This window comes from Carnimonas nigrificans ATCC BAA-78 (assembly GCF_000526695.1).
Taxonomy (GTDB): domain Bacteria; phylum Pseudomonadota; class Gammaproteobacteria; order Pseudomonadales; family Halomonadaceae; genus Carnimonas; species Carnimonas nigrificans.
Genome location: NZ_JAGO01000014.1, coordinates 1 through 56,946, shown reverse-complemented (window position 1 = coordinate 56,946; position 56,946 = coordinate 1). Strand labels below are relative to the sequence as shown.

The following is a 56,946-nucleotide window of genomic DNA, read 5'->3' as shown; positions in this document are numbered from 1 at the left end:
TCTTCGCTGGCGGCGGTGAGGAAGAGCACTGGACACTGTCGTGCCTGTTCGATGCGATGGGTGCGCTCTCCACCGAGTACAATGAGTGTCCGGAAAAGGCTTCCCGCCCTTACGATGCCAAGCGTGATGGCTTCGTTATTGCAGGCGGCGGCGGCATGATCGTGCTGGAAGAGTACGAACATGCCAAGGCGCGTGGCGCGAAGATCTACGCCGAACTGGTTGGCTATGGTGCCAACTCTGACGGGTATGACATGGTAGCGCCTTCCGGTGAAGGGGCGGTTCGCTGCATGAAGCAAGCGCTTTCTACCGTGAACGGTCATGTTGACTATATCAACACGCACGGCACCTCGACTCCTATCGGCGATATTCGCGAGCTTGGCGCACTGCGTGAGGTGTTCAGCGACGATATGCCCTGGATATCCTCCACCAAATCGCTGACCGGCCACTCGCTGGGAGCTACCGGTGTGCAGGAAGCGATCTATTCGCTACTGATGCTCAACCATAACTTTGTCTGCGCATCTGCCAACATTGATGAGCTCGACGCTGAAGCGGAAGGCTGCAATATCGTTCGTGAACGCATTGACGACGCCAAGCTGGATCGCGTGATGTCCAATGGCTTCGGCTTTGGCGGCACCAACGCATGTCTGGTATTCGAGAGAGTGACTGACTAAGCGCGCTCCATGCCAGGCAACCACTGAGCCCAAAAGCAGCCCTGCTTTTGGGCTCAGTTGTATTACGCGACTTATGTTGCACCGGATTTCTTCACGCCCGTCAGGATAGAATGAATCCTCCCCACTACCTACCAATGGAACTTTTATGACCTCTCCTGTCATCTCGCCCTCTTCCTGGAAATGGAGCCTTGGCATCGGTATCGCCATGCTGGTGATTGGCTTTATCGCCATGGGCAACCTTATTGTCGCAACGGCAGCCTCCATCTATCTGGTGGGCGTTGTCATGCTGGTCGGTGGTGTGTTGCAGCTTATTCACGGATTCCGCCAGCATCAACGCAAGGCATTCTGGATCATCTCGGGCCTGCTTTATGCGATTGCGGGCATCTTCGCTATCAGCAATCCCTTTGCATTTTCGTCAGTGCTCACGCTGTGGCTTGGCATCGTGCTGATCTTTGTCGGAATTTCTCGCCTGCTCTCTATCCCGTCATCGGTGCCTGGCCGAGGCTGTATGCTCTTCTCGTCGATTCTGACGCTTCTGCTGGGCCTTGTGCTGGTACTCGGCTGGCCTGCCAATAGCCTGTGGGTCATCGGCATGTTCCTGGCATTCGATCTGGTCTTCCAGGGCTGGAGCTACCTGCTGCTGGGGCTGGCATTGAAAAAACGCACCTAAGCGACTACGCATACCAAAAGCGCCATAAGGCATATGCCTTATGGCGCTTTTTTATTTAGACCATCGCACGCTCGGCTATACACAAACGACATGTGCCGTTATCAGTAGCGCTAGCTGAATGGCGCCGGATCAGACGCTGCTGGCAACCCGCTGTTCAGGGCGCGGCACGTCGGAAATATGTGCCAGCGTGCTTTCGATCCACTGCTCTACTTCTGCATGTACTTCATTGGCTTTACGACCGGTAGTAGCAATGGGCTTGCCAATGGCAATGCGGATAGTGCCAGGCTTTTTCACCCAGCTACCACTTAGCCAGCACTCTCCTGAATTGTGGGCGATGGGCACGATATCCGCACCGGCACGCTGCGCCAGCATAACGCCGCTTTTGGAAAATGGTTTGCGCTGACCGGGGGCAACGCGCGTACCTTCCGGAAACAGCAGTACCGAGAAGCCGTTTTTAAGCCGCTCGCCGCCTTCCTTCATGAGCGACTTCAATGCCTTGGAGGGCTGCGAACGATCCAGCGGAATCGGTCTGATCAAACGCAGCGACCAGCCAAACACGGGAATATTGAGCAGCTCCTTTTTCAATACCGTACACATCGGCGGCTTGAGTAGCTGCAAATAGAGCGTTTCCCACTCACTTTGGTGATTGGAGAGCATCACACAGGCGTCGGCAGGCAGCTCCTCACGATGACCCGACACCTCGATCCGAATACCACAACAGACGCGGAGCCACAGCATAATGGCGCGGTTATAGACATTCAGCAGATCAAAACGCTTCTTGACCGGTAGCACACAGCACACCGGCACAATCAATAAGGCCATGAGCAGAATCATCACTACATAGCCGATATAAAACACAATACTGCGAAGTTTATTCATGAAGTTCTATCTCGATTGCTCCAGGCGCAGATCAAGCCAGCGCTCGATCATACGTTCTGCTTCCAGCCGCCACGGCTTCTGATGGACACCAAAGGTTCCTAGCATGTGGCGGCAGTTTAACACTCGTCTGACCAGACCTTGAGGATGAGCAACCGCTGTTACCTCTCCCACTGAACCCACCGGCTCACCGCGCTGTTCAAGCAGTTGGATCAGTTGGCTACGCAGGGTACTGACAAACATGTAGTCGGAAACCGGCTCAATGCCCGAAAGATGATAAGGCCCCCATGCGTCAGCGCCATTATCGAGTTGCAGCAGCATGCCACACAGACCACGAGCCAGGGCATCGACTGGGGTGGGACCAATGAACAGGTCCTCTTCACCAGTGACCTCAGTACCGGCAACCAGCGCTTCCAGAATATCCGGCAGCCTGGCCTCCCGCCCTTTCAAGCCAAACAGAGGCCCTACTCTGATAATCAAATGCTGCGTCAGCTCTGCCCGAATGCGGTCACCTATAGCGACCAGCCGCCGGCGCCAGGGCGATTCGGGAGAGGGTATCAACGACTCCTCAATAGCGCCCTTGTCGTAGCCGAATTCGTATATTTCATCACTCACACACCACACCAGCGCTGTGTTGGCCGCCCGACAAGGCTCCAACAGCGCTTCGAGCTGCTGAGCATGGGCTTCTACCATGCAGCTATCGCTGGTATCCAGATGGGCCAGCGGCGGCACAATAACGGCAGCAAAGTCGCTCAGTTCTACTTCTTCCAGAGCAGGGGAAGCAGCGGTGGCATCAAGAAGCGTCAGGTCAATATCCAGGCGCTCTTCAGCTTCGGCTGCCAGCGCTAGCGCCAGGCAGTGGGCGGGGTCTAACACTAAAATGTTCACACTAAGGCCAGATGCCTCCGTACCAGTCCGTAAAGTGATGCCCACCGCTTACATGAATAAGGCAATGGTTCCATCCTGTTCATAATCCCGATTCAGCGGGCATTCGTCCAGACAACGGCGGCCTGTCTGCTGCCTTCCGCATCTTTTATCGCCCCCAACGAGAGCTGCCTGGCTATCGTGGGTCTGAATATCGTTACGCGATGTTTGGCACCGTTCGGGCACGATGCCGAGATCGTACCGAGTAGACAGCGAGGCATTTTCTCTGAACATCAGGGGCGTTTTCAAATTGCCGCCATGCGCCCTGCCACGGAGATGTCGCGCCAGATTGTATCAGGCCACACGATTCCCACGCGGATTTGTAGCGCATTTTGTGTTGCTGTTGAAAAACGCTCGAAGCCGATACCTCTTGAGCCACCGGCGGATATCGCGCTTGATGCAGCCACCGTACCGTTTAAAAGCATCAGGCGCCCTTTCATGCTGGACGAACAGCTTCGCGACTGCGCTTGGCTGGCACATTGCAGTGTTTTTACCACTATTCAAGTGAACAAGGAGAGTGTCGCTCTCAGTCAGCATGATGATGAAAAATCTGGCCCTCTGGACGCCATTCTTCTCAGTACCCACCGCCTCGCGATTGCTCGATATTAATGAGTTGCTGAAAAACCAGCGCAATAACCCGTAGAACATTGCAAAATAAAGCCACTCACCGACAATTGCGGATCAGACGAGCACCATGCTCGTCATTGCCTCTACGTCAGGCACACTATAAAACCGAAGGGAACTCCATGAATACTGAGCAGAGGCTGATCTTCCTCTCTTTGACTCTACTGGGCGCCAGTAATAGCGTCGCTGCACAAACGCCCAGCGCCCCCCCCTCTTCAGCGCAACGGCTCGACACCCTTGAGGTGAAGGCGAGCCGCATTCCACGTCAGCTATTAACCACCCCAGCGGCAACCAGAGTGGTAGAAGCCGCCGATATTCGTCGTTCTGGGCCGGGCAATCAGTTGGAGGAGTCGCTGCGCCGTGTGCCAGGACTTTATCTCAACAATGGCGAAAACTTTGCTCAAGGGCAGAAAATCTCCACGCGAGGCTTTGGTTCACGCAGCGCCTTCGGCATTCGAGGCATTACGATTAATGTCGATGGAATTCCCTACACCATGCCTGACGGTCAGTCACAGATTGATGCGATTGATCTTGATGACGCCCAGCGTATCGAAGTAGTGCGCGGCCCCTCCTCAGTGCTGTATGGCAACGCAGCCGGAGGCGTCATCAATGTCGATACCGCCGATGGGCTTGAACCCGATGCAGGGGGCCATATCAGCGTTACTGGCGGCAGCCATGGGCTTTCGAAGCAGCATATCAGTCACTCGGGCAGCGAGGGCAACTGGTATCACAGTCTTGGCTTCACCGCGCTCAAGCAGGATGGTTATCGCGACCACTCGAAGGTGCGCCGCTATCTTTTCAACGGCAAGCTGGGGTATCACTTCGACGATCATCGCAGTCTGACCGGTATCGCCAATATTCTGGAATCACCGCGTGCCAATGATCCCGGCGGTCTTACGCGGGAAGAGGTGAAGCACAACCGCCGCCAGGCCAATCCCAATGCAGGGCCAATTGACGCTCGCTCAAAGACTTCCCAGCAGATTTTCGGGGTGCATTATCAGGATCTTGATCTTGGCGGTGGCACTCTAGATGCCTCGGCGTGGTACGGCAGGCGCAACTATTGGCAGGTGCTGCCGATGCCCGATATAGCGGCAAGCAAAAAAGGCAACATTCCACAGTTCGTGCGCCATGAATTTGGTGCCCGCACCAGCTACGCCAATAACCTCACGGTCGCCACACTCCCCCTTCACTACATCGTGGGAGCGGACGTATCGCGGCAGGAGGATAATCGGCACCGTTACTCGGTGCTCTCGGATCACCTTAAGTGGCAGCGAGCCGGAGCCTCCGATCAGCAGCAAAATGGCACCAGCGCGGGCCTGTTTGCGCAGGGCGATCTGAAGCTCAGTGATGAATGGACGCTATCCAGCGGCGTGCGTTACGACAATGTTCATCTCACCATCAATGACCGCCAGCAGCACCAGAAGTACGGCCACCACTATGACCAGTGGAGCTATTCCAGCGGCCTTACGTGGCACTATTTGCCGCATCATGCGGCCTACGCCACTGTGGGCACCGCCTTTCAGACGCCCACCTTTACCGAGTTCACCAATCCTGACAACAGCGCAGGCTTCGCTCCCGGTATCAAGCCGCAGAAGGCCACTAACTATGAAGTGGGGCTGCGTGGCAACTTCGAGAGCGGCCCTTCCTATCAGCTTGCGCTGTACACCATCCGCTCGAAGGATGAGCTGGTCGCTTATAGCGTGGATAACCAAAGCTTTTACAGCAACTCGGGTAAAACCAAGCGTGAGGGCCTGGAAGCAGCGATCAGTACACCGCTCGGAGCAGGATTCAGTGCTGATTCCAACTTCACCTATATGCGCGCGCACTTCAGCAACAACACCAGTGAAGGCATCGAACGCGGTAACCGTTTTCCGGGGCTTCCCGAACGCATATGGTCAACGCGCCTCAACTGGAGCAATGACGACCTTTATTTAACCCTGGAAAATCAGTATTTAAGCGGCATGTATGCTGACAATGCCAACGACGTGCATATTGGTTCCAGCTGGGTATACAACCTGAGAGGCCGCTACGAATGGGCGTTGGGTGGACAGCAATCGGTGGGCATTTTTGCAGGGCTGAATAACCTCTTTAACGAACACTACTACTCCAACATCCGCATCAATGACGCGAATAGCCGCTTTTATGAACCGGCTGCCACGCGCACCTTCTATGCAGGAGCAGATTACCGGTTTTAGCCGCAGGCGCAGCTAGCGAAAGGTGACAGAGTTGAACGTAGCGATGGGCGCTTCGCCGTCTATCGCTCCCCCTTCTCCACATACAGCCTGAGGTTGATGGCGTAACCGCTACTTGCCAGCATGAGCGATCAATAAAAAACCCTACCGGCGAAGGTAGGGTTTCAGATCACATTGATCGCAGTGGCACTCGAAGTGCGCCACTACTGTTTAGAACGGAATCTCGTCATCGAAGTCATCAAAGCTGGACGGATTGGGCGCGCCTGAACCTTGATTATTCTGCTGCGGAGCACCGTAGCCACCGTTCTGCTGAGGCGCTTGATTGGCAGGAGCGCCCTGATTGCCTCGGTTTGGCTGACCACCGCCGTAATTGTTGCCCTGGTTGCCACCGTAGTTGTTGCCTTGGTTGCCGCCGTAATTATTGCCACCATTCTGCTGTTGATAACCGCCCTGCTGGCCCCCACTGTTACCTCCATCGCCGCCACGCGAATCCAGCATCTGCATGTCGTTGGCGACAATTTCAGTCGAGTAGCGGTTCTGGCCATCCTGCCCCTGCCACTGGCGGGTCTGGAGACGGCCTTCAATGTACAAGCGCGAGCCTTTTTTCACGTATTGCTGGGCAATTTCAGCAAGCTTGTTGAACAGCACAATGGAGTGCCATTCGGTACGTTCCTGACGCTGGCCGGTCTGACGGTCGTTCCAGGAGTCGGTTGTCGCAAGGCGCAGGTTGCAGACAGGGTTGCCCGAAGGCATAAAACGCACTTCTGGATCCTGGCCGATGTTGCCAATCAGGATCACTTTGTTCACACCGCGGGCCATATCCGCTCTCCTTCGATTATTCGGTATCTCAAGGTGAAGCCGCGCTCTCAGTAACCCATGAGGGAGACTGGATTCGCAAACTTATCGGCATATTCTAGCCAACTTTGAGGGGTGAATCACTCTTCTCTCTCGACCGCGCTCAACACAAGGCGTGTCGTAAGCCCTAACATTTAACGGTACTTTTATTCCGCCCTGTCCTGCTCTGGCGCAGGCGAGCGATAAACTTCATACCAGGGGCGGACGGCCTGCAACGAATGGCCTATAGTAGGTCGCTTACACCCCAAGAGGTCACTATGGATCAAATTCAGGTACGCGGTGCACGCACTCACAATCTGAAAAATATAGACATCGAGCTGCCTCGCGACAAACTGATCGTCATTACCGGGCTGTCGGGCTCCGGTAAATCATCGCTGGCCTTCGACACCCTCTACGCTGAAGGGCAACGCCGCTATGTAGAATCCTTGTCTACCTATGCGCGCCAGTTCCTTTCGATGATGGAAAAGCCCGATGTCGATCACATCGAAGGGCTATCGCCCGCCATCTCCATCGAGCAGAAATCCACGTCTCATAACCCTCGCTCCACCGTCGGCACCATTACCGAGATATATGACTATCTGCGCCTGCTCTACGCGCGCGCCGGCACGCCACGCTGCCCCGAGCATGGCCTTGATCTGGAAGCGCAGACGGTTTCCCAGATGGTCGATCAAACGCTGGCGCTCCCTGAAGGCTCGCGACTGATGCTGCTGGCGCCCATTATCAAGGGGCGCAAAGGCGAGCATTTGCAACTGTTGCAGGAGCTGCGTACCACCGGCTACGTGCGTGCTCAGGTCGATGGCGTTGTCTATGAGCTGGATGAAGTGCCGGCCCTTGAGAAGAACAAGAAGCACGACATCAGTGTGGTGGTTGATCGCGTAAAAGTGCGGGAAGGGCTTGAGCAACGCCTGGCTGAATCCTTCGAAACAGCGCTCAATCTCTCCGATGGCGCGGCAGTGCTCCACTTTATGGACGGTGACCGCGAACCGATGATCTTCTCATCACGCTTTGCCTGCCCGATGTGTGGCTACTCACTGTCGGAACTCGAACCACGGCTTTTCTCGTTCAACAACCCGGCGGGTGCCTGCCCCAGCTGCGATGGATTGGGCGTGCACCACTTCTTCGATCCTGACAAGCTGATTCGCCAGCATGAGCTTTCGTTGGCGGAAGGCGTAATCAAAGGCTGGGATCGCCGCAGCATTTACTATTTCGGGCTACTCGAAGCGGTGGGCAAACACTACGGCTTCTCGCTCGATACGCCATGGAAGGAACTCACCGCATCAGCGCGCGATATCGTGCTGCACGGCAGTAGTGGCGAAGAGGTCGAATTCAGCTACGTTAATGATCGCGGCAAGCAGGTGAAGCGCCATCACACCTTCGAAGGCGTGATGCCCAATATTGAACGACGCTATCACGACACCGACTCCAATCATGTACGCGACGAGCTTGCCAAATATATGGCTATTCGCCCTTGTACTTCGTGCGGTGGCTCACGGCTGCGTCTGGAAGCGCGCAACGTCTTCATTGATGACCGAGCGCTGCCGGAGATGACTCGCATGCCAATCGGTGAAGCACAACAGCTGTTTGGCACTATGCAGCTGCCGGGGCGAAAAGGCGAGATCGCCATAAAGATTCTCCACGAGATCAGTACCCGTCTGGAGTTTCTGGTGAACGTCGGGCTCGATTACCTGACGCTTGAGCGCAGCGCGGACACACTCTCGGGTGGCGAAGCGCAGCGTATTCGACTGGCCAGCCAAATCGGCGCGGGGCTGGTCGGCGTTATGTATATTCTCGATGAACCTTCCATCGGGCTGCATCAGCGCGATAACGATCGCCTGCTGGCAACCCTTGAGCGACTGCGCGATCTTGGCAATACCGTGATAGTCGTCGAGCACGATGAAGACGCTATTCGCGCTGCTGATTATGTGCTTGATATTGGCCCGGGCGCGGGCGTGCACGGCGGCCAGGTAGTCGCAAAAGGCACGCCCGAAGAAGTGGAACACACCAAAGGCTCGCTGACCGGTCAATACCTGAGTGGCAAGAAGCGTATTGAGGTACCTCACCAGCGCTTCCCGACCAACGAGAAGAAGATGATTCACCTCAAGGGCGCGAGTGGCAACAACCTGCAAAAGGTTGATCTTGATCTGCCGCTGGGCCGCTTCGTCTGTATTACAGGCGTGTCAGGATCGGGTAAATCCACGCTGATCAACTCGACGCTGATGCCGATCGCCGCGCGTGATCTCAACCGTGCCACTACGCTCACTCCGGCGCCCTACCGCTCGATCAAGGGGCTTGATCACCTCGACAAGATGATCGATATCGATCAAAGCCCGATCGGGCGCACGCCGCGCTCCAACCCAGCTACCTACACTGGTATTTTTACCGCAATTCGTGAGCTGTTTGCGGGCACGCAAGAGGCACGCACTCGTGGCTATAAACCTGGCCGCTTCAGTTTCAACGTCAAGGGTGGGCGCTGTGAGGCTTGCCAGGGCGATGGTTTGATCAAGGTCGAAATGCACTTCCTGCCCGACATTTATGTGCCTTGTGACGTGTGCCACGGCAAACGTTACAACCGTGAAACCCTCGAAGTGCTCTACAAGGGCAAGAATATTCACGAAGTGCTCGAAATGACGGTAGAAGATGCGCTGGAGTTCTTCTCTCCTGTGCCGGCCATTGCCCGCCGCCTGCAAACCCTGATTGATGTGGGCCTCACTTACATCAAGCTGGGACAGAGCGCGACCACCCTCTCGGGTGGCGAGGCGCAGCGCATCAAGCTGGCCCGCGAACTCGCCAAGCGCGATACCGGCAATACGCTTTATATTCTTGATGAGCCGACTACCGGGCTGCACTTTGAGGATATTCGCCAGCTACTGACAGTACTGCACCGGCTACGCGATCAGGGCAACTCCATCGTAGTGATCGAGCATAATCTGGATGTGATTAAAACGGCTGACTGGCTGATTGATCTTGGGCCAGAAGGCGGTTCAGGGGGCGGACAGATTATCGCTACCGGCACGCCGGAAGAGGTCGCGGGGAATCCGCAGTCGCACACTGGACGCTTCCTCAAGCCGCTGCTTGAATCCGCACAGAAGTCACGCGAAGCCAACGCCTAACCTCCGCGAGTATCTGTATAACGCAGCGGCTATCGAGGTAACCCCCTTGATGGCCGCTGTTCCGTGAATGGAACCGGCAGGGGTTATAAACTGGCTTGATAAAGGCTGCCTTTCTTATAGTTTCTATAATCACTCGGCGCGTTCTACTGCGGCGATCTCTTGCACATCCGCCCTCCCATCTCTTCCGAAATAGAGTGCTGTAGCGCCCCTCCCATCGACCAGGTGAACACCGTCCTTTCTGTGATGGAGATGCATCAGGCTGGGTTTCTTAATCCAGGGGGAACGGAAAATTGCGCTGACTTCCTACTCTGTTAATGACATCCCCCCTGCAAATCACGTATAACGGGAGGCAACCAGGGGGTGTCCTGACGGACTGAGATGGCTTTTGTCAAACCCTTCGAACCTGATCTGGGTTATTCCAGCGAAGGGATGGGCATCCTTATTGATTAACGTCGCCTGTTCGCTTGCCTGGAAACCACCTTTTACCAGGAGGCTGCGTTATTCTTCCCTCATTTGATCAAGGTATATATGGCCGCTTGCGCGAAGATGCGGGTAGCGATTGGCATGCCTATGTCGATCACGTCTTTATCCAGCAACTGGCGCAGGGCACTTTGCCAACCGCTGCATTCAAACATTATCTGGCGCAGGACTATCTGTTCCTGACACATTTTGCCCGTGCGTATGCTCTGCTGGTCAGCAAGCTACGTTCAGTGCGTCACATGCGCTCTGCCACTGCTTCCCTCAATGCCATTTTTGATGAGCTACCGCTGCACATCCATTACTGCGCGCAATGGGGAATAGACGAGCATCAGCTACAAACGGCTGCGGAATGTCCCGAAACCATCGCTTATACCCGCTATGTACTGGATATAGGGCACTCCGGCGATGCACTCGATCTATTGAGCGCTCTGCTGCCCTGTGTGGCGGGCTATGCCGAGATTGGGCTAGCGCTATTGCATCATCCCGATATTCAGCTTGAACACCATCCCTACGCCGCATGGATTCGCAACTACGGCGAAGAGGAGTATCTCGACGGGGTAAAGAGCGCCCTCGGGCTGATGGAGGAGGTATGGCAGGAGCGCGGTACTGAGGCCCGCTTCAAGGCGGTGAGCACTATTTTTACCACCGCGACTCAGCTGGAAACGCGCTTTTGGCAAATGGGGCTCAACGCGGCCAATGGTTTGTCCACATGAAGTCGCCAGCGATACACGTCAAGGATCTAGGGCTGCGATTTGGCGAACATGTTGTTTTCGACAAGGTCAGCTTTACGCTACCTGCCGGTAAATGGGTCTCGCTCCTCGGCGCCAGTGGCGTTGGCAAAACCAGTCTGATTCGTATTCTAGCGGGCCTGATGCCCCCGACTTCCGGCACCATTACGACCAGCGACGGTAAACCGATAGCGGGCCGTCTGGCGTGGATGGGGCAAAAGGATCTGCTTTATCCCTGGCTGACCATTCGCAACAACATCGCACTGAGCGCCAGACTAACTGGCCGCCGCTCCGACCATCAGCGCGTCGATGCGCTGCTCTCCCAGGTAGGACTTGAAGGCTACGGCGATCAGCGCCCGGCGGCGTTATCCGGTGGGATGCGGCAACGCGCAGCCCTGGCGCGCACGCTGTACGATGACAAACCCATCGTGATGATGGATGAGCCTTTCTCTGCGCTGGATACCATTACGCGCACACGTATTCAGGCGCTGGCAGCCGAGCTGCTTCATGATCGCACAGTGCTGCTGGTTACCCATGATCCCATGGAAGCCTGTCGGCTCAGCCACCAGCTATTAGTGCTCGCCTCGGCTTCCGGTGGTATCGACGATAGCCATGTGCTTGAAGGTGCGCCGCCTCGCGCACCAAACGATCATTATCTTCTTCACAGCCAGGCCCAGCTCTTGCAGCAACTGGTAAGGGCAAACGCATGAATCGTCAAGCAGCATTACGCGGCATCATTGTCTTCATCGGGCTGCTACTGGTGTGGTGGCTCATTACCTTCATGGGCATCCCCGACTTCCTGCTCCCCTCTCCTGCCGCTACCGCGAAGGCACTGTGGACACAGCGCGCTTATCTGGCCTGGAACAGCCTGACCACCGCCAGCGAAATTGTCTGCGGCCTGGTACTGGGAGTGGCACTGGGCATGGCAGTCGCGTTACTGATGATCAGTTCGCCGCGTTTACAGCGCTGGCTGATGCCGTTGGTACTGACCAGCCAGGCCATTCCCGTATTCGCCATCGCCCCCCTGCTGGTACTGTGGCTCGGATTCGGTATGAGCGCCAAGGTGATGATGGCGGTGCTGATTATTTTCTTCCCGGTCACCTCCTCATTCTTCGATGGACTGCGCCGCACCAACCGCGACTACCTCGATCTGGCACGCACCATGGGAGCGTCGCAAGGTGCGCAGTTGCGCCATGTGCGTTTAATGGCGGCGCTGCCAGCACTGGGATCGGGACTACGCATGGCGGCAGCAGTGGCCCCTATCGGTGCCATTATTGGCGAATGGGTAGGCTCTTCCGCGGGGCTGGGTTACGTCATGCTCAATGCCAATGCGAGGATGCAATCGGATGTCTGCTTCGCCGCACTCTTTATTCTGGTGCTAATGACCGTACTGCTATGGGTCACGATGGATATGCTGCTGCGCCGCCTGATCAACTGGTCGGAAGAACATTGAGCAGGTGCGAGGCATACACACGTAACGTTGAAAAATACTCACTGTTTCCAAGGCATTCACCGCCTTTAACGCTCTGAATCAGGTACTTCTCATGCTCAAACGGACTCTTGCTGCCCTGGCGCTGCTCACCGCCACCACTGCCCACGCTTTCGCTGCGGATAAGCTGACGCTGGTACTGGACTGGTACATCAACCCTGATCACGCGCCAATTATGGTGGCTGAACAAATTGGCGCCTTCAAGAAAGAGAGGCTGGATGTTGATATTGTGCCGCCCTCTTCTCCCGATCTTCCTCCACGCATGGTCGCCGCCCATCGCGCCGATCTGGCAGTCACTTATCAGCCGCATGTGCATTTTTTTGCCGATCAGGGGCTGCCATTAATGCGGGTCGGCACCCTGGTCAATTCACCGCTTAACACGGTGCTAACGCTCGACAAAAACATCAAATCGCCCGCTGATTTGAAAGGCAAGAAGGTAGGTTATTCCATCAGCGGCATTGAGCAGGCTGATCTCGCTACCATGGCGAAGCATGCCAATATTGATCTCAGCAGCATTGATATGATTAACGTCAACTTCCAGTTGGTCAGTGCCCTGCTCTCGCATCGGGTAGATGCGGTGATCGGTGGCTATCGCAACGTCGAGGCGCTGGAGCTTCAACAGCGAGGAGAAGAGCCAGTAATCATGAACGTCGAAGACTACGGCGTGCCCAGCTATGACGAATTGGTGCTGGTCGCTAACCGAGATAACGTCAATGACCCGAAAATCAAACGCTTTCTCAAGGCGCTGAAAGAGGGCGTGACCTATCTACAGGCGCATCCCGAAGAGAGCTGGCAAGCCTTCGCCAAGGCCCACCCAGAACTTGATACCAAGCTTAATCACGCATCATGGCTGAAAACGGTGCCTCTGTTTGCGGCAGATCCCGCTGCGCTTGATCGTAAACGGTATGACACCTTCGAGCATTTTCTCTACGACCATCAATTGATCAAAAGCGTAAAACCGGTTGATGACTATGCAGTTCAGGTGGAGTAACTGGCGGCCCACTGTGTGAAGTACCAAGATAACGGCGCGGAATACTCAGCGCCGTTATCGTTTTAATTGGACGGTATGTTCTTCGAAGTAATGTGTTCTTACCCTACCAGGAACCTAGCTCCAATAGTTCCAGCAGAGCTTTCTCTATGTTTGAGCGTCATGCTGGATTGTCTCGGCAGTATGGCGCATTCGTGATACGGCTCTAACGCCTTACCCGGTGATATGTTTCCATCGAACGGTGGCGTGGCGTGGCGTGGCGTGGCGTGGCGTGGCGTGGCGTGGCGTGGCGTGGCGTGGCGTGGCGTGGCGTGGCGTGATTAGTGTAAATGTTCCTGCCAAATAAAAAGCCGATACGGTCTAATTTGACCCTATCGGCTTTTATCTCTTCAAACTGCCACGAGTAAAATAGCAGTGGCAGCGAAGCTTAGCTCTTACTCGTCGCCTGCTTCTTCAACCTGCGGACGATCAACTAGCTCAACGTAAGCCATAGGAGCGTTGTCTCCAGCACGGAAACCACACTTCAGGATGCGTACGTAACCGCCTGGGCGAGTTGCGTAACGCGGGCCTAGTTCGCTGAACAGTTTACCTACTGCTGCATCAGAACGAGTGCGGCTGAACGCCAGACGGCGATTGGCAACGCTATCGTTCTTGGCCAGGGTAATGAGCGGCTCGACATGACGACGCAGCTCTTTAGCCTTGGGCAGGGTAGTTTTGATCAATTCGTGCTCGACAAGCGACACGCTCATGTTTTTGAACATGGCCTGGCGATGCGACGAGTTGCGGTTGAGTTGGCGACCACTCTTACGATGACGCATGGTTGTGATTCCTTACCAATCTAGACTCGAGTCACTCGTTCAGGCGGAAGCCTTGTCGTCTTTCAAGCTGGCCGGCGGCCAGTTTTCAAGACGCATGCCGAGAGAAAGACCGCGACCTTCGAGAACGTCCTTGATTTCGTTCAAGGATTTCTTGCCCAGGTTCGGGGTTTTCAGAAGTTCTACTTCGGTGCGCTGAATCAGATCACCAATGTAGTAAATATTCTCGGCCTTGAGGCAGTTAGCGCTGCGTACGGTCAACTCGAGATCGTCTACGGGGCGAAGCAGAATAGGATCAATCTGATCTTCTTCTTCCTCGACTTCCTGTTCTTTATCGGCTTCCAGATCAACGAAGGCAGCCAGCTGTTCCTGAAGGATAGTCGCACTACGGCGAATAGCTTCTTCCGGATCCAGGGTACCATCGGTTTCCAGATCGATGACCAGTTTGTCGAGGTCGGTACGCTGCTCTACGCGCGCAGACTCAACGGCATACGAAACACGGCGAACCGGGCTGTAAGTTGCATCGAGTTGAAGACGACCGATAGCACGGCTCTCGTCTTCACCCTGAAGCCTGGTATCCGCCGGCTCATAGCCGCGGCCACGCTGAACGCGAAGCTTCATGCTAAGCTCGCTGCCATCATTAAGATGGGCGATAACATGATCCGGATTAATGATCTCGACGTCATGACTAACAGCGATATCGCCAGCAGTCACGACACCTGGGCCTTTCTTGTCCAGTGTCAGCTCGGCATCATCGCCGCTGTGAAGTTTCACAGCGACATCTTTCAAGTTCAGGAGGATTTCAATTACATCTTCCTGGATGCCTTCGATAGCACTGTACTCGTGCTCGACTCCTTTGATCTCTACCTCTGTGACGGCACAGCCGGGCATAGAGGAGAGAAGGATGCGGCGCAGAGCATTCCCCAGGGTATGACCGAAGCCGCGCTCGAACGGCTCGAGCACGATCTTCGCATTATTCGCGTTGATCTCTTCGACCTTGATATCGCGAGGACGGAGAAACTCTGTCACTGAACGCTGCATATGAACACCTTTAAGCTGCCGAACGGGGGTACTCTAAGTCTCGTGCGAGATAAACCAATCGAAGGGTTACTTAGAGTACAGCTCGACGATCAGGTTTTCGTTGATGTCGGCAGACAGGTCTCCACGCTCGGGGACAGACTTGAATGTGCCTTCCATCTTCTTGGAGTCAACATCAATCCAAGCCACGTCACCACGGTTACCCGCGATTTCGAGCGCAGACTGAATACGACTCTGGTTTTTTGCTTTCTCGCGAACGGAGATCACATCGCCAGCGGCCACTTTGTAAGACGCAACGTTAACGGTACGACCGTTAACCTGAATCGCCTTGTGACTTACCAGCTGACGCGCTTCGGCGCGGGTTGAGCCGAAGCCCATACGATAAACAACGTTGTCCAGACGAGCTTCAAGCAACTGAAGAAGAACTTCACCTGTTGCGCCTTTCTGGGTCGCTGCTTTCTTGTAGTAGTTGCGGAACTGCTTCTCAAGCACACCGTACATACGACGTACTTTCTGCTTTTCACGCAACTGGGTGCCGTAGTCGGAGAGACGCTGACGGCGCTGACCATGCTGGCCCGGTGCGCTTTCGGTCTTGGCCTTCTTCTCATAGGCGGTTACGCCGCTTTTGAGGAAAAGATCTGTACCTTCACGACGGGACAGTTTGCATTTAGGTCCGGTATAACGTGCCATGAATCTGTCTCCTTATACGCGGCGTTTCTTCGGCGGACGGCAGCCGTTGTGAGGAACGGGCGTCGCGTCGGTGATGCTTTGCACGCGGAAGCCTGCGGCATTGAGTGCTCGCACAGCAGATTCACGGCCGGGGCCGGGGCCCTTGACCAGCACATCTACGTTCTTCACTCCATACTCGGCTGCAGCGGTCGCTGCACGTTCGCTTGCTACTTGAGCGGCGAACGGGGTGCTCTTGCGAGAACCACGAAAACCCGAACCGCCGGCAGTGGCCCAAGAGAGAGCATTACCCTGGCGGTCTGTGATCGTTACGATCGTGTTGTTAAAAGAGGCATGGATGTGGGCGACAGCGTCCACAACCTGCTTTTTAACCCTTTTTCGGTTACTGCGCGGGTTAGCCATGTTTGGAAGTATCCTGGTTTAACGCGTCACGCGTTATTTGCGAATCGGTTTACGCGGGCCCTTACGGGTACGCGCGTTGGTCTTGGTACGTTGACCACGCAACGGAAGACCACGGCGATGGCGCAGACCACGATAGGTGCCCAGGTCCATGAGACGCTTGATATTCAGCGTAATCTCACGGCGTAGGTCACCTTCTACGACGTATTTGCCAACTTCGGCACGCAAAACGTCGAGCTGCTCTGGAGAAAGTTCTCCAATTTTAGTGCTGGCTTCGATACCAGCAGCAGCGCAAATCGCTTTGGCGCGAGTGTTGCCAACGCCGTAAATGTAGGTCAGCGAGATCGCCGCATGCTTGTTGTCCGGGATATTGACGCCTGCAATACGGGCCATCAGCTTACTCCGAAATTTGAGCGGCATTGCTCGGTTAATTACATCTACAAAAAGGCGCAGTATTATATCCCCTGCTTCCTATCGAAAGCAAGGGATATAGGTGCGCCACTCTTTCGTCAACAGCTGACCTGGATGATAAAAATCAACCCTGACGCTGTTTGTGACGGGGTTCAGTGCAAATTACACGCACCGCACCACGACGACGAATGATCTTGCAGTTACGACAGATCTTTTTAACGGATGCTCGAACTTTCATCGTTCACTCCACTAAGTTACATGCAACGGTATCAACGAAGGATGCCGCCGCTGCCATACCCTTTCAGGTTGGCCTTTTTCATCACTGATTCGTACTGGTTGGACATCAGGTGAGATTGCACCTGGGACATAAAGTCCATTACCACCACTACTGCAATCAGAATAGAGGTACCGCCGAAATAGAACGGAACCTGCCAAGCGACCATCAAAAACTGTGGCATCAGAGAAACGAACGTGATGTAAGCAGCACCAAACAGCGTTAGCCGCGTCATCACCTTGTCTACGTAGCGCGCAGTCTGCTCGCCTGGACGGATACCCGGCAGGAAAGCGCCTGACTTCTTCAGGTTATCGGCCACGTCTTTAGGATTAAAAACGAGCGCGGTATAAAAGAAGCAGAAGAATACTACTGCTGCTGCAAAAAGCAAGATATAAAGCGGCTGCCCTGGCGCTAACGCCTGAGAAACGGTAGAGAGCCACCCTAATCCTTCACCCTGACTAAACCACTGACCAATGGACGCGGGGAAAAGCAGAATACTGGACGCAAAGATCGGCGGAATAACACCAGCCATATTGACCTTCAGCGGCAGATAACTGCTCTGACCGGCATACATTTTGTTGCCAACCTGACGGCGCGGATAATTCACCTTGATGCGACGCTGACCGCGCTCAACGAATACCACGAAAGCAATGGTGATAATACCAAGTACACCAAGAGCCAACAGAGGCAATACGTTCCAGGCGCCATCATTGCGCGCAAGCTCGAAAGCCTGCCCAATCGCGTTTGGCATACCGGCGACAATACCGGAGAAGATAATCAGCGAAATACCATTGCCGATTCCTTTCTCGGTGATTTGCTCGCCTAACCACATCAGGAAGATCGCACCTGCTACGAAGGTAACGATGGTTGTGCAATAGAAGATAATACCTGGATCTATCGCCGCTCCGCTTCCAACCAGACCAACTGCCATACCGAACGATTGAATCAACGCCAATACCACTGTGCCGTAGCGCGTGTATTGGGTGATCTTGCGACGACCGGCTTCGCCCTCTTTCTTGAGCTGCTCAAGTTGGGGAGAAACCACGGTCAATAACTGCATGATAATCGACGCAGAGATGTACGGCATGATTCCGAGCGCAAATACGCTCATACGCTCCAAGGCGCCACCGGAGAACATGTTGAACATGCTCAGGATGGTGCCTTGGTTCTCTCTGAAGAGCGCAGCTAGCTGGTCGGGGTTAATACCGGGAACGGGGATGTGAGAACCAACGCGGTACACCACAATCGCAATGAATACAAAGCGCAGACGAGCCCAAAGCTCGCTGAGCCCGCCAGTGTTACTGCTACCCGATACCTTTCCCGACTTGCTCATTTAGTCCTCTACCTTGCCGCCGGCTTTTTCGATCGCTTCGCGAGCACCTTTGGTGATCTTGAGACCACGAACTGTAACCGCACGATCAATCTCGCCCGAAAGTACCACTTTGGCAAAACGGGTAGAGTTTTTGAGAACGTTAGCCTGCTTCAAGGAAGCCAGGTCAACAATTTCGCCTTCAACCTTAGCCAGCTCGCCAAGACGAACTTCTTCAGAAACCAGAGATTTGGCAGAGGTAAAGCCGAATTTCGGCAGGCGACGCTGCAAAGGCATCTGTCCGCCTTCGAATCCAGGCTTAACACTACCGCCGGAACGAGACTTAAGACCCTTGTGACCGCGACCACCGGTCTTACCGAGTCCGGAACCGATGCCGCGACCTACGCGTTTCTCGGCCTGTTTGGCACCAGGTGCCGGACGCAGAGTATTGAGTTTCATGGATTACTCCCCTTCGACTCGGACAAGGTAGTTAACCTTGTTGATCATGCCGCGAACGGCAGGAGTGTCTTCCAGCTCAACAGTATGGTTGATACGGCGAAGACCCAAGCCACGCACGGTGGCCTGATGTTTTTTACCGGTACCGATCACACTGCGAATCTGAGTAACTTTGAGTTTGCCAGACATGATACTTACCCCGTGATTTCGGCAACGGAGAGTCCACGTTTTGCGGCAACATCTTCAGGCGAACGCATAGATGCGAGCCCGTTGATAGTTGCACGCACAACGTTGACCGGATTGGTAGAACCGTAACACTTGGCCAGTACGTCCTGCACGCCTGCAAGTTCGAGAACGGAGCGCATGGCACCGCCGGCAATAATACCGGTACCCTCGGAAGCAGGCTGCATGAAGACCTTGGAAGCGCCGTGGTTGGCACGAACTGCGTACTGCAGCGTGTTACCACGAAGTTCAACCTTGATCATGTTGCGGTGAGCCTGGTCCATTGCCTTTTGGATAGCGACAGGCACTTCACGTGCCTTGCCGCGACCGAAGCCAACACGACCATTGCCATCACCAACGACGGTCAGAGCGGTGAAGCCGAAAATACGACCACCTTTGACCACCTTGGCGACACGGTTGATCTGAACCAGCTTTTCCTGGAGATCACCGCTGCCTTTCTGTTCGTTATTCGCCATCGTCAAACCTTTTAGAATTGCAGGCCGGCTTCACGCGCGGCGTCAGCCAGAGCCTTGACTCGACCGTGGAACTTAAAGCCCGAACGATCGAAGGCCACTTTAGTGATGCCAGCGCCTTTGGCACGCTCAGCAATCAGAGCACCCACCTTGGCAGCTGCTTCAGAATTACCAGTAGCTGCTTCACTCAATGTCTTATCAAGGGTGGAGGCGCTAGCGAGCACTTCGCTGCCATCCGCAGAAATAATCTGCGCATAGATATGGCGTGGAGTGCGGTTGACGCATAGGCGCAAAGCGCCCAGCTCGCGGATTTTGGCGCGCGCACGGCGGGCACGACGGAGACGAGATTCTTTCTTCGCGTTCATAACCCTGCCTTATTTCTTCTTAGCTTCTTTACGGCGAACCTGTTCGTCACCATAACGAACGCCTTTACCCTTATAGGGTTCCGGCGGACGGAAGGCACGAATTTCTGCCGCTACCTGACCGAGCTGCTGCTTGTTCGCACTTTTCAGTACGATAGTGGTGTTTTTCGGCGTTTCAGCCTTAACACCTTCAGGCAGTGAATACTCAATCGGGTGGGAGAAGCCCAGCGTAAGATTGATGGTCTGGCCACTGGCCTGGGCACGATAGCCGACGCCATTGATTTCCAGAGTGCGAGTGAAACCTTCGGTTACACCCAGCACCATGTTATTGACCAGTGCACGTGTTGTTCCCACCATCGCCCAGCTTTTCGCTTGAGCGCTAGGGGCGAAGGTCAGCTGACCTTCTTCCTGGCTGACAACAACGTCAGAGTGAATAGGAGTAGCGAGTTCGCCCTGGGCGCCTTTAACAGACACCTGGTCATCGCTAATGTTCACTTCAACGCCGCTTGGCAGCTTGATTGGGTTCTTGCCAATTCTAGACATTTCTCACTCCTAGAATACGGTGCAGATAACTTCGCCGCCAACGCCAGCTTGACGCGCAGCGCGATCGGTCATCACACCTTTAGAGGTGGAAATGATGGCAACACCAAGACCGTCTGCAACCTTGGGCAAATCGTTCTTGCCCTTGTAGATGCGCAGCGATGGTTTGGAAACACGCTGCAGGTGTTCGATGACCGGCTTGCCTTCGAAGTACTTAAGGGTAACGCTCAGCTGAGGCTGTGCATCTTCGCTAACGCTATAGTCAGCGACATAGCCCTCTTCTTTAAGAACGCGCGCAATTTCAACCTTCACTTTCGAAGAAGGAATGTCGACAGTAGCTTTAGTCGCTTGCTGCGCGTTACGGATACGGGTAAGCATATCCGCCAGAGTGTCTTGCATGCTCATTGAATAGCTCCTCGCTTACCAGCTGGACTTGGTCAAGCCGGGAACGTTACCGTTCATGGCGGCTTCACGCAGCTTGTTACGACCAAGGCCGAACTTGTTGTAGTAGCCATGCGGGCGACCAGTTACGCGGCAGCGGTTACGCTGACGAACGGAACTTGAGTCGCGCGGCAGACTCTGGAGCTTGAGCTGCGCTTCAAACTTTTCTTCGTCTGAAGCATCAACACTCTGGATGATTGCTTTGAGCTCCGCACGACGAGCGGCGTACTTTTCGACCAGCTTCGTGCGTTTGAGCTCACGCTCAACCATGCTTTTCTTAGCCATTATTCCAGCCTTTATTTACGGAACGGGAAGTTCAGGGCGCTCAGGAGCGCGCGACCTTCCTCGTCGCTGTTGGCAGTAGTGGTAACCGTGATGTCGAGACCACGGATCCGGTCGATCTTATCATATTCGATCTCCGGAAAAATGATCTGTTCACGTACGCCCATGGAATAGTTGCCACGACCATCGAAAGATTTCGGATTCAGACCGCGGAAGTCACGTACGCGAGGAATCGCGATGTTGACCAGACGATCCAGGAAATCCCACATACGATCGCTGCGCAGCGTTACCTTAACGCCGATAGGCCACCCTTCACGCACCTTGAAACCAGCAACGGATTTACGTGCTTTGGTGATGATGGGTTTCTGACCTGAAAGCTTTTCCATGTCAGCAGCTGCATGTTCGATCAGCTTTTTATCGCTGGTCGCCTCACCAACACCCATATTCAGGGTAATTTTGGTGACTTTGGGCACCTGCATCACGTTGGTGTAACCGAACTGCTCAGAGAGCTTGGTTACCACCTCGTCTTTGTACTGCTGTTTCAAATTCGCCATTATCTCACCCGACTCGAGTTAGGCGTCGATCTGCTTCTGAGTCGACTTGAAGATACGGACCTTGGTACCGTCATCCTGCAACTGAAAGCCGACGCGGTCTGCCTTGCCGGTTTCCGAGTTGAAGATCGCAACGTTGGACTCATGAATCGGAGCCTCACGTTCAACGATACCCCCCTGCTGGCCGAGCATCGGGTTGGGCTTGGTGTGTCGCTTAATCATGTTCACACCCGCGATGACGAACTTGCCGTCCTTCAGTACACGTTTAACGGTACCGCGTTTGCCCTTATCCTTGCCGGCGATGACGATTACTTCGTCGTCACGTTTGATCTTGCGCATTTTCCGCTCCGCTCCTTACAGCACTTCAGGGGCCAGGGAAATGATCTTCATGAACTTCTCTGAACGAAGTTCACGAGTAACCGGCCCGAAAATACGGGTACCGACGGGCTGTTCGTTGGTGTTGTTCAACAAAACTGCCGCATTTCCATCGAAACGGATCAGCGAGCCGTCGGGGCGACGAACGCCACTGGCGGTACGCACGACCACTGCCTTGAGCACTTGGCCCTTTTTAACACGGCCACGAGGAATTGCTTCCTTGACCGTTACCTTGATGATGTCGCCGATGCGAGCATAACGACGGTGTGAACCGCCGAGCACCTTGATGCACTGCACCCGGCGCGCTCCGCTGTTGTCAGCGACATCCAGCATTGTTTGCGTCTGAATCATCGGTTTTCTCCGAACCTAAACTGACTGCTAAGCGCCAGGCGTTAGCCCTTGGCCTGCTCGATAACTTCAACCAATGACCAGGATTTGTTCTTGGAGATCGGTTTGCCTTCACGAATGGAGACACGATCGCCAGTCCTGGCCTGGTTGGTTTCGTCGTGGGCATGCAGCTTGGTGGAGCGCTTTACATACTTGCCGTAGATCGGGTGACGCTCAGAGCGCTCGACCATCACGACGATGGATTTGTCCATCTTGTCGCTCACCACCTTACCGGTGAGCGTGCGTGCTTGAGATTCCTGTGACATCTTATTCACCTGCCTTCTGCTTAATCACAGTCTTAACGCGAGCAATCTCGCGGCGTGTCTGCTTGAGCAGATGAGTCTGGTTAAGCTGCCCAGTCGTCTTCTGCATACGCAGGTTGAATTGCTCACGAAGAAGCTCAAAAAGCTGTTCGTGGAGCGCTTCAGTCGACTTTTCACGCAGTTCTTGTGCTTTCATCACATCACCGTCCGTTTAACGAAGGTTGTCGCAATGGGCATCTTCTGAGCGGCGAGAGAGAAAGCTTCACGCGCCAGCTCCTCGGATACACCTTCGATCTCGTAAAGGACACGTCCCGGCTGAATCTGGGCAACCCAGTATTCAACTGAACCTTTACCTTTACCCATACGAACCTCAAGAGGTTTTTCAGAGATCGGCTTGTCAGGGAAGACACGGATCCAGATTTTACCGCCACGTTTTACGTGACGAGTGATCGCGCGACGACCTGCTTCGATCTGGCGGGCAGTGAGGCGACCGCGACCAATGGCCTTAAGGCCAAAGTCACCGAAGCTTACGCTTGAGCCGCGCTCTGCCAGGCCGCGGTTGCGACCCTTCTGCTGCTTGCGAAATTTAGTACGCTTTGGCTGTAACATCGACTATTCCCCTTACTTGGAGCCTTTCTTCTTGGGAGCAGCCGGCTGGCTCTGAGACTGCTTGGCTTTCGCCCGCACTTCCTCGATGCCGCCCAGAATTTCTCCCTTGAAGATCCACACTTTGACGCCGATAACGCCGTAGGTGGTGTGCGCTTCGTAGGTGGCGTAGTCGATGTCGGCACGCAGAGTGTGAAGCGGCACACGGCCTTCACGATACCACTCTGTACGCGCGATCTCGGCACCGCCAAGACGTCCTGAAAGCTGGATTTTGATGCCTTTGGCACCAAGGCGCATAGCGTTCTGGACCGCGCGCTTCATAGCACGACGGAACATTACACGACGCTCCAGCTGACCGGCTACGTTTTGCGCAACCAGGCGAGCATCCAGTTCGGGTTTGCGAACTTCTTCGATGTTGACGTGCACAGGCACGCTCATCATCGCAGTAAGGTCGCGGCGCAGACGATCTACGTCTTCACCCTTTTTACCAATCACGATACCCGGACGGGCAGTGTGAATGGTGATACGAGCATTGTTGGCAGGACGTTCGATAACGACACGGCTAACAGATGCATTTTTCAGACGATCCTCGATGAAACTACGAACAGCGAGGTCGTTGTTCAGTTTGTCGGCATATGCGCCGCGCTCTGCGTACCAGACCGAGGAATGGTCCTTGACGACACCGAGGCGAATACCAACTGGATTTACTTTCTGACCCATCGGTCGACTCCTACTTCTCGGCTACCTTGACGGTGATATGGCAGGTGCGCTTCAGAATGCGATCCGCACGGCCCTTGGCACGCGGCTGGATACGTTTGAGCGTCATGCCCTCATCGACATAGATGGTCGAGACACGAAGTTCATCGATGTCCATGCCGTTGTTTTCTTCCGCGTTAGCGATCGCCGATTGCAGTACTTTGCGGACGATAATCGCGCCCTTTTTCGGCGAGAAGCTCAGGATGTCCAGCGCTTCGGCTACCGGTTTACCGCGTACCTGATCGGCGACCAGACGAGCCTTCTGAGCGGACAGGCGAGCGCCGCGCAATTTAGCAGCTACTTCTTCCATTTTTCAGTCCTCTCTTACCGCTTGGCTTTCTTGTCAGCCGCATGACCGCGGTAGGTGCGGGTGGCAGCAAATTCGCCTAGCTTGTGGCCAACCATCTCTTCAGAGACGTGGACCGGTACATGCTGGCGACCGTTATGGACGGCGATGGTGAGTCCTACCATGTTAGGCAGGATCATCGAACGACGCGACCAGGTTTTGATCGGTTTGCGGTCGTTCTTTTCCACAGCCGCCTCAACCTTCTTCAAAAGATGAAGGTCAATAAAAGGACCTTTCTTAAGTGAACGTGGCACAGCCGTTACCCCTTAAATTCTGTTACTTAGCCTTGCGGCGACGAACGATGAGTTTGTCGGTGCGCTTATTCTTGCGAGTTTTGTAACCCTTGGTTGGCATACCCCAGGGTGATACCGGATGACGACCACCGCTAGAGCGACCTTCACCACCACCATGCGGGTGATCAACAGGGTTCATCGCAGCACCACGAACGGTAGGACGAACGCCTCTCCAGCGCTTCGCACCAGCTTTACCAAGCTGACGCAGGCTGTGTTCGGAGTTACCTACTTCGCCGAGGGTGGCACGACACTCGGAAAGCACACGACGCATTTCGCCGGAACGCAGACGAATGGTTGCGTAGTTACCTTCACGGGCAACGAGCTGAGCACTTGCACCAGCACTACGTACGAGCTGCGCGCCTTTGCCAGGCTTCAGTTCGATACAATGGATGGTAGAACCCACCGGAATGTTACGAAGCGGCAAAGAGTTACCAGCACGAATCGCAGCATTAACGCCAGATTCGAGACGATCGCCCTCTTTCACATTCCGTGGTGCGATGATGTAGCGACGCTCACCATCCACGTACTTCAGCAGTGCAATGTTGGCACTACGGTTAGGATCGTATTCCAGGCGTTCAACAATTGCCGGAATGCCGTCCTTGGTACGTTTGAAATCAATCAAACGATAATGCTGACGCTGTCCACCACCAACGTGACGGGTGGTAATGCGGCCGTTGTTATTACGACCACCAGAGCGTTTCTGTACTTCTACCAGCGAGTCAACCGGGCGACCTTTGTACAGGTCAGGGTTGACGACCTTCACCAGATGGCGACGGCCGGCGGAAGTAGGTTTAGTCTTGACTACTGCCATGATCCGTTCTCCTGCCTCACTCGTTACCAGTGAAGTCTTCGAGGGTCTCGCCAGCGGCCAGAGTCACATAGGCTTTGCGATAGCCGCTGCGGAAACCTTCGCCACGAGCTGTACGCTTGGCCTTGCCTTTGACATTCAGTACCTGGACACCAGCTACCTTTTTATCAAAGAGAGCCTCTACCGCTTTCTTGATCTCGAGCTTGGTTGCGTCTGATGAGACTTTGAACACGTACTGATTATTCTCAGCAGCGATCGCAGCTTTCTCAGTCATGTGCGGGCCAAGCAGCACTTTGAATACGCGTTCCTGGTTCATCCCAGCTTCTCCTCAAACTTGCGCAGAGCAGGAACGGTCACCAACACCTTATCGAAGGCTACAAGGCTGACCGGATCAACTCCGGCAACGTCAACAACTGCAACGTTAGGAATATTGCGAGCAGCGAGATAAAGGTTTTCGTCTACTTCTTCAGAGACGATAAGCACCTTTTCCAGGCCCAGCTCATTCAGCTTGGTCGCCAGCTGTTTGGTTTTCGGGGAATCAACACCGAAATCGTTAACAGCTACCAGACGCTCCTGACGGAGCAGCTCGGAAAGGATGGAACGCATCGCAGCGCGATACATTTTGCGGTTAACCTTCTGGGAGTGGTCCTGCGGACGCGCCGCGAAGGTTACGCCACCACTGCGCCACAGCGGAGAACGGATGGTACCGGCACGAGCACGACCGGACCCTTTCTGACGCCATGGTTTTTTACCACCACCACTAACGTCCGAACGGGTTTTCTGCGCACGAGAACCCTGACGAGCACTTGCCAGATAGGCAGTGACGACCTGGTGTACGAGCGACTCGTTAAAATCCTTGCCGAAGGTAGCGTCGGAAAGTTCGACGGCTTCAGCGTTGGCACCCACTAGATTCAAATTCATCGGTACTTACCCCTCAGCGAGCTTTGACAGCGCTGCGCACGATCACTTGGCTGCCGGTTGCACCGGGAACAGCGCCTTTGACCAACAGCAGGTTGCGTTCAGCATCAATGCGTACCACTTCAAGGCTCTGAACGGTAGTACGGGCGTTACCCATCTGACCGGCCATTTTCTTGCCTTTGAATACGCGGCCCGGAGTCTGGCACATACCAATTGAGCCAGGAGCACGATGCGAGAGGGAGTTACCGTGGGTAGCATCCTGGGTACTAAAGTTCCAGCGTTTAACACCACCCTGGAAGCCCTTACCCTTGGAAGTGCCGGTCACGTCAATCTTCTGACCAGCTTCAAAGAGGGATACAGTGAACTCGCCGCCGACCTGAGGATCTTCTTCACCTTCAGAAAGGCGGAATTCCACAAGACCACGACCAGCTTCAACACCTGCCTTGGCGAACTGACCAGCAGCAGCCTTGGACAAATGTTTAGCCTTACGCGCACCAGAAGTCACCTGCACGGCACGATAGCCGTCAGATTCCAGCGTTTTTACGCTGGTGATGCGGTTTGGCTCAACTTCAATGACGGTTACGGGCACGGATGCACCATCTTCGGTGAAGACACGGGTCATACCGCTCTTCTTACCGACTAAACCGATCGCCATGTTCAGTCTCCTATAGTGTACGGGGCTATCACCCGCTATGGCTGCCCTTTCCAGAGCATTCCACTAGCACATTGTGTGGCGTCTCGCGACGCGGCGGTCTACTTATATACGTTTCCGTCAACGTAGTCCGCAAGTGACTAGTGAGGGTTAATCAATCAACCTTGATTTGGACGTCAACGCCCGCGGCAAGATCTAGTTTCATAAGCGCGTCAACTGTCTTTTCAGTTGGCTCAACGATGTCGAGAACACGCTTGTGGGTGCGAATTTCGTACTGATCACGCGCATCTTTGTTGACGTGCGGAGAAATCAGAACGGTATAACGCTCCCGGTTTGTCGGCAGCGGAATCGGACCGCGCACTTGCGCACCGGTACGCTTGGCTGTATCGACGATTTCCTGCGCAGACTGATCGATCAAACGATGATCGAACGCCTTAAGCCGAATGCGAATTTTCTGGTTCTGCATTTACCTAGACTCCAATGGGCTTACCCGCCCAACCGAATGTTGCGGGACGCCTGTGACCGGACGGCGCGAGCCATCCACTCACGCTTGAAAGGATGCGCATTATAGAGCCCCTAGTTTAGGGAGTCAAATGCACTCTCCACGATACCGAAACAAGGACATTAAAAAGGGGCCTCAAAGGCCCCTTATGTTCCGCCAAAATAATCAGCGGCTAAATGTCTTACTCGACGATTTTGGCTACAACACCAGCACCAACGGTACGACCACCTTCGCGGATAGCGAAGCGCAGGCCGTCTTCCATGGCAACAGGTGCGATCAGGGTAACAACCATTTTAACGTTGTCGCCCGGCATAACCATTTCTACGCCTTCAGGCAGTTCACAAGTACCAGTTACGTCAGTGGTACGGAAGTAGAACTGAGGACGGTAGCCTTTGAAGAAAGGAGTATGACGACCACCTTCTTCTTTGGACAGGATGTACACCTCAGTTTCAAACTTGGTGTGAGGAGTGATAGAGCCCGGCTTGGCCAGAACCTGACCACGCTCTACGTCATCACGCTTGGTACCACGCAGCAGTGCACCAACGTTCTCGCCCGCACGACCTTCGTCGAGCAGTTTACGGAACATTTCAACACCGGTAACGGTAGTTTTAACGGTGTCGCGCAGACCAACGATTTCAACTTCTTCGCCAGTTTTAACGATACCGCGCTCAACACGACCGGTAACAACGGTACCACGACCAGAGATCGAGAATACGTCTTCGATAGGCATCAGGAACGGCTGGTCAATAGCACGCTCCGGCTCAGGGATGTAGTCATCCAGAGCTTTGATCAGGTTGGTAACGGCGGTAGTACCCATGCCGTTATCATCCTTGCCTTCGAGCGCCATCAGTGCAGAACCGATGATGATCGGAGTGTCGTCACCAGGGAACTCGTATTCGTTCAGAAGTTCACGAACTTCCATTTCAACGAGTTCGAGGAGTTCTTCATCATCAACCATGTCCGCTTTGTTCAGGAACACAACGATGTAAGGAACGCCAACCTGACGAGACAGCAGGATGTGCTCGCGAGTCTGGGGCATGGGGCCGTCAGCTGCAGAAACCACCAGGATAGCGCCGTCCATCTGGGCAGCACCGGTGATCATGTTTTTGACGTAGTCAGCGTGCCCAGGGCAGTCAACGTGCGCGTAGTGACGCTCGTTGGACTGATATTCCACGTGTGCAGACGCGATGGTGATACCACGTTCACGCTCTTCAGGAGCGTTGTCGATAGTATCGAACTGGCGCCAGTCGCCACCGAATTGTTCGGCAGAAACGCGAGTCAGCGCCGCAGTCAGAGTAGTTTTACCGTGGTCAACGTGACCGATAGTACCAACGTTGACGTGCGGTTTTGAACGATCGAATTTTTCCTTAGCCACTGCTATAACCTCGTTTGAGCTATGGGTTATTTCTGATTGATGACGGCTTCGACGACGCTGGACGGCGCCTCATCATACTTCGCAAACTCCATGGAGTAGCTTGCGCGGCCCTGGGTCTGCGAGCGCAGGTCGGTCGCGTAACCGAACATCTCACCCAGCGGCACCATTGCACGAATGATTTTACCAGAAGAAGAATCATCCATGCCCTGCACCAGGCCACGGCGGCGGTTCAAATCGCCCATCACGTCGCCCATGAAGTCTTCCGGTGTTACCACTTCGACGCGCATGATCGGCTCGAGCAATACCGCTCCGGCCTTGCGTGCCCCTTCCTTGATTGCCATTGAGGAGGCGATCTTAAAGGCATTTTCGTTAGAGTCAACATCATGGTAAGACCCATCATACAGGGTTACCTTGACGTCGATCATCGGATAGCCCGCGATAACACCATTTTTTAGCTGCTCGTAAGCGCCTTTCTCAACTGCCGGCACGTATTCCTTGGGAACCACACCACCCACGATTTCGGAAGTGAACTTGAAGCTCATTTCTTCATCATCGCCTTTGTCTTCGGCGGTTAGCGGCTCGATACGCAGGTAAACGTGACCAAACTGACCACGACCACCCGACTGACGAACGAACTTGCCTTCTTGCTCAACACTGGAGCGGATGGTCTCACGGTAAGCCACCTGCGGTTTACCGATGTTGGCTTCAACCTTGAACTCACGTTTCATACGGTCAACGATGATGTCAAGGTGCAGCTCACCCATACCAGAGATGATGGTCTGGCCGGTCTCTTCATCAGTCTGAACACGGAAAGAAGGATCTTCCTGCGCAAGCTTACCAAGCGCAATACCCATTTTTTCCTGGTCAGCCTTGGACTTCGGCTCAACCGCCACCGCAATTACGGGCTCCGGGAACTCCATGCGCTCGAGGATAATCTTGCTATCCTGATCACACAGCGTATCACCGGTAGTAACGTCTTTCAGACCGATACATGCCGCAATATCACCAGCGAGAACTTCTTTGATCTCTTCACGCGAGTTGGAGTGCATCTGAACGATACGACCAACGCGCTCGCGCTTCTGCTTCACGGAGTTGAACACGGTATCACCGGAGTTCAACACGCCAGAGTAAACACGAATAAAGGTCAGAGTACCAACGAAAGGATCCGTCGCGATTTTGAATGCAAGCGCAGCGAAGGGTGCACTGTCATCCGCTTCACGAGTTTCGATCTCACCGTTTTCTTCCAGCTCACCTTCGATCGCTTTAACTTCGGTCGGAGCCGGAAGGTAGTCGATAACGGCGTCAAGTACGGCCTGAACACCTTTGTTCTTGAACGCAGAACCACAGGTAACCAGGACAATTTCGTTATCGAGCGTACGACGGCGCAGGCCAGCCTTAATCTCTTCAGCCGAGAGTTCACCTTCTTCAAGGTACTTCTCCATCAGCTCTTCAGAGGCTTCGGCAGCCGCTTCCATCATCTCTTCGCGATATTTCTCGGCAGTTTCCTGCAGTTCCGCCGGAATATCAACGAGGTCATAGGTAAGACCACGATCTTCTTCGTTCCAGAGAATAGCCTTCATCTGGATCAGGTCTACTACGCCTTTAAAGTCGTCTTCCGCGCCCCAGTTAATCTGGATCGGAACAACGTTCGCATTAAGGCGATCCTTCAGCTGGTCAAGCACCATGAAGAAGTCAGCACCCGCACGGTCCATCTTGTTGACGAACACCATACGAGGAACTTCATACTTGTTGGCCTGACGCCAAACGGTTTCAGTCTGCGGCTGTACGCCTGAAGAACCGCACAGTACCACTACCGCGCCATCAAGCACTCGCAGGGAACGCTCAACTTCAACCGTGAAGTCAACGTGCCCAGGAGTATCAATGATGTTGATGCGGTGCTCATCAAACTGCTGGTTCATACCTTTCCAGAAGGTAGTAACAGCAGCAGAAGTGATAGTGATACCACGCTCCTGCTCCTGCTCCATCCAGTCAGTTGTGGCCGCACCGTCGTGTACTTCACCGATCTTGTGAGACAAGCCGGTGTAGAAAAGCACACGTTCGGTAGTCGTGGTTTTGCCCGCATCAACGTGCGCGACAATCCCGATGTTGCGATAACGCTTAAGGGGTGTCTTGCGTGCCACGATATTCGTTCCTATTGGTTGGAAACTAGGCCGTCCATGGATCAGGCTGCTGCCGCGAAACCGGCAGCAGCCCAAATCCCATTAGAAGCGGTAGTGAGAGAATGCTTTGTTGGCTTCTGCCATGCGATGCACGTCTTCACGCTTCTTGACCGCCGCACCTTTACCTTCTGAGGCGTCGAGAATTTCGCCAGCAAGACGCTGTTCCATGGTCTTTTCGCCACGCGAACGCGCAGCATCTACCAGCCAGCGCATCGCCAGAGCCTGACGACGAGAAGGACGTACTTCTACTGGTACCTGGTAGGTAGCACCACCAACACGACGAGATTTAACCTCAACCATCGGCTGGATTGTTTCCAGCGCTTTGTCGAATACATCAAGCGGCTCGGCATTATTGGAGCGAGAGGCAACACGGTCGAGCGCACCGTAAACGATACGTTCGGCCACGGATTTCTTGCCGCTGATCATCAGATGGTTCATGAACTTGGCCAGGTGCTCACTTCCAAACTTGGGATCTGGAAGAATCTCGCGCTTGGCGGCAATGCGACGTCTAGGCATGATAAGCCCTCTAGTTAAGGGTCCTTCAGGTAAACCTGACCATTCTGGCCAGCCTTACTCTTATCAGACAAAAATTAAGATTTAGGACGCTTGGTTCCGTATTTGGAACGGCCCTGCTTACGGTTCTGAACACCAGAGGTATCCAGCGCACCGCGTACTGTGTGATAACGCACACCCGGCAAATCCTTTACACGACCGCCGCGAATCAGCACGACAGAGTGTTCCTGCAGGTTGTGGCCTTCACCGCCAATGTACGAAGTAACTTCGTAGCCGTTGGTCAGACGCACACGACAAACCTTACGCAGCGCTGAGTTTGGCTTTTTAGGGGTGGTGGTATATACGCGGGTACAAACGCCGCGTTTCTGGGGACATGCCTGCAACGCCGGCACGTCGCTTTTCACGACGGGGCGCTTGCGCGGCTTGCGCACCAGCTGGTTTACAGTTGCCATTAATCTCACTCCAAATGAGTATGCCTATTACAGCAGTAAACCAAATTGGTTTGACTGCTTTACTACAATGTTTGCTGCTTCACATGTGTCACAGCAATTAGCGGGAGTACAGATACACTACTCCCGCTAATAAAGGATGCGAATTCTAGGGCGTACTTACCCCTAACGTCAAGCCCGAGCAGGGAGTTTACCCTGCCACAGGCATTGACGGCTCACCGCAAGGAGACGAATCAATCGTCTTCTGCATCCAGTGCGGTAAGCTGTTCGCCCAGCTGCTGCTCGATATCATCGGCAGTCAGCTGACTGTCAGGATGGTTGCCAGACAAGCGACGGCGACGCTCGTTGTGGTAAGCCAGGCCAGTACCCGCAGGAATCAGGCGCCCTACTACAACGTTCTCTTTCAGGCCGCGCAGGTAATCGCTCTTGCCGGTTACCGAGGCTTCGGTCAACACTCGCGTGGTTTCCTGGAAGGAAGCCGCGGAGATGAACGATTCGGTAGCCAGCGATGCCTTGGTGATACCCAGCAGAACACGCTCGTATTTGGCCGGGAACTTGTTCGCGGCGGCAAGACGTTCGTTTTCTGCCAGCACCGTCACAAGTTCCACCTGGTCACCCGGGATCAGCTGGCTGTCACCTGCATCCAGAATTTCTACCTTGCGCAGCATCTGACGAACGATAACCTCAATGTGCTTATCGTTGATCGGAACGCCCTGCAAACGGTATACGTCCTGAATTTCAGTGGTAACGTATTTGGCCAGCTCTGCCACGCCCAGCAAACGCAGAATGTCGTGCGGGTTACTGGGGCCGTCCGAGATCACCTCACCCTTCTCAACGTTTTCACCTTCGAACACGCTGATCTGACGCCATTTCGGAATCAGGGTTTCGAAAGGATCACCGTCGTCAGGTGTGATGGTCAAACGGCGCTTGCCCTTGGTCTCTTTACCGAACGAGACGGTACCAGAGATTTCAGCCAGGATGGACGGCTCTTTCGGCTTACGCGCCTCGAAGAGATCGGCCACGCGCGGCAGACCACCGGTGATGTCCTTGTTACCAGACGCTTCTACCGGAATACGTGCTACCACACCACCGACTTCGAGATGTTCGCCGCTATCGACCGACACGATCGCATTACCCGGCAGCATGTACTGCACCGGCGTATTGGAACCTGGCAGCGTTACGTGCTCACCCTTCTCATCGACCAGCATTACCATAGGACGCTTGTCGCGACCGGAGCTGGGGCGGTTACCCGCTTCGATAATCTCGATGGAGCTAAGGCCCGTCATCTCGTCAACCGTGCGGTGCATGGTGACGCCTTCTTCCATTTCGGAGAACTGGACGCTACCTGCCACCTCGGCAATGATCGGATGCGTGTGCGGATCCCAGCGAGCAACGCTTTGACCAGCTTCAACGGTGTCACCATCGCGTACGCTCAGCTCGGCGCCATAAGGCAGCTTGTAGTGCTCACGCTCACGACCGCTTTCATCGGTCACGATCAGGGCACTGGAGCGCGATACAACGATCAGCTTGCCGTCTGCACGATCAACCGACTTCATGTTCTGCAGGCGAATGATACCGCCATGCTTGACCTGAACAGAGTCAACGGCAGAAGAACGCGATGCCGCACCACCGATGTGGAAGGTACGCATGGTCAGCTGAGTACCAGGCTCACCGATTGACTGCGCTGCGATAACACCGACGGACTCGCCAACGTTAACGCGATGTCCGCGCGCCAGGTCACGGCCATAGCACATGGAGCAAACACCGTGCTTGCTTTCACAGCTAATGGTACTGCGCACGACGATCTCATCGACGCCCATGCTGTCAAAGTCAGCACAAACTGCTTCGTCGAGAAGCGTGTTACGCGGAATTACCACGTCGCCGTTAGTGTTCACAACATCCTTGGCAGTCACACGTCCCAGCACACGTTCGGCCAGAGATACCAGCACGTCACCACCTTCGATGACGGGGTTCATGACCAGACCTTCTTCGGTGCCACAGTCGTTCTCGGTAACGACAACGTCCTGGGCAACGTCTACCAGGCGACGTGTCAGGTAACCGGAGTTGGCCGTTTTAAGCGCCGTATCCGCCAGACCTTTACGAGCACCGTGGGTAGAGATGAAGTACTGCAGTACGTTCAAGCCTTCACGGAAGTTGGCAACGATAGGTGTCTCGATGATCGAGCCATCCGGCTTGGCCATCAGTCCGCGCATACCTGCCAGCTGACGAATCTGCGTCGCACTACCACGGGCACCGGAGTCAGCCATGATGAAGACCGAGTTGAACGATTCCTGCTCAACTTCATTACCTTCACGGTCAACGACGGTTTCCTTGGAAATACCCGCCATCATCGCTTTGGTGACCTTGTCGTTGGCCTTGGACCAAATATCGATGACCTTGTTGTATTTCTCGCCCGCAGTCACGAGACCAGAGGAGAACTGATCCTCAATCTCTTTAACTTCCTGCTCGGCGGCATCAACGATGGAGGCTTTCGAGTCAGGAATAACGAAGTCGTTAACCCCGATCGAAGAACCAGACCAGGTCGCCATGCGGTAACCGGTATACATCAGCTGGTCAGCGAGAATAACGGTTTCCTTGAGACCAACGGTACGGTACGCCGTGTTGATCAGCTGAGAAATCGCCTTCTTCTTCATCGACTTGTCGACGTTTTCAAACGCCATGCCTTTGGGAAGAACCGCGAACAGCATCGCACGACCTACAGTAGTGTCGCGAAGCGTTGTCTGTGCAGTGAACTCACCGCTTTCCTCGTCACGCAGCCACTCGGTGATGCGGATTTTCACACGTGCGTGAATCGCCACATTCTGAGTCTGGAACGCGCGCTCGGCTTCAGCCAGGTTAGAGAAGGCCATGCCTTCGCCCTTGGCATTGATTTTCTCGCGGGTCATGTAATAAAGACCCAATACAACGTCCTGAGAAGGCACGATGATCGGATCACCGCTCGCCGGGGACAGCACGTTGTTGGTCGACATCATCAATGCGCGCGCTTCGAGCTGGGCTTCCAGCGTCAGCGGCACGTGTACCGCCATCTGGTCACCGTCAAAGTCAGCGTTATACGCCGCACACACCAATGGGTGCAGACGAATCGCCTTGCCTTCGATCAGCAGCGGTTCAAACGCCTGAATGCCGAGACGGTGAAGCGTAGGAGCACGGTTAAGCATAACCGGGTGCTCACGGATCACGTCCGCCAGGATGTCCCAGACTTCCGGCACTTCACGCTCAACCATTTTCTTGGCCGCTTTAATGGTCGATGCCTGACCATTTTGCTGCAGCTTCGAATAGATGAATGGCTTGAACAGCTCCAGGGCCATTTTCTTTGGCAGACCGCACTGGTGAAGACGCAGGTACGGGCCAACGGTGATTACCGAACGACCGGAGTAATCCACGCGCTTACCAAGCAGGTTCTGACGGAAGCGACCCTGTTTACCCTTGATCATATCGGCCAGGGATTTGAGAGGACGCTTGTTGGAACCAGTGATCGCACGACCGCGACGACCGTTGTCGAGCAGCGCATCGACCGATTCCTGCAGCATACGCTTCTCGTTACGCACGATGATATCGGGCGCATTGAGGTCAAGCAGACGCTTCAGGCGGTTATTACGGTTAATAACGCGACGATACAGGTCGTTGAGATCGGAAGTCGCAAAGCGGCCGCCGTCCAGCGGCACCAACGGACGCAGGTCCGGCGGCAGCACTGGCAGCACTTCCATAATCATCCACTCTGGGCTATTGCCAGACTTGTGGAAGGATTCGATCAGCTTCAGACGCTTGGAGAGCTTTTTGACCTTGGTTTCGGAGTTGGTCTGCGGAATCTCTTCACGCAGCCGTTCAATCTCTTCATCAAGCTCAATTTCTGCCAGCAGCGCCTTAATCGCTTCCGCGCCCATACGCGCGTCGAAATCGTCACCGAACTCTTCGAGCGCTTCGAAATACTGCTCATCGTTGAGCAGCTGACCTTTCTCAAGCGTGGTCATGCCAGGCTCGATCACTACGAAGGACTCGAAATAGAGCACGCGCTCAATATCACGCAGGGTCATATCAAGCAGCAGACCAATACGGCTAGGCAGCGACTTGAGGAACCAGATATGCGCGACGGGAGCGGCCAGTTCGATATGCCCCATGCGCTCACGGCGTACAGAGGCTTTTGTTACTTCGACACCACATTTTTCACAAATGATGCCGCGATGCTTCATGCGTTTGTATTTGCCGCACAAGCACTCGTAATCCTTTACCGGGCCAAAGATCTTGGCACAGAACAAACCATCACGCTCCGGCTTGAATGTCCGGTAGTTGATGGTCTCAGGCTTTTTAACCTCTCCATAGGACCAGGAACGGATCATATCCGGTGAGGCGAGCGAGATCTTGATCGAGTCAAACTCTTCAGACTGCCCCTGTGATTTGAGTACTTTCACCAAATCTTTCATTAGGTCGGCTCCACCGCGGAGTTTTCATGGGCAGGCCCGGGCAGCATTGCTGCTCCAGACCTGCGGACCATAAGATTAAAGGTCATCAATCAGGCGAGTGCTGTGCACTCAGGATTCCAGCTCGATATCAATACCCAGCGAGCGAATCTCCTTGACCAACACGTTGAAGGACTCGGGCATGCCGGCCTGCATGGTGTGATCGCCATCGACGATGCTCTTGTACATTTTCGTCCTGCCTTCAACATCGTCGGACTTGACGGTGAGCATTTCCTGCAGGGTATAGGCAGCGCCATAAGCCTCAAGAGCCCACACTTCCATCTCACCGAAACGCTGACCACCGAACTGCGCCTTACCGCCCAACGGCTGCTGGGTAACCAGCGAGTAAGAGCCGGTAGAACGGGCGTGCATTTTGTCGTCAACCAGGTGGTTCAACTTCAGCATGTACATGTAGCCAACGGTAACGGGACGATCAAACGCCTCACCAGTACAGCCGTCATACAAGGTAACCTGACCGGATTCCGGCAAGTCGGCGAGTTTAAGAAGACCTTTGATCTCGCGCTCTTCTGCACCGTCGAACACTGGCGTTGCCAGCGGCACGCCCTTGCGCAGGTTATTGGCGAGCGTAATCAGCTCTTCTTCATTGAGTTCATCAAGATCTTCCTGACGACCACCCGACTTGTTATAGACCTCTTCGAGGAATGCACGAACCTCTGTGAGCTGCTGCCCACGCGCATCCTTGAGCATACGGTCGATTTTTGCACCGAGACCAAATGCCGCCATCCCCAGGTGAGTCTCAAGAATCTGACCCACGTTCATACGGGATGGTACGCCCAACGGGTTAAGCACGAAGTCAACCGGCACACCATTTTCGTCAAATGGCATATCTTCGACCGGTTTGATCGCCGAGATAACACCCTTGTTACCGTGACGACCCGCCATTTTGTCGCCCGGCTGGATACGACGTTTGACCGCCAGATACACCTTGACGATGCGGAGCATGCCCGGAGAGAGATCATCGCCCTGAGTCAGCTTGCGTTTCTTGTCTTCGAAACGCTCATCCATTTCCTTGCGACGGTTCTCGAGCTGCTCACTGGCCTGGGCCAGCAGTTCGTTCAGAGAATCGTCCTGCAAGCGCAGGTTGAACCACTGCTCGCGAGGAAGCTCATCGAGATAGGCTTCATCAAGCGTATCTTCTTTCTTGAGCCGTGGACCGCCATTGACCTTCTGTCCAGCCAGAGAGCTGCGCAGACGTTCAAAGGTAGCGTTCTCGGCAATACGATACGTCTCCTGAAGATCCTTGCGGACTTCATCAAGCTGGGACTTCTCGATAGCCAGCGCGCGTTCATCCTTCTCTACACCATCGCGAGTGAACGTCTGAACGTCGATAACAGTACCGCGCATACCGGTAGAAGCACGCAGCGACGTATCTTTAACGTCAGAAGCCTTCTCACCGAAGATCGCACGCAGCAGCTTTTCCTCTGGTGTCAGCTGGGTCTCACCCTTCGGCGTTACCTTACCAACCAGAATGTCGCCCGGATTGATCTCGGCACCGATGTAAACAATGCCGGACTCATCCAGCTTGTTGAGCGCAGCCTCACCCACATTAGGAATATCCGCGGTAATTTCCTCGGCACCCAATTTGGTATCACGAGAAACGCAGGTCAGTTCCTGAATGTGAATCGTGGTGAAACGGTCTTCCTGAACCACGCGCTCCGAGATCAGCATGGAGTCTTCGTAGTTGTAGCCATTCCACGGCATGAAGGCGATGCGCATATTCTGACCCAACGCCAACTCGCCAGAGTCTACCGACGTGCCGTCTGCCAGAATATCGCCGCGCGCTACCTGATCCCCAGGACGCACAACAGGACGCTGGTTCTGACAGGTGTTCTGGTTGGAGCGGACATATTTAGTCAGGTTGTAGATATCTACACCTGCTTCACCGCCCGTCAGCTCGTCTTCGTTGACACGAATGACCACACGAGTCGCGTCAACTGAGTCAACCTTGCCGCCGCGACGTGCAACCGCACATACGCCGGAGTCACGCGCCACGAATTTTTCCATGCCGGTGCCCACAAGCGGCTTGTCAGCACGCAGTGTGGGAACCGCCTGACGCTGCATGTTCGAACCCATCAGGGCGCGGTTGGCGTCATCATGTTCAAGGAACGGAATAAGCGCCGCTGCAACAGAGACCACCTGACGGGGAGACACGTCCATCAGTGTCACTTTTTCAGGTGACATGAAGGTAGTTTCACCACGGTGACGAACCTGTACCAGGTCATCTACCAATCGGCCATTTTCATCGACGGCTGCCGATGCCTGTGCCACCACGAAGTCACCTTCTTCAATGGCAGAGAGCTGCACCACTTCGTCGGTTACCTGACGATCAACCACCTTGCGATACGGCGTTTCAAGGAAACCGTAGCTATTGGTGTGAGCGTAGGTAGCCAGCGAGTTAATCAGACCGATGTTCGGACCTTCAGGGGTTTCGATCGGGCACAGACGACCATAGTGGGTCGCGTGTACGTCTCGAACCTCGAAGCCAGCGCGTTCACGCGTCAGACCACCTGGGCCCAGAGCAGAAACACGACGCTTGTGAGTTACCTCAGAGAGCGGGTTGTTCTGGTCCATGAACTGGGAGAGCTGGCTTGAACCGAAGAACTCTTTAACCGCAGCGGCCACCGGCTTGGCATTGATCAGGTCCTGAGGCATCAGACCTTCACTTTCCGCCATGGAGAGACGCTCACGGACAGCACGCTCAACGCGCACCAATCCAACGCGGAACTGGTTCTCAGCCATCTCGCCGACGCTACGAATACGACGGTTGCCAAGGTGGTCAATATCATCGACATCACCGAAGCCGTTACGGATGTTGATCAGCTCACGCAGTACATCAAGGATGTCTTCGTGGGCCAGCACACCGGAACCGGTATCGCTTTCGCGACGCAGGCGACGGTTGAACTTCATGCGACCAACGCCAGAAAGATCGTAACGGTCAGCCGAGAAGAACAGATTATTGAACAGCGACTCGGCAGCTTCCTTGGTGGGCGGCTCGCCAGGACGCATCATGCGGTAGATTTCGACCAGCGCTTCCAGCTGAGAGTTGGTCGGATCAACACGCAGAGTGTCCGAGATGAAGGAGCCGGCATCCAGGTCGTTGGTATACAGCGTTTCGAAAGAGGTAATACCCGCAACACCAATGGCTTCGACCAGCTCACCGGTAAGCTCGGCATTACACTCGCAGATCAACTCGCCTGTTTTGGGGTTAACCTGATCTTTCGCCAGTGTTCTGCCAACGATGTACTCAAGCGGCACTGCAAGCTGTTCGATGCCGGCCTTTTCCAACTGACGAATGTGTTTCTGGGTAATGCGGCGACCTTCTTCAACAATGACCTTGCCGTCCTTGTCGGTGATTTCGAAGGAAGCCGTTTCCCCACGCATGCGCGAGGGAACCAATTCAATCTTGAAGCCAGACTTGTCAATATGGAAAGTGCTGGTCTCAAAGAAGGTATCGAGAATTTCTTCACCGCTCATACCCAGCGCACGCAACAGAACCGTTGCGGGCAGCTTGCGGCGGCGGTCGATACGCACAAAAACGTTATCGCGCGGATCAAACTCGAAGTCGAGCCATGAACCGCGATAGGGAATGATACGAGCAGAGTAAAGCAGTTTGCCTGAAGAGTGGCTCTTGCCCTTATCGTGATCGAAAAACACACCAGGACTGCGGTGCAGCTGGGATACGATCACTCGTTCGGTACCATTGATGATGAAGGTACCGTTCTCTGTCATCAGGGGGATTTCCCCCATGTACACTTCCTGCTCCTTGATATCCTTGACCGCTTTGTTGGAAGACTCACGATCATAGATAATCAGGCGAACCTTCACACGCAGCGGCGCCGCGAAGGTTACACCTCGAAGCTGACATTCCTTGACATCAAACGCAGGAGTACCAAAGCGATAGCTGACATACTCAAGCGCTGCATTGCCTGAAAAACTCTCGATCGGGAAGACGGAGTTAAAGGCAGCATGCAAGCCAGTGTCGAGGCGTTCGCCAGACGGTCTATCCTGCTGGAGAAAGTCATAATAGGAATCAAGCTGAATGGCCAAAAGGTAAGGCACATCCATCACTTGGGGCAATTTGCCGAAATCCTTGCGGATGCGTTTTTTCTCAGTGTATGAGTAAGCCATCAATATTCCCCAGCTTGTTCACCGAAAGTGACCGGCATGGTCGGCACGCAGTGACGGGCGGCCCCGCCAGGCGCCAACGGCAAGCCCACCTGGCTCGCCGTTGAAAATTCGTTCGGACAACACTTTCGCGTGAAATGAAGTCCGTTTGACAACTCGCCAATGTTAGCGAGTAGTTACCACCACATACCTGAACATAAAATAACAACTTCAGGTGGTAACGGAAAAAGGCCGGCGGCGGGAAACCGCCACCAGCCGAGCACGCTGACCGATCAGGACGCGTGCATTACTACGCCCGCTATATTACTTGAGCTCAGCGCTTGCGCCTGCTTCTTCAAGTTTAGCTTTCGCAGCTTCAGCCTCTTCTTTGGAAAGACCTTCTTTCAGAGTAGCCGGAGCGCCGTCAACGGCACCTTTGGCTTCTTTCAGGCCCAGACCAGTGATTTCACGAACAACCTTGATGACGTTTACTTTCTTGTCACCAGCAGCAGTCAGAACCAGGTCGAATTCAGTCTGTTCTTCAGCGCCGCCAGCATCACCACCAGCAGGACCAGCAACTACAGCTGCTGCTGCAGAAACGCCGAATTTTTCTTCCATTGCTTCAACAAGTTCAGCAACTTCCATTACAGACATTTCAGCGACAGCGTTGATGATATCGTCTTTGCTAAGTGCCATGATTACATTCCTAGACTTTGCGGAGCAACTATTGCTCAAGCGTAAATTTTAACGTTTGCACCCTTTCGCGGGATATCCACCGGAAAAACAGAGGCTTAGGCCGCTGTTTCTTCCTGCTTCTGATCACGCAGCGCAGCGAGCGTTTTGGCCAGTTTGCCACCAGCAGCTTCTTTCATTACCGACAGCAGTTTTGCCAGCGCTTCTTCGAGCGTCGGCAGTGATGCCAGTCGATCAATCTGTTCAGCCGGGATTAGCTCACCTTCATATGCCAGCGCTTTAACGTCGAAGTTATCCTGCTTCTTGGCGAATTCCTTGAACAGACGAGCGCCAGCGCCCGGATGTTCGTTGGAAAATGCGATAAGCGTAGGACCGACAAAGGTGTCGTTCAGCGCTTCGTAAGGCGTTCCTTCGAATGCACGACGAGCCAGAGTGTTACGAACAACACGCAGCTCAACACCATTCTCGCGCGCCTGCTTACGCAGGTCGGTCATTGCCTCAACAGTGACACCACGAGAGTCGGCAACAACAACGGAGAGCGCAGCTTTGGCGGATTCATTGACTTCAGCAACGATCGCCTTTTTACCATCGAGACGTAATGGCACTGTCTTCACTCCTTTGATCCAGGATCATGCATAACCGCATAAACCCCGGCGTTACCAGTTCCCAGTGCTCAACACGAACGATCGCGCTGCGCCTGGAGCGAGGGATGGCTGGAGCCAGCCAAAAGCTGACATGCCACACCATCTGCGCAGGTGGAAACATGTCCCATTAAGCCCTAAAGCGAGCACCTGCGGTCTTTGACGGCCCCTACCCCACCCTTGAATACAAGGGAAAAGACGCGGGTACCGCAAAGTTATTGCTTGGTATATCCAACAGGCCAGCCTGATTGGCCGCACCTACTGGAAGAATAAACTTCGCCGCTGATGTTAAGCACCAGCGACGACAATCAATCACGCCAGCGAGGAGTGATCGACAGTAAGTCCCGGCCCCATGGTGCTGGAGAGAGAAACTTTTTTGAGGTAGATACCTTTGGAAGTGCTGGGTTTCAGACGCTTGAGGTCTGCGACGAGCGCTTCCAGGTTACCTTTCAGTGCTTCCTGAGCGAAGTCGACCTTACCGATAGTGGCATGAATAATGCCGTTCTTGTCAGTACGGAAACGTACCTGACCAGCCTTGGCATTTTTCACGGCAGTAGCCACGTCAGGGGTTACTGTACCCACTTTCGGGTTAGGCATCAGGCCACGCGGACCGAGAATCTGACCCAACTGACCAACAACACGCATAGCGTCAGGAGCAGCGATAACAACATCGAAGTCCATGCGACCGCCTTTTACTTCAGCAGCCAGCTCGTCCATGCCGACAATTTCAGCACCGGCTTCTTTCGCAGCGTCTGCGGCAGCGCCCTGGGCGAAAACAGCAACACGTACGTCGTTACCAGTTCCGTGAGGCAGAACGGTAGCGCCACGCACCACCTGGTCAGATTTACGCGGATCAACACCAAGGTTGACAGCCACGTCGACAGACTCTTTGAATTTTACAGTAGATAGCTCTGCAAGCAGCGCAGTTGCTTCATCAATGCTGTAAACGCGAGTCGCTTCGACTTTTTCGCGGATCTGCTTGGCACGTTTAGTCAATTTAGCCATCTTACAGACCCTCCACGTTCAGGCCCATGCTACGGGCGCTACCAGCGATACTACGAACTGCCGCATCAAGATCAGATGCAGTAAGGTCTGGCTCTTTGGTGCGAGCGATTTCTTCGAGCTGCTCGCGAGTAACAGTACCCACTTTTTTCTTGTTCGGCTCACCAGAACCAGACTTGATGCCAGCCGCTTTCTTGAGCAGAACTGCTGCGGGCGGAGTCTTGGTGACAAACGTGAAGCTACGGTCAGAATAGACAGTAATAACTACTGGAGTCGGCAGACCAGGCTCAACTTCCTGAGTCGCAGCGTTAAACGCTTTACAGAACTCCATGATATTAACACCGTGCTGACCCAGCGCAGGGCCAACGGGCGGACTAGGATTAGCTTTACCAGCTGCTACCTGCAGCTTGATATATGCCTGTACTTTCTTAGCCATGACTTACTCCATTTGGGTGATAGCGCCTTACGGCTCCCCGATGACAGAGAATGCGCCTCTTGGGGCGCATCTCTTTTGATACCGCTAATTTAGCGACAAATCACTCTTTCACTACCTGAGAGAACTCAAGCTCCACAGGAGTAGCACGCCCAAAAATAAGCACGCTCACCTGGAGGCGATTCTTCTCATAATTCACTTCTTCCACAACCCCATTGAAGTCAGCAAAAGGACCGTCCACTACACGAACAGTCTCACCTGCTTCAAATACGGTTTTCGGACGAGGTTTCTCAGTACCGTCCTGAACACGCTGAAGAATCTGATTAGCTTCACGCTCTGTAATGGGAGCGGGCTTCTCCGGCGTACCGCCGATAAAACCAAGTACGCGAGGCGTCTCGTTCACGAGATGCCAACTCACGTCATTCATTTCCATCTCGACCAGAACATAGCCGGGATAAAACTTGCGCTCACTCTTGCGACGTTTACCGTCGCGCATCTCAACGACTTCTTCCACGGGAACGAGAACCTCACCAAAGAGATCCTCGACTTCGTGCAGCTTGACCCGCTCTTTCAGCGAGCGCATCACCTGTTTTTCGAAGCCAGAGTAGGCGTGAACAACATACCAGCGCTTAGCCATGCATTACTCCTAACCAATAAGACCGGAAACAGCCCAGCCAAGCAGGGTATCAATTAACCAAAGCACCAAACCAACCACTACTACCGCCGCAATAACAATAGCAGTAGTCTGAAAGGTCTCCTGACGCGTAGGCCATACGACACGAAGAATCTCTTTCTTCGCATTGCGACCCAGATCAATGAGCTGATGCCCTTTCGACGTTGTAAAGGCGACAAAAACACCCAACCCGCCAACGATTACTACGCCTACCAAACGGTAAAAAAGAGGCTGATCAGCAAAATAGAGATTACCAACCACTGCTACCGCAACAAGCAGAAATGCAACCACCCACTTAGGAACGTCATAGTGAGATGATGCCTGCACTTCGGCATTATTTTTCATGGACGAACTCCTGAAGCGACGATAGCTGAACTTGAATTCTTACCGACAAAGACCATCATCGGAATCACCAGCCTGGGGAAGACTGGCAGGCCAGGAGGGAATCGAACCCCCAACCTGCGGTTTTGGAGACCGCTGCTCTGCCAATTGAGCTACTGGCCTAACTTTTACCTCTTTCTTCTCTGAAAGAGCAGGCGCTATCGTAGCCGAATACTGCACGACTGACAACCCCCTTCTGATCCCAACCAAAACTAGACTGGGAAAATAAAGGGATGCCCGATACCGGACATCCCTCTAAATTGGAGCTTATGGGCGGAATTGAACCGCCGACCTCTCCCTTACCAAGGGAGTGCTCTACCCCTGAGCTACATAAGCGTCTTACATGGAGCGGGCGGCGGGAATCGAACCCGCGTCATCAGCTTGGAAGGCTGAGGTTCTACCATTAAACTACGCCCGCCTAACTTTCCAGGATTCCAGTTTAACAAACTGAATTCTCAAAAGTGGTGGAGAGGGAAGGATTCGAACCTTCGAAGCTTTCGCGGCAGATTTACAGTCTGCTCCCTTTGGCCACTCGGGAACCTCTCCGTTACGTGGCGACAAATTCTACATCTTTTTGCCGCTCTGTCAATCGCTTACAGGGAACTTTTTGCTTGGGCAGCCCTGCATCGAAGACGCGGCGCATTTTGTCAAAACGACACGTCCAGCGCAACCAAAAAGTTGCACGAGAGGCAAAAAACACCCTAACTCGGTTCGTGAAGTGGCCGGAGCGTCACCTCGCCACCGGCCAAACGCCGCACTCCCGAATCAGTCACCACTTCCAGAATACCGCGCTCATCCACTCCACCGGCTTCAGCCGCATATGACGTTCCACCGGTATAGACAGTGATTTTTTCTCCCGCCAATGCGTTCAACTGATTCCAGCGCTGCTGCCAGGGGCCGAAGCCTTCCACGGCGAAACTCTCAAGCATCGCTCCAATACTTTCAATCAGCGAGGAAGCCAGTGCGTTTCGGCTCAGGCTACCGCCCTGTGCCGCCATATACCCCGCCGGCAACCCCTGCCCCGGAGGCAAGCTGGGCGCGTCAAACACGTTGATGCCTATTCCTATCACTACATCACAGGGCCCTTCCGCATCCCCTTGCAGCTCCACCAGAATACCGCCAACTTTCTCAAGCTCTCCGGCGGCATTACGTTGCAGAAGATCGTTGGGCCACTTCAGCATCAGGTCGACATTGTATGCAGCGAGAGCTTCGGCAACCGCCACTCCGGCGGCCAGGCTCAATCCTTCCAGCGCCGATGCTGCACACTCAAAACGCCACCCCAGGCTAAAAGTGAGGCCACTGCCCAGCGCCACTTCAAAACTGCGCCCTCTGCGGCCACGGCTCGCCGTCTGACGCTCAGCAAAGCACACTTCCTGATGCCCTGCCCCATGTTTGAAACGCCCCAGCAGCAACGTATTGGTAGAATCAATCTCCAGCTCTACAAAAAGACGCGACAAGCGGCGACGCCCTTCTCTTGAGAGCCTTTCGACCATTCGCTTCCCATCGAGGATTTCAACCGGGCGCTTAAGACGGTATCCCCGCCCTCTTACTGCATCAAGCTCCACCCCCAAGGCATCGAGCTTCTTCAACTGCTTCCAAACCGCTGTACGGGATACGCCAAAACGTTCGCCCAACTCCTCTCCGGAACGGTAGGACTCACCATTCAACAGGCTTATCAACTCACGCAAATCCATGCTCAAACCTCACTAAACTATGCGCTCAGTCTACCGCATTAAAGAGAAGTTGCCCGCACCAACCTGGCTTACACCAACCCTTCACAAAGAAAAACCCCTTGAGCCATAAGCCCAAGGGGTCGGTGTATACATCAAAAGCAATGTTAGTAGTGATGCAAATTACCTGGCTTCACCTTGCCTCTAAATACGTAGTAGCTATACGCCGTATAAATCAGCACGATCGGCAGGATAACCGCGTAACCCACGATCAGGAAGCTCTGGCTGGACGGGCCGGATGCAGCATCCCAGAGAGTAACCGAAGGCGGCACCACATAAGGGAAGAAACTGATCACCAGACCGATCAGCCCCAGCATGAACAGCATGACGAGCTTGGTGAAAATAAGCTTCTCACGGCGTGCGGTAACATCGAAAAAGATATTGACCGCAAGCAGGACAACCAGCACAGGCACAATGCTGAGGTAATAGACATTAGGCGTGGAGAACCAGCGCTCTGCAATCGCACTATTGCTGAGCGGCGTCCATGCACTAATGATGGCCATTGCCAGCAGCAGCAGCAGCGTAAGGGGGCGAAGCGCCTTATAGGCCAGATTTTGCGTTTCCCCTTCGGTTTTAACTACAAGCCACCCGGCACCAAGGGACGCATAGCCAAATACCAATGCGATACCAGTGAAGAGCGAGAAAGGTGTCAGCCAGTCGAATGTGGACCCCGCAAACTGGTAATCGCTCACATGAAGCCCATGAACGATCCCGCCGAGCACTACCCCCTGCGCAAACGTGGCAACCACTGATCCGCCAGCGAATGCCAGATCGAACATATGGCGATATTTCCGCGACTTGCCGCGAAATTCAAACGCAATACCGCGAAAGATCAGGGCCAGCAGCATTAACACCAGCGGCAAATAGAGTGCCGGCAGAATGGTTGCGTAGACAACCGGAAAGGCGCCATAAAGCCCCGCGCCCGCCAGTATCATCCAGGTTTGGTTACCATCCCACACGGGCATTACGGACCCCATCATGAGATCGCGCTGGCTATCGCTCTTGGAGAACGGGAACAATATCCCGATCCCCAGGCTGAACCCGTCCAAAATAATATACATGGCAACTGCGAAACCGATCACGGCAAACCAGATGACCGGCAGTATAGGCATGTCAGTAAACATGATGCGTTTCTCCTGGCTCAGTCATCGAAGCTTTCAAGCGTAGCCGAGAACGGCCGCTTAGGGGTGTTGTTTTGCCCCGGCCCACCAGAGGGCAGTTCCCCTTGAGGCTCTTTGCGGATCAGCTTCAGAATGTAGTAAATCCCGATCGCAAAGATGATGGCATAAACCACGATAAACCCTGTCAGACTGGCGACCATTTCACCGAACGATAGCGGCGAATGAGCATCAGCGGTGCGCATCAGGCCGTAAACCACCCAAGGCTGACGACCCGCCTCAGTGGTCACCCACCCCGCAATCAAGGCGATAAAGCCAGCAGGGGAGAAAATTGTTACCCAACGCAGGAAGAGCGGCGTTGTAAACAGCTTGCCACGCCAACGCAGATAGTTCCCCACCACACCGGTCAATAGCATCAACATGCCGATACCGACCATGATACGGAATGTCCAGAACACCAGAGGAACGTCCGGGCGCTCATCAGCCGGGAAATCCTTCAGCGATTGAATCTGACCACCCCAGGTATGGGTAAGGTACAAGCTGGCAACATGAGGAATCTCAATAGAGAAGCGGTTACGTTCCTGCTTCATGTCGGGCCAGCCTACCAGCGCCAGAGGAACACCTTCTCCGGGCTGATTTTCCCAGTGCCCTTCCATTGCCGCCAGCTTGGCCGGCTGATGCCTGAGCGTATTAAGGCCGTGCATATCCCCTGCAACGATCTGGATAGGAACAGCAATGATCGCCATCCACATTGCCATGGAGATCATCTTCCTGGCTGCCGGGTCCTTGCCATTGCGCAGCAGGTGATAACCACCCACGCCGGCGACCAGGAAGCTTACAGAGATGAAAGCAGCCAGCACCATGTGTACAAAGCGGTAAGGGAATGACGGGTTGAAAATGATGCTAAACCAGTCGGCCGGCAAAAAGTGACCATCCACAAGATGATAACCAGCAGGCGTTTGCATCCAGCTGTTGGAAATCAGAATCCATGTGGCTGAAATCAGCGTGCCTATTGCGACCATGCACGTCGCCAGGAAGTGCGTCGTGCGATTTACCCTGTTCTCACCGAACAGCATAACGCCGAGGAATCCTGCCTCAAGAAAGAACGCGGTCAACACCTCGTAGGTCAGCAGCACCCCTGTAATGTCGCCGCCTCGCTGCGCGAACACACTCCAGTTAGTGCCGAATTCATATGCCATCACCACGCCGGATACCACGCCTAAGCCAAATCCTACGGCGAAGATGCGAATCCAAAAGCGGTAAAGGCCGTGGTAAACCTCATTACCTGTCTTTAACCACAAAGCTTCCAGCGCCATCAGAAAACTAGCCAGTCCAATGGACAGCGCGGGGAACACTATGTGGTAAGAGACAGTAAAGGCGAACTGAAACCTCGCAAGGTCTACAGCATCCAGTCCAAACATGGACAGTCTCCTCAGCGATCACGGAAAGTAATTAGTAGTTTTCGGCGGACAATTCTAACGATCCAACTAAAAAGCTCACGTCATTGCGTCAATATGACGCAATGACGTGAGGCTCATTTACAGCGTAGACCAAACGGCTGAGAAGGGCGAACAGGCCCACCAAATTAAGCAGTGGGCCTGGCCAAAAACGGAGGGTGGTTACAGGATGGGATTTGACACAGATGCCACTGATACAGCATGGGAAGCAAGCAGAGGATCAGCGCCGGCCTGGTAGTCGATAGCCATCATTACGCTCAACGCAGTAACGATCAGGATGGAGAATCCGAACACACGCCGAGCCCATCGAATATCGTCTGTTGCATCAAAACCTTTCACGGCCAGATAAAGCCAGTAAAGGCTCATGCCAAACGCTACTGCGAAATATCCATACCCTGTATATCCAGCGACGCTCAACATCAAAGCGACGACTGCGAAGATAACGATATAGACAACAATCTGGCGCTTTGCAGACCGTAAATCGCGAGCTACAGGAAGCACTGGAATGCCCGCTGCCTTGTAGTCCTGATAGCGGAAAATGCCGATGGCAAATGAGTGAGGCATTTGCCACATGCTGAAGATCAGCAGCAATAGCAAGGCCCCCAGATCAAACACCCCTGTCACTGCACAATAGCCAATCACAGGCGGGACAGCCCCGGAGATACTGCCTACAAGCGTTCCATGAATGGACTGTCTTTTCAGGCAGAGAGAGTAGAGACCAACGTACACAACAAATCCGATGATCCCAAATAACGCCGCCAGGAAATTACCACCGAAATACAGCAGCAGGAATCCTGCGATCCCCAGCCCCAACGCGTAGACAAGCGCCACTGGCGGAGATATTACCCCCTTTACCAGCGCCCTCTGTCGGGTGCGTTCCATCAGTCTATCGATATCGCGATCAATAACGTTATTGAACACACAGCCAGAAGCGATCACCAGCGCAACGCCTAACAACGTTGCTACCAATAGCTCTCCATCAATACGGCCGCGGGAGGCCAAAAAGAAGCCTCCCGCTACCGAAATCAGATTGCCAAAGATGATGCCCGGCTTGGTAACAAGCAGGTATTTCTTCAACATCTCATTACTTCAACTCACGACATGGTGTTCATGTGCAAGTGGAACATGATCCAGATGGAACCAATGACAATGATACCTACCGTCATTAGTGTGAACCACATGGTGAGCATGTTCCATCCACCCTCTGCATCCTTGCTCAGATGCAGGAAGTAGACCGCTTGAACGATAATTTGAACCACAGCCAGAATAAAGATGACTGCGACCAGCGCACCACTACTGGACAGCGAGTGATTCATCACCATGAAAAACGGAATAACCGTAAGAATGATGGAGAGAATCAGGCCAACTGAATAGGAGCGCAGTGAGCCGTGGGCACTATTGTGATTACTGCTCATTTATAGGACCCCCGCCAGGTAGACGATAGTGAATACGCAAATCCACACGATGTGCAGGAAGTGCCAGAACAGGCTGAGGCACGAGATGCGTGAGATGTTGTTCTCAGTGAGACCTTTAGAGCCAATCTGGAACAGCAGAATCAGACCCCAGATGACACCACTGGTAACGTGAAGACCGTGAGTACCCACCAGCCCGAAGTAGGATGACAGGAAACCACTTCTTTGCGGTCCGAAGCCTTCAGCGATCAGGTGATGGAATTCATATACTTCCAGCCCCACGAACACTGCACCGAGAATCAAGGTCAGGAACAGCCAGATCAGCGTCTTGTTCTTGTCACCACGGTGGACGGCCAACATCGCCAGGCCAATCATGAAGCTACTGGCCAACAATACGAATGTCTCAACGAGAACAAACGGGAGCTCAAAGATATCGTGTCCTGAAGGACCACCTGCAAAGTTGTGCCCGATCACCGCATAGGTGGCGAACAGCGCACTGAACAGGATGCAGTCCGACATGATGTAAATCCAGAACCCGAACACTCTCAATGAGATTGTGTCGTGGTGCTCATGCCCGGAGGCATGAGCATCATTGTGCTGAATTGTTTGAGTAGTCATGGGTCAGGCCTGCTGCTTCTCAAGGTTCTTGAAATGTTCGTTCTCGGTGAGCTCAACCTCATCCTTCTTGATGTAGAAGTCGGTATCGTCACTGCAAGAGCGAATTACGAAGGTCAGCACTGTCGCGATCAGACCAAACGCTGCCAGCCACCAGATATGCCATACGATGGAGAAGCTCATGATGAAGCCGAACAGTCCCATGACGGGGCCGGCCACCGTGCTCTTCGGCATGTGGATATCAGTATAGTGATCCGGGCGTTTGTACGCGGTACCTTTCTCTTTCTCGTCCCAGAAGGCATCGAGATCATGAACCTGCGGAATAACCGCGAAGTTGTATTCCGGGGGCGGAGAAGAAATGGACCATTCCAGCGTACGGCCACCCCACGGGTCTCCAGTCAGGTCGTACTCTTTGTTCTTGCCAGCGAAGCCAACGACCAGCTGCAGAACGAACGCCAGGATACCGACCAGGATAATGCCCGCGCCGATGGCAGCGATAACGAACATGGTGTGCATTAGCGGAGTCGGGTCCACAAAGGTGGAGACACGACGGGTAATGCCCATGAAGCCAAGCGCATACAGCGGCATGAACGCGAACCAGAAGCCAATGATCCAGCAAAGCGCAGAGAACTTGCCAAGACGCTCGTTAAGCTTGAATCCGTAGACTTTCGGGAACCAGTAAGCTAGACCCGCCAGGTAACCGAATACAACACCACCGATGATTACGTTGTGGAAGTGAGCGATCAGGAACAGGCTGTTGTGAAGCACAAAGTCTGCCGCCGGGTTCGCCAGCATCACACCGGTCATACCACCTACCGAGAAGGTCACCAGGAAGCCAAGGGTATAGATCATTGGCGTAGTGAACTCTACTCGACCACGGTACATGGTAAAGAGCCAGTTGAAGATCTTAACGCCGGTCGGAATCGCGATAAGCATCGTCGCAATACCGAAGAACGCATTGACGTTGGCACCGGATCCCATGGTGAAGAAGTGGTGCAGCCAAACGAACAGCGACAGCACTGTAATCGCAACGGTCGCCCACACCATGGTGGAATACCCGAACATGCGTTTTTTACAGAAGGTGGCTGTAACTTCAGAGAACACACCAAATGCCGGCAGAATGAGGATATATACCTCAGGGTGTCCCCACGCCCAGATCAGGTTGACATACATCATCTGGTTGCCACCAAGATCATTGGTGAAGAAGTGCATGCCAAGCGTGCGGTCCAGCGCCAACAGCGTAATAACAACTGTCAGGATCGGGAAGGTTGCGATAATCATTACGCAGGCACAGAAAGTGGTCCACGTAAAGATAGGCATTTTGAACAGCGTCATGCCGGGAGCACGCATTTTGATGATGGTGGCAAAGAAGTTGACACCTGTCAGAAGCGTACCAATACCGGAAAGCTGTACCGACCAGATCCAGTAATCAACCCCTACCCCGGGACTCAAGTCTCTTCCCGATAGAGGCGGATAAGCCAGCCACCCTACCTGACCGAACTCTCCGACAAACAGAGAAATGTTGATCAGAATTGCTGAGAAGGCAGTGAACCAGAAGCTCATGTTGTTCAGGAACGGGAACGCAACATCACGAGCGCCAATCTGGAGAGGCACAACGATGTTGAACAACCCGATCATGAACGGCATTGCCATGAAGAAGATCATGATGGTGCCGTGAGCAGTAAAGATCTGGTCATAATGCTGTGGCGGCAGATAGCCTTCACCACCACCGGAAGACATCGCCTGCTGCAGTCGCATCATGATGGCGTCGGAGAACCCGCGCACCAGCATAATGATGGCAACCACGATGTACATGACACCAATTTTCTTGTGGTCAACCGAAGTAATCCAGTCGTGCCACAAATAACCCCACTTGCGGAAATAGGTGATTGCAGCCAGTAGCGCAACACCTAAAACGACGATAGCCGAAAACGTACCAATGAGAATAGGCTCATGATACGGAATCGCGTCGAGAGATAATTTTCCGAACATTGTTTACTCTCCAGCACCAGCTGTCTTGACTTCCAGCCCTCTGCCCACGGTCTCATCTATAACAGTTTGGTATAGGTGAGGCTGAACCACCGCGAAGTGCTCTACGGGGTTGCGCGTGGAAGGCTCGGCGAGCCGGTTATAGCGATCAACACTCAGTTGCTCGCCAGACTGTTTCACCTGATCCACCCAAGCGTCGAAATCTTCAGGAGTCTTGGCAAGTGCATTGAACTGCATTCCTGAGAATCCGTTACCTGTGTAGTTGGCGCCCGTACCGCGGTACACGCCGGGTTCGCTAGCTTCGAGCCACAGCTTGTTGGACATGCCGCCCATCGCATAGATCTGACTACCCAACTGAGGAATGAAGAACGAGTTCATTGCCGTAGCGGAGGTGATGCTGAAGCGAACCGGCCTGTTAGTAGGCATGGCAAGCTCATTTACACTTGCGATACCGAGTTCCGGGTAAATGAACAGCCACTTCCAATCCAATGACACCACTTGAACCTGCAGCGGTGGCTGATCAGACTCAATGGGTCTCTGAGGATTCAGACTATGGGTGAAGTGCCAGGTGATAATCGACAGCGCTAGAATGATGATGCAGGGAACGCCCCACACCACAGCTTCCAGTTTGTTGGAATGCGCCCAGTTCGGTGAGTAAGTAGCGTCCTTGTTAGACGCGCGATACTTCCACGCAAACCAGAATGTCATGATGATTACCGGAATCACCACGAGGAGCATAACCACAAATGCGGTGATGATCATGTTGCGCTGAGCAAGGCCTATAGGTCCCTTGGGATCCAGCAATGCTGCATCGCAACCACCCAGCAGAGAAACCGCGCCAAACACGGTCAGTGCTTTGTAGATGCTTTGCCAATAGTTTCTCGTCATCTTCTGCTCTCTTGATGCCCCTTGCTTGCCAGAAAGATACATGCGGTGTGTTGGCTGGCTTTTTTCACAAGGTTCCAGGAGCAACGCCCATTCCCAATTGAAGAGCCAGTCTCACAGCCATACCAGGATATCGATACCGCATCATGATCGGTCGCGATTTTATCTCCCGTGCCGGATTATCAGCCACCATCCCTGAAAACTTACGGGACATGGGAGATCACTCGCTTCCACATGATGAAAGCGAGCGCCGAACGAGAGAATCCTTTCAACGATGACGGTTTCGGGACAAAACCGCGCATCGATGGGCGCTATTCTTAGTTTTTTTCACACATTTCTCAACCCACACATTTTGTATGGAATAGCGGAAATAAATTGATTTCAATTCGTAACATTATGATTTTATTGAGAATATCGAAAACAATGTCCGTTAGCGTGCTAATTTGAGGGTGCCAGAATAATTTGCTATTGATAGTCATTTTTCGATGCTAATAATCTATTAATGGCTTCTACCTTATTCCCTTACCCTAGCGCCAGCGTCCTACGCTGGATCGCGACCGCGACCACGCTCCTTTTTCCACTACGTTGCACTCGATGAAAAATAGAACATTTCAACCCGATGAATCCAAGGCAGTTGGCGGCCTTACCTTACTGTACAGCATCCGTATGCTCGGTTTGTTCATGGTGCTGCCCATACTCGCGATCTATAGCGAACACCTGCGCTACGCAACACCTACCATGGTAGGCATCGCACTTGGCATCTATGGCCTGACGCAGGCGATCCTGCAAATTCCCTTCGGCATACTTTCCGACCGCATCGGGCGGAAACCCGTCATCTTCTTCGGGCTATGTCTACTTCTGGTGGGCAGTATTGTCGCCGCCCAATCGACCACCATGTACGGCGTTATCATCGGTCGCTGTTTGCAGGGAAGCGGGGCCATTTCGGGCGTAATAATGGCGCTGGTAGCCGATCGCACCCGCGAAGAGGTGCGCACTCAAGCCATGGCGGTTATAGGCATCTGTATTGGTATATCCATCGGCCTGTCCATGGTGATAGGGCCGGTTATAGCGCATTATTTTGGTCTGGATGGCGTTTTTCTCGCGACCGCACTGCTCGCCATGGTGGGTATGCTGATTCTGTGGGTACTGGTACCAGCGGCGCCGGTACGGACACACAAGGATGTCGGCATGGACTTCCACCAGCTGACTGGTATTTTACGGCGCGTGGACCTGCTCAGACTGGATTATGCAATTTTCTCGCTACACTGCATTTTCACCGCTCTATTCGTCGCCCTTCCCATAAAAATCAGCGCTTTGGGGTTCACTGCCGAAGGAGCTGGATGGATTTATCTGCCGTTAATGGCAACATCATTTATCGCGATGACACCATTGGTGGTGATAGCGGAAAAGCGCAGGAAAATGAAGCCGGTTTTTATTGGCAACATTGTACTTCTGGCGGCGACATTGGCTGCAATGTACCTGATGCCGGCGAAAAGCTGGTGGCTGCTGGGGCTACTGTGGCTTTTCTTTTTTGCATTCAACCTGATGGAAGCAGTACTGCCTTCGATGATTAGCAAGATTGCTCCGGCAGGCGGCAAGGGAACAGCCTTGGGCGTTTACTCTACCAGCCAATTCCTGGGTACTACCGTGGGGGGAGCGCTTGGGGGATTAGTCGCCAGCCACTTCGGAACCGATGTGGTTTTCCTGTTCGTTGCAGTCGTCGCCCTGCTCTGGCTATTGTCCGCCTGGTCAATGCGGCCACCTCAACACCTGTCGAGTGAAATCGAGAGTACGACCCACCAAACGTTGTCCTCACAGACATTACAATCCAGGCTTCTGAAGGTTCCCGGCGTTGTAGATGCAATGGTGGTGGACAGTGAGGGATTAGCCTATCTGAAGGTTGATAAGCTGGCTCTGGATAGAGATCAGCTTAACGAGCTTCTCAACAAACCCGCCCCTAAAGCGGAAGGTGCCACATCCTGAGATTGGGAGCGACACTTTCCCGCCAATAGCCATGGCAACTACGTTTTATAATGACGGTGATGCATTCCATCACCGTCATTTTATTTTGTCTTGTGGATAGACAGTCGCTGTAGCTATCCAGAACCTCGCCTAAATAACAGTCAGTATTATGCCGTCGAGCAAGGCAAAGGCTGTGCTTGGGCCTCCAAGAACCGGCATTAGTTAGCGTCGCTAAAGCAATGGCACAGCGGACGGGAGCAAAGAGCAAAGGTATGTTGCCGCGCGCGCCCACGTGAAAGACCCGGACGGCACGCCCATTGAGTTTTACGAAGTGGCGTGAGGGGTGATAATTGGGAAGCGTTTGCTCAACGGGAGAGTGCATTGCATATAAGGCGACCGGACCACAATCCTTACGGCCTGCCCCTGCCTCAAAGGTTCTGACTTTTCCGAACACTGCCTATGGCTGTCCGTTAGAGTGGTTCCCGTACAGGCAGCGTCTGTATTCCTGCTCTTGATAACGCCCTGATAACGAATAGTACAAACAGGGTGTCGGTCTCCTTCCCGTGGCAGCCCTCCGGCAGGCTATCCCATAGGAAGGAACAGCAGCCCTCTTCCCTTCTCCGCCCGCCACCGAGTCACAGACACTGTACCCACGGCTACCGCCCCCGCACTATCAGCAGTCAACCACGAAGGCCCTTCCCTTTTTCTTCCCGACAAGAAAAAACCCCGGCCAGCAGTGCTGATCGGGGTTTTAAAATAAATGCCTGACGATGACCTACTCTCACATGGGGAATCCCCACACTACCATCGGCGCTAAGCGGTTTCACTTCTGAGTTCGGCATGGGATCAGGTGGTGCCCGCTTGCTAAGGTCGTCAGGCAAAACTGGTGTCGTTACCCGCAGACAGAGACTGTCGTTCCCTTAGAGGGTGCGGCCAACAACGAATTTGGTAAATCATGCTGAGCGAGAAACGTCTCACCGTATCCGGTGTCTGTCGCTTTCATCGGCTTAACCTAACCACTTGGGGTTATATGGTCAAGCCTCACGGACCATTAGTACACGT

At 53.9% G+C, this 56,946-nt stretch carries 61 protein-coding genes, 4 tRNA genes, 1 rRNA gene and 1 riboswitch (1 of these 67 only partly in view); of the genes, 10 read left to right on the top strand and 56 right to left on the bottom strand.

Features of this window, described 5'->3' with window-relative positions; all coding sequences use genetic code 11:
• On the top strand, positions 1–671 hold the 3' portion of the coding sequence (gene fabB, locus L881_RS0109215) for a beta-ketoacyl-ACP synthase I (protein ID WP_025733413.1). 547 nt of this gene lie to the left of the window's left edge; 671 of the gene's 1,218 nt are visible here — the last part of the coding sequence; its start codon lies off the left edge, out of view; it ends in the stop codon at positions 669–671.
• A gap of 145 nt (positions 672–816) precedes the next feature.
• Positions 817–1,341, top strand: a complete 525-nt coding sequence (locus L881_RS0109210; RefSeq protein WP_025733412.1) for an HdeD family acid-resistance protein — start codon at positions 817–819, stop codon at positions 1,339–1,341.
• A gap of 129 nt (positions 1,342–1,470) precedes the next feature.
• Here the strand turns inward: L881_RS0109210 and L881_RS0109205 are convergent, their stop codons facing one another.
• Together L881_RS0109205 and L881_RS0109200 are read right to left on the bottom strand one after the other, a co-directional pair.
• The gene (locus L881_RS0109205) at positions 1,471–2,220 is read right to left on the bottom strand and encodes a lysophospholipid acyltransferase family protein (RefSeq protein ID WP_025733411.1); all 750 of its coding nucleotides are present in this window, start codon (positions 2,218–2,220) and stop codon (positions 1,471–1,473) included.
• 6 nt (positions 2,221–2,226) lie between these two features.
• A complete protein-coding gene (locus L881_RS0109200; protein ID WP_245587964.1) occupies positions 2,227–3,093 on the bottom strand; it encodes a sugar nucleotide-binding protein in 867 nt (288 codons plus the stop codon).
• A gap of 189 nt (positions 3,094–3,282) precedes the next feature.
• On the opposite strand from L881_RS0109200, the gene L881_RS0109195 reads away from it, so the two are divergent.
• Positions 3,283–3,750 carry a hypothetical protein gene (locus L881_RS0109195; protein WP_025733409.1) on the top strand — a complete coding sequence of 156 codons (468 nt, stop codon included), beginning with the start codon at positions 3,283–3,285 and terminating at the stop codon, positions 3,748–3,750.
• Positions 3,751–3,887: 137 nt separating this feature from the next.
• The gene (locus L881_RS0109190) at positions 3,888–5,960 is read left to right on the top strand and encodes a TonB-dependent receptor family protein (protein WP_025733408.1); all 2,073 of its coding nucleotides are present in this window, start codon (positions 3,888–3,890) and stop codon (positions 5,958–5,960) included.
• A gap of 207 nt (positions 5,961–6,167) precedes the next feature.
• Here L881_RS0109190 and L881_RS0109185 read toward each other — a convergent pair whose 3' ends face one another.
• Positions 6,168–6,776 (bottom strand): single-stranded DNA-binding protein, encoded by a 609-nt coding sequence (locus L881_RS0109185; protein ID WP_025733407.1) that lies wholly within the window; start codon positions 6,774–6,776, stop codon positions 6,168–6,170.
• A 293-nt stretch (positions 6,777–7,069) separates the two neighbouring features.
• Between L881_RS0109185 and uvrA the strand changes: the two genes are divergently transcribed.
• From uvrA to L881_RS0109160, 5 genes are all read left to right on the top strand, one after another.
• Positions 7,070–9,922: an excinuclease ABC subunit UvrA gene (uvrA, locus tag L881_RS0109180; RefSeq protein WP_025733406.1), complete on the top strand. Its 2,853-nt coding sequence runs from the start codon at positions 7,070–7,072 to the stop codon at positions 9,920–9,922.
• A 346-nt stretch (positions 9,923–10,268) separates the two neighbouring features.
• Positions 10,269–10,369, top strand: a riboswitch (TPP riboswitch).
• Between the two features lie 89 nt (positions 10,370–10,458).
• The gene (gene tenA / locus L881_RS0109175; protein ID WP_211238911.1) at positions 10,459–11,115 is read left to right on the top strand and encodes a thiaminase II; all 657 of its coding nucleotides are present in this window, start codon (positions 10,459–10,461) and stop codon (positions 11,113–11,115) included.
• Positions 11,112–11,840, top strand: a complete 729-nt coding sequence (locus L881_RS0109170; RefSeq protein ID WP_025733404.1) for an ABC transporter ATP-binding protein — start codon at positions 11,112–11,114, stop codon at positions 11,838–11,840. The genes tenA and L881_RS0109170 overlap by 4 nt, the downstream gene beginning before the upstream one ends.
• Positions 11,837–12,583, top strand: a complete 747-nt coding sequence (locus L881_RS0109165) for an ABC transporter permease (protein ID WP_025733403.1) — start codon at positions 11,837–11,839, stop codon at positions 12,581–12,583. The genes L881_RS0109170 and L881_RS0109165 overlap by 4 nt, the downstream gene beginning before the upstream one ends.
• Before the next feature lie 91 nt (positions 12,584–12,674).
• Positions 12,675–13,610: an ABC transporter substrate-binding protein gene (locus tag L881_RS0109160; protein WP_025733402.1), complete on the top strand. Its 936-nt coding sequence runs from the start codon at positions 12,675–12,677 to the stop codon at positions 13,608–13,610.
• Between the two features lie 431 nt (positions 13,611–14,041).
• Here the strand turns inward: L881_RS0109160 and rplQ are convergent, their stop codons facing one another.
• From rplQ to cyoA, 52 genes are all read right to left on the bottom strand, one after another.
• On the bottom strand, positions 14,042–14,425 hold the full coding sequence (gene rplQ / locus L881_RS0109150) for a 50S ribosomal protein L17 (protein ID WP_025733401.1): 384 nt from the start codon (positions 14,423–14,425) through the stop codon (positions 14,042–14,044).
• Between the two features lie 39 nt (positions 14,426–14,464).
• A complete protein-coding gene (locus tag L881_RS0109145; protein WP_025733400.1) occupies positions 14,465–15,463 on the bottom strand; it encodes a DNA-directed RNA polymerase subunit alpha in 999 nt (332 codons plus the stop codon).
• A 66-nt stretch (positions 15,464–15,529) separates the two neighbouring features.
• Complete coding sequence (rpsD, locus tag L881_RS0109140; RefSeq protein WP_025733399.1) at positions 15,530–16,150, bottom strand: 30S ribosomal protein S4; 621 nt, start codon at positions 16,148–16,150, stop codon at positions 15,530–15,532.
• Positions 16,151–16,162: 12 nt separating this feature from the next.
• Positions 16,163–16,549 carry a 30S ribosomal protein S11 gene (rpsK, locus tag L881_RS0109135; protein ID WP_025733398.1) on the bottom strand — a complete coding sequence of 129 codons (387 nt, stop codon included), beginning with the start codon at positions 16,547–16,549 and terminating at the stop codon, positions 16,163–16,165.
• A 33-nt stretch (positions 16,550–16,582) separates the two neighbouring features.
• On the bottom strand, positions 16,583–16,939 hold the full coding sequence (gene rpsM / locus L881_RS0109130; RefSeq protein WP_025733397.1) for a 30S ribosomal protein S13: 357 nt from the start codon (positions 16,937–16,939) through the stop codon (positions 16,583–16,585).
• A gap of 142 nt (positions 16,940–17,081) precedes the next feature.
• Positions 17,082–17,195 (bottom strand): 50S ribosomal protein L36, encoded by a 114-nt coding sequence (gene rpmJ, locus L881_RS13620; protein ID WP_077373351.1) that lies wholly within the window; start codon positions 17,193–17,195, stop codon positions 17,082–17,084.
• Positions 17,196–17,226: 31 nt separating this feature from the next.
• Positions 17,227–18,564, bottom strand: coding sequence for a preprotein translocase subunit SecY (gene secY / locus L881_RS0109125; protein WP_025733396.1), 1,338 nt, complete (start codon positions 18,562–18,564; stop codon positions 17,227–17,229).
• Positions 18,565–18,999, bottom strand: coding sequence for a 50S ribosomal protein L15 (gene rplO, locus L881_RS0109120; protein WP_025733395.1), 435 nt, complete (start codon positions 18,997–18,999; stop codon positions 18,565–18,567).
• A gap of 3 nt (positions 19,000–19,002) precedes the next feature.
• The gene (gene rpmD, locus L881_RS0109115; protein WP_025733394.1) at positions 19,003–19,185 is read right to left on the bottom strand and encodes a 50S ribosomal protein L30; all 183 of its coding nucleotides are present in this window, start codon (positions 19,183–19,185) and stop codon (positions 19,003–19,005) included.
• Between the two features lie 5 nt (positions 19,186–19,190).
• The gene (rpsE, locus tag L881_RS0109110) at positions 19,191–19,694 is read right to left on the bottom strand and encodes a 30S ribosomal protein S5 (protein WP_025733393.1); all 504 of its coding nucleotides are present in this window, start codon (positions 19,692–19,694) and stop codon (positions 19,191–19,193) included.
• 11 nt (positions 19,695–19,705) lie between these two features.
• Positions 19,706–20,056 (bottom strand): 50S ribosomal protein L18, encoded by a 351-nt coding sequence (gene rplR / locus L881_RS0109105; protein ID WP_025733392.1) that lies wholly within the window; start codon positions 20,054–20,056, stop codon positions 19,706–19,708.
• Positions 20,057–20,065: 9 nt separating this feature from the next.
• Positions 20,066–20,596, bottom strand: coding sequence for a 50S ribosomal protein L6 (rplF, locus tag L881_RS0109100; RefSeq protein WP_025733391.1), 531 nt, complete (start codon positions 20,594–20,596; stop codon positions 20,066–20,068).
• Positions 20,597–20,605: 9 nt separating this feature from the next.
• The gene (rpsH, locus tag L881_RS0109095; protein WP_025733390.1) at positions 20,606–20,998 is read right to left on the bottom strand and encodes a 30S ribosomal protein S8; all 393 of its coding nucleotides are present in this window, start codon (positions 20,996–20,998) and stop codon (positions 20,606–20,608) included.
• Positions 20,999–21,013: 15 nt separating this feature from the next.
• Complete coding sequence (gene rpsN / locus L881_RS0109090; protein WP_025733389.1) at positions 21,014–21,319, bottom strand: 30S ribosomal protein S14; 306 nt, start codon at positions 21,317–21,319, stop codon at positions 21,014–21,016.
• Between the two features lie 11 nt (positions 21,320–21,330).
• The gene (rplE, locus tag L881_RS0109085; RefSeq protein WP_025733388.1) at positions 21,331–21,870 is read right to left on the bottom strand and encodes a 50S ribosomal protein L5; all 540 of its coding nucleotides are present in this window, start codon (positions 21,868–21,870) and stop codon (positions 21,331–21,333) included.
• A gap of 18 nt (positions 21,871–21,888) precedes the next feature.
• Complete coding sequence (gene rplX, locus L881_RS0109080; RefSeq protein ID WP_025733387.1) at positions 21,889–22,206, bottom strand: 50S ribosomal protein L24; 318 nt, start codon at positions 22,204–22,206, stop codon at positions 21,889–21,891.
• Positions 22,207–22,221: 15 nt separating this feature from the next.
• Entirely contained in the window at positions 22,222–22,593 is a 372-nt protein-coding gene (gene rplN, locus L881_RS0109075; RefSeq protein WP_025733386.1) for a 50S ribosomal protein L14, read from the bottom strand.
• Between the two features lie 41 nt (positions 22,594–22,634).
• Complete coding sequence (gene rpsQ / locus L881_RS0109070; RefSeq protein ID WP_025733385.1) at positions 22,635–22,895, bottom strand: 30S ribosomal protein S17; 261 nt, start codon at positions 22,893–22,895, stop codon at positions 22,635–22,637.
• A 1-nt stretch (position 22,896) separates the two neighbouring features.
• Positions 22,897–23,088, bottom strand: coding sequence for a 50S ribosomal protein L29 (gene rpmC / locus L881_RS0109065; RefSeq protein WP_025733384.1), 192 nt, complete (start codon positions 23,086–23,088; stop codon positions 22,897–22,899).
• Positions 23,088–23,501, bottom strand: coding sequence for a 50S ribosomal protein L16 (gene rplP / locus L881_RS0109060; protein WP_025733383.1), 414 nt, complete (start codon positions 23,499–23,501; stop codon positions 23,088–23,090). Before rplP ends, rpmC begins: the two co-directional genes overlap by 1 nt.
• Positions 23,502–23,513: 12 nt before the next feature.
• Complete coding sequence (rpsC, locus tag L881_RS0109055) at positions 23,514–24,218, bottom strand: 30S ribosomal protein S3 (RefSeq protein WP_025733382.1); 705 nt, start codon at positions 24,216–24,218, stop codon at positions 23,514–23,516.
• Between the two features lie 10 nt (positions 24,219–24,228).
• Positions 24,229–24,564, bottom strand: a complete 336-nt coding sequence (gene rplV / locus L881_RS0109050; protein ID WP_025733381.1) for a 50S ribosomal protein L22 — start codon at positions 24,562–24,564, stop codon at positions 24,229–24,231.
• A 14-nt stretch (positions 24,565–24,578) separates the two neighbouring features.
• Positions 24,579–24,854: a 30S ribosomal protein S19 gene (gene rpsS / locus L881_RS0109045; protein WP_009098993.1), complete on the bottom strand. Its 276-nt coding sequence runs from the start codon at positions 24,852–24,854 to the stop codon at positions 24,579–24,581.
• A 22-nt stretch (positions 24,855–24,876) separates the two neighbouring features.
• On the bottom strand, positions 24,877–25,704 hold the full coding sequence (gene rplB, locus L881_RS0109040; RefSeq protein ID WP_025733380.1) for a 50S ribosomal protein L2: 828 nt from the start codon (positions 25,702–25,704) through the stop codon (positions 24,877–24,879).
• Positions 25,705–25,720: 16 nt separating this feature from the next.
• On the bottom strand, positions 25,721–26,017 hold the full coding sequence (gene rplW, locus L881_RS0109035; RefSeq protein WP_025733379.1) for a 50S ribosomal protein L23: 297 nt from the start codon (positions 26,015–26,017) through the stop codon (positions 25,721–25,723).
• Positions 26,014–26,622, bottom strand: a complete 609-nt coding sequence (gene rplD, locus L881_RS0109030) for a 50S ribosomal protein L4 (protein WP_025733378.1) — start codon at positions 26,620–26,622, stop codon at positions 26,014–26,016. The genes rplW and rplD overlap by 4 nt, the downstream gene beginning before the upstream one ends.
• Before the next feature lie 13 nt (positions 26,623–26,635).
• Positions 26,636–27,274, bottom strand: coding sequence for a 50S ribosomal protein L3 (rplC, locus tag L881_RS0109025; RefSeq protein WP_025733377.1), 639 nt, complete (start codon positions 27,272–27,274; stop codon positions 26,636–26,638).
• Between the two features lie 151 nt (positions 27,275–27,425).
• A complete protein-coding gene (gene rpsJ / locus L881_RS0109020; protein ID WP_025733376.1) occupies positions 27,426–27,737 on the bottom strand; it encodes a 30S ribosomal protein S10 in 312 nt (103 codons plus the stop codon).
• Positions 27,738–27,954: 217 nt separating this feature from the next.
• The gene (tuf, locus tag L881_RS0109015) at positions 27,955–29,148 is read right to left on the bottom strand and encodes an elongation factor Tu (RefSeq protein WP_025733375.1); all 1,194 of its coding nucleotides are present in this window, start codon (positions 29,146–29,148) and stop codon (positions 27,955–27,957) included.
• A gap of 26 nt (positions 29,149–29,174) precedes the next feature.
• Positions 29,175–31,289, bottom strand: a complete 2,115-nt coding sequence (gene fusA / locus L881_RS0109010) for an elongation factor G (protein ID WP_025733374.1) — start codon at positions 31,287–31,289, stop codon at positions 29,175–29,177.
• Positions 31,290–31,370: 81 nt separating this feature from the next.
• Entirely contained in the window at positions 31,371–31,844 is a 474-nt protein-coding gene (rpsG, locus tag L881_RS0109005; protein ID WP_025733373.1) for a 30S ribosomal protein S7, read from the bottom strand.
• 74 nt (positions 31,845–31,918) lie between these two features.
• Positions 31,919–32,293: a 30S ribosomal protein S12 gene (gene rpsL / locus L881_RS0109000; RefSeq protein ID WP_025733372.1), complete on the bottom strand. Its 375-nt coding sequence runs from the start codon at positions 32,291–32,293 to the stop codon at positions 31,919–31,921.
• Between the two features lie 230 nt (positions 32,294–32,523).
• A complete protein-coding gene (gene rpoC, locus L881_RS0108995) occupies positions 32,524–36,732 on the bottom strand; it encodes a DNA-directed RNA polymerase subunit beta' (RefSeq protein WP_025733371.1) in 4,209 nt (1,402 codons plus the stop codon).
• A 108-nt stretch (positions 36,733–36,840) separates the two neighbouring features.
• On the bottom strand, positions 36,841–40,917 hold the full coding sequence (gene rpoB / locus L881_RS0108990) for a DNA-directed RNA polymerase subunit beta (protein WP_025733370.1): 4,077 nt from the start codon (positions 40,915–40,917) through the stop codon (positions 36,841–36,843).
• Between the two features lie 300 nt (positions 40,918–41,217).
• Complete coding sequence (gene rplL / locus L881_RS0108985; RefSeq protein WP_025733369.1) at positions 41,218–41,589, bottom strand: 50S ribosomal protein L7/L12; 372 nt, start codon at positions 41,587–41,589, stop codon at positions 41,218–41,220.
• A 95-nt stretch (positions 41,590–41,684) separates the two neighbouring features.
• On the bottom strand, positions 41,685–42,191 hold the full coding sequence (gene rplJ / locus L881_RS0108980) for a 50S ribosomal protein L10 (protein ID WP_025733368.1): 507 nt from the start codon (positions 42,189–42,191) through the stop codon (positions 41,685–41,687).
• Positions 42,192–42,539: 348 nt separating this feature from the next.
• A complete protein-coding gene (gene rplA, locus L881_RS0108975) occupies positions 42,540–43,232 on the bottom strand; it encodes a 50S ribosomal protein L1 (RefSeq protein ID WP_025733367.1) in 693 nt (230 codons plus the stop codon).
• A 1-nt stretch (position 43,233) separates the two neighbouring features.
• Positions 43,234–43,665 carry a 50S ribosomal protein L11 gene (gene rplK, locus L881_RS0108970; RefSeq protein ID WP_025733366.1) on the bottom strand — a complete coding sequence of 144 codons (432 nt, stop codon included), beginning with the start codon at positions 43,663–43,665 and terminating at the stop codon, positions 43,234–43,236.
• A 100-nt stretch (positions 43,666–43,765) separates the two neighbouring features.
• Positions 43,766–44,299, bottom strand: a complete 534-nt coding sequence (nusG, locus tag L881_RS0108965; protein ID WP_025733365.1) for a transcription termination/antitermination protein NusG — start codon at positions 44,297–44,299, stop codon at positions 43,766–43,768.
• A 9-nt stretch (positions 44,300–44,308) separates the two neighbouring features.
• Positions 44,309–44,680, bottom strand: coding sequence for a preprotein translocase subunit SecE (secE, locus tag L881_RS0108960; RefSeq protein ID WP_025733364.1), 372 nt, complete (start codon positions 44,678–44,680; stop codon positions 44,309–44,311).
• A gap of 83 nt (positions 44,681–44,763) precedes the next feature.
• Positions 44,764–44,839: transfer RNA gene (locus L881_RS0108955), tRNA-Trp, on the bottom strand.
• 138 nt (positions 44,840–44,977) lie between these two features.
• A tRNA-Thr gene (locus L881_RS0108950) sits at positions 44,978–45,052 on the bottom strand.
• A gap of 8 nt (positions 45,053–45,060) precedes the next feature.
• A tRNA-Gly gene (locus L881_RS0108945) sits at positions 45,061–45,134 on the bottom strand.
• Between the two features lie 44 nt (positions 45,135–45,178).
• Positions 45,179–45,262: transfer RNA gene (locus tag L881_RS0108940), tRNA-Tyr, on the bottom strand.
• Positions 45,263–45,417: 155 nt separating this feature from the next.
• A complete protein-coding gene (locus L881_RS0108935; protein WP_025733363.1) occupies positions 45,418–46,410 on the bottom strand; it encodes a biotin--[acetyl-CoA-carboxylase] ligase in 993 nt (330 codons plus the stop codon).
• Positions 46,411–46,553: 143 nt separating this feature from the next.
• Positions 46,554–47,570, bottom strand: coding sequence for a cytochrome d ubiquinol oxidase subunit II (cydB, locus tag L881_RS0108930; protein ID WP_245587963.1), 1,017 nt, complete (start codon positions 47,568–47,570; stop codon positions 46,554–46,556).
• A 17-nt stretch (positions 47,571–47,587) separates the two neighbouring features.
• Complete coding sequence (locus L881_RS13135) at positions 47,588–48,985, bottom strand: cytochrome ubiquinol oxidase subunit I (protein WP_034579101.1); 1,398 nt, start codon at positions 48,983–48,985, stop codon at positions 47,588–47,590.
• Between the two features lie 198 nt (positions 48,986–49,183).
• Positions 49,184–50,101, bottom strand: a complete 918-nt coding sequence (gene cyoE, locus L881_RS0108920; protein WP_025733360.1) for a heme o synthase — start codon at positions 50,099–50,101, stop codon at positions 49,184–49,186.
• 14 nt (positions 50,102–50,115) lie between these two features.
• Positions 50,116–50,436, bottom strand: a complete 321-nt coding sequence (gene cyoD, locus L881_RS0108915; protein ID WP_025733359.1) for a cytochrome o ubiquinol oxidase subunit IV — start codon at positions 50,434–50,436, stop codon at positions 50,116–50,118.
• Complete coding sequence (gene cyoC, locus L881_RS0108910) at positions 50,437–51,051, bottom strand: cytochrome o ubiquinol oxidase subunit III (RefSeq protein ID WP_025733357.1); 615 nt, start codon at positions 51,049–51,051, stop codon at positions 50,437–50,439.
• 3 nt (positions 51,052–51,054) lie between these two features.
• Positions 51,055–53,040 carry a cytochrome o ubiquinol oxidase subunit I gene (gene cyoB / locus L881_RS0108905; protein ID WP_025733356.1) on the bottom strand — a complete coding sequence of 662 codons (1,986 nt, stop codon included), beginning with the start codon at positions 53,038–53,040 and terminating at the stop codon, positions 51,055–51,057.
• Between the two features lie 3 nt (positions 53,041–53,043).
• Positions 53,044–53,925, bottom strand: coding sequence for a ubiquinol oxidase subunit II (gene cyoA / locus L881_RS13130; RefSeq protein ID WP_051464855.1), 882 nt, complete (start codon positions 53,923–53,925; stop codon positions 53,044–53,046).
• Between the two features lie 591 nt (positions 53,926–54,516).
• Between cyoA and L881_RS0108895 the strand changes: the two genes are divergently transcribed.
• On the top strand, positions 54,517–55,905 hold the full coding sequence (locus tag L881_RS0108895; RefSeq protein ID WP_025733355.1) for an MFS transporter: 1,389 nt from the start codon (positions 54,517–54,519) through the stop codon (positions 55,903–55,905).
• Between the two features lie 741 nt (positions 55,906–56,646).
• On the opposite strand, the gene rrf is transcribed toward L881_RS0108895, so the two are convergent.
• Positions 56,647–56,762: ribosomal RNA gene (gene rrf / locus L881_RS0108890) — 5S ribosomal RNA — on the bottom strand.
• Positions 56,763–56,946: the final 184 nt, after the last annotated feature.

Excerpts from the sequence above, each read along its gene's own strand:
- L881_RS0109210 (WP_025733412.1), top strand. The coding sequence starts at position 817 with ATGACCTCTCCTGTCATCTCGCCCTCTTCCTGGAAATGGAGCCTTGGC.
- L881_RS0109205 (WP_025733411.1), bottom strand. The coding sequence starts at position 2,220 with ATGAATAAACTTCGCAGTATTGTGTTTTATATCGGCTATGTAGTGATG.
- L881_RS0109190 (WP_025733408.1), top strand. The coding sequence starts at position 3,888 with ATGAATACTGAGCAGAGGCTGATCTTCCTCTCTTTGACTCTACTGGGC.
- L881_RS0109185 (WP_025733407.1), bottom strand. The coding sequence starts at position 6,776 with ATGGCCCGCGGTGTGAACAAAGTGATCCTGATTGGCAACATCGGCCAG.
- uvrA (WP_025733406.1), top strand. The coding sequence starts at position 7,070 with ATGGATCAAATTCAGGTACGCGGTGCACGCACTCACAATCTGAAAAAT.
- L881_RS0109170 (WP_025733404.1), top strand. The coding sequence starts at position 11,112 with ATGAAGTCGCCAGCGATACACGTCAAGGATCTAGGGCTGCGATTTGGC.
- L881_RS0109165 (WP_025733403.1), top strand. The coding sequence starts at position 11,837 with ATGAATCGTCAAGCAGCATTACGCGGCATCATTGTCTTCATCGGGCTG.
- L881_RS0109160 (WP_025733402.1), top strand. The coding sequence starts at position 12,675 with ATGCTCAAACGGACTCTTGCTGCCCTGGCGCTGCTCACCGCCACCACT.
- rplQ (WP_025733401.1), bottom strand. The coding sequence starts at position 14,425 with ATGCGTCATCGTAAGAGTGGTCGCCAACTCAACCGCAACTCGTCGCAT.
- L881_RS0109145 (WP_025733400.1), bottom strand. The coding sequence starts at position 15,463 with ATGCAGCGTTCAGTGACAGAGTTTCTCCGTCCTCGCGATATCAAGGTC.
- rpsD (WP_025733399.1), bottom strand. The coding sequence starts at position 16,150 with ATGGCACGTTATACCGGACCTAAATGCAAACTGTCCCGTCGTGAAGGT.
- rpsK (WP_025733398.1), bottom strand. The coding sequence starts at position 16,549 with ATGGCTAACCCGCGCAGTAACCGAAAAAGGGTTAAAAAGCAGGTTGTG.
- rpsM (WP_025733397.1), bottom strand. The coding sequence starts at position 16,939 with ATGGCCCGTATTGCAGGCGTCAATATCCCGGACAACAAGCATGCGGCG.
- rpmJ (WP_077373351.1), bottom strand. The coding sequence starts at position 17,195 with ATGAAAGTTCGAGCATCCGTTAAAAAGATCTGTCGTAACTGCAAGATC.
- secY (WP_025733396.1), bottom strand. The coding sequence starts at position 18,564 with ATGAGCAAGTCGGGAAAGGTATCGGGTAGCAGTAACACTGGCGGGCTC.
- rplO (WP_025733395.1), bottom strand. The coding sequence starts at position 18,999 with ATGAAACTCAATACTCTGCGTCCGGCACCTGGTGCCAAACAGGCCGAG.
- rpmD (WP_025733394.1), bottom strand. The coding sequence starts at position 19,185 with ATGTCTGGCAAACTCAAAGTTACTCAGATTCGCAGTGTGATCGGTACC.
- rpsE (WP_025733393.1), bottom strand. The coding sequence starts at position 19,694 with ATGGCGAATAACGAACAGAAAGGCAGCGGTGATCTCCAGGAAAAGCTG.
- rplR (WP_025733392.1), bottom strand. The coding sequence starts at position 20,056 with ATGAACGCGAAGAAAGAATCTCGTCTCCGTCGTGCCCGCCGTGCGCGC.
- rplF (WP_025733391.1), bottom strand. The coding sequence starts at position 20,596 with ATGTCTAGAATTGGCAAGAACCCAATCAAGCTGCCAAGCGGCGTTGAA.
- rpsH (WP_025733390.1), bottom strand. The coding sequence starts at position 20,998 with ATGAGCATGCAAGACACTCTGGCGGATATGCTTACCCGTATCCGTAAC.
- rpsN (WP_025733389.1), bottom strand. The coding sequence starts at position 21,319 with ATGGCTAAGAAAAGCATGGTTGAGCGTGAGCTCAAACGCACGAAGCTG.
- rplE (WP_025733388.1), bottom strand. The coding sequence starts at position 21,870 with ATGGCGAATTTGAAACAGCAGTACAAAGACGAGGTGGTAACCAAGCTC.
- rplX (WP_025733387.1), bottom strand. The coding sequence starts at position 22,206 with ATGCGCAAGATCAAACGTGACGACGAAGTAATCGTCATCGCCGGCAAG.
- rplN (WP_025733386.1), bottom strand. The coding sequence starts at position 22,593 with ATGATTCAGACGCAAACAATGCTGGATGTCGCTGACAACAGCGGAGCG.
- rpsQ (WP_025733385.1), bottom strand. The coding sequence starts at position 22,895 with ATGTCACAGGAATCTCAAGCACGCACGCTCACCGGTAAGGTGGTGAGC.
- rpmC (WP_025733384.1), bottom strand. The coding sequence starts at position 23,088 with ATGAAAGCACAAGAACTGCGTGAAAAGTCGACTGAAGCGCTCCACGAA.
- rplP (WP_025733383.1), bottom strand. The coding sequence starts at position 23,501 with ATGTTACAGCCAAAGCGTACTAAATTTCGCAAGCAGCAGAAGGGTCGC.
- rpsC (WP_025733382.1), bottom strand. The coding sequence starts at position 24,218 with ATGGGTCAGAAAGTAAATCCAGTTGGTATTCGCCTCGGTGTCGTCAAG.
- rplV (WP_025733381.1), bottom strand. The coding sequence starts at position 24,564 with ATGGAAGAAGTAGCTGCTAAATTGCGCGGCGCTCGCCTGTCCGCTCAG.
- rplB (WP_025733380.1), bottom strand. The coding sequence starts at position 25,704 with ATGGCAGTAGTCAAGACTAAACCTACTTCCGCCGGCCGTCGCCATCTG.
- rplW (WP_025733379.1), bottom strand. The coding sequence starts at position 26,017 with ATGAACCAGGAACGCGTATTCAAAGTGCTGCTTGGCCCGCACATGACT.
- rplD (WP_025733378.1), bottom strand. The coding sequence starts at position 26,622 with ATGAATTTGAATCTAGTGGGTGCCAACGCTGAAGCCGTCGAACTTTCC.
- rplC (WP_025733377.1), bottom strand. The coding sequence starts at position 27,274 with ATGGCGATCGGTTTAGTCGGTAAGAAGAGCGGTATGACCCGTGTCTTC.
- rpsJ (WP_025733376.1), bottom strand. The coding sequence starts at position 27,737 with ATGCAGAACCAGAAAATTCGCATTCGGCTTAAGGCGTTCGATCATCGT.
- rpsG (WP_025733373.1), bottom strand. The coding sequence starts at position 31,844 with ATGCCTAGACGTCGCATTGCCGCCAAGCGCGAGATTCTTCCAGATCCC.
- rpsL (WP_025733372.1), bottom strand. The coding sequence starts at position 32,293 with ATGGCAACTGTAAACCAGCTGGTGCGCAAGCCGCGCAAGCGCCCCGTC.
- rpoC (WP_025733371.1), bottom strand. The coding sequence starts at position 36,732 with ATGAAAGATTTGGTGAAAGTACTCAAATCACAGGGGCAGTCTGAAGAG.
- rpoB (WP_025733370.1), bottom strand. The coding sequence starts at position 40,917 with ATGGCTTACTCATACACTGAGAAAAAACGCATCCGCAAGGATTTCGGC.
- rplL (WP_025733369.1), bottom strand. The coding sequence starts at position 41,589 with ATGGCACTTAGCAAAGACGATATCATCAACGCTGTCGCTGAAATGTCT.
- rplA (WP_025733367.1), bottom strand. The coding sequence starts at position 43,232 with ATGGCTAAATTGACTAAACGTGCCAAGCAGATCCGCGAAAAAGTCGAA.
- rplK (WP_025733366.1), bottom strand. The coding sequence starts at position 43,665 with ATGGCTAAGAAAGTACAGGCATATATCAAGCTGCAGGTAGCAGCTGGT.
- nusG (WP_025733365.1), bottom strand. The coding sequence starts at position 44,299 with ATGGCTAAGCGCTGGTATGTTGTTCACGCCTACTCTGGCTTCGAAAAA.
- secE (WP_025733364.1), bottom strand. The coding sequence starts at position 44,680 with ATGAAAAATAATGCCGAAGTGCAGGCATCATCTCACTATGACGTTCCT.
- L881_RS0108935 (WP_025733363.1), bottom strand. The coding sequence starts at position 46,410 with ATGGATTTGCGTGAGTTGATAAGCCTGTTGAATGGTGAGTCCTACCGT.
- cydB (WP_245587963.1), bottom strand. The coding sequence starts at position 47,570 with ATGTTTACTGACATGCCTATACTGCCGGTCATCTGGTTTGCCGTGATC.
- L881_RS13135 (WP_034579101.1), bottom strand. The coding sequence starts at position 48,985 with ATGTTTGGACTGGATGCTGTAGACCTTGCGAGGTTTCAGTTCGCCTTT.
- cyoE (WP_025733360.1), bottom strand. The coding sequence starts at position 50,101 with ATGTTGAAGAAATACCTGCTTGTTACCAAGCCGGGCATCATCTTTGGC.
- cyoD (WP_025733359.1), bottom strand. The coding sequence starts at position 50,436 with ATGAGCAGTAATCACAATAGTGCCCACGGCTCACTGCGCTCCTATTCA.
- cyoC (WP_025733357.1), bottom strand. The coding sequence starts at position 51,051 with ATGACTACTCAAACAATTCAGCACAATGATGCTCATGCCTCCGGGCAT.
- cyoB (WP_025733356.1), bottom strand. The coding sequence starts at position 53,040 with ATGTTCGGAAAATTATCTCTCGACGCGATTCCGTATCATGAGCCTATT.
- cyoA (WP_051464855.1), bottom strand. The coding sequence starts at position 53,925 with ATGACGAGAAACTATTGGCAAAGCATCTACAAAGCACTGACCGTGTTT.
- L881_RS0108895 (WP_025733355.1), top strand. The coding sequence starts at position 54,517 with ATGAAAAATAGAACATTTCAACCCGATGAATCCAAGGCAGTTGGCGGC.